The organism is Lactococcus petauri, assembly GCF_002154895.1.
Classification (GTDB): Bacteria; Bacillota; Bacilli; order Lactobacillales; family Streptococcaceae; genus Lactococcus; species Lactococcus petauri.
Genome location: NZ_MUIZ01000006.1, coordinates 1 through 57,671, shown reverse-complemented (window position 1 = coordinate 57,671; position 57,671 = coordinate 1). Strand labels below are relative to the sequence as shown.

54 protein-coding genes, 2 pseudogenes and 1 riboswitch (1 of these 57 running past the window's edge) are annotated in these 57,671 nt (G+C 36.1%); of the genes and pseudogenes, 10 read left to right on the top strand and 46 right to left on the bottom strand.

The features are described 5' to 3' along the window. The 24 genes and pseudogenes from BZZ03_RS09175 to BZZ03_RS09060 form a co-directional block, all read right to left on the bottom strand. On the bottom strand, positions 1-1,171 hold the 5' portion of the coding sequence (locus BZZ03_RS09175) for a tyrosine-type recombinase/integrase (protein WP_086583082.1). 29 nt of this gene lie to the left of the window's left edge; 1,171 of the gene's 1,200 nt are visible here — the first part of the coding sequence; it begins with the start codon at positions 1,169-1,171; the stop codon falls past the left edge of the window. 60 nt (positions 1,172-1,231) lie between these two features. After that, positions 1,232-1,450, bottom strand: a complete 219-nt coding sequence (locus tag BZZ03_RS09170; protein WP_014025255.1) for a hypothetical protein — start codon at positions 1,448-1,450, stop codon at positions 1,232-1,234. Positions 1,451-1,526: 76 nt separating this feature from the next. Continuing rightward, complete coding sequence (locus tag BZZ03_RS09165; protein WP_086583183.1) at positions 1,527-1,745, bottom strand: hypothetical protein; 219 nt, start codon at positions 1,743-1,745, stop codon at positions 1,527-1,529. 54 nt (positions 1,746-1,799) lie between these two features. After that, positions 1,800-2,006, bottom strand: a complete 207-nt coding sequence (locus BZZ03_RS09160; protein ID WP_233128972.1) for a hypothetical protein — start codon at positions 2,004-2,006, stop codon at positions 1,800-1,802. A gap of 9 nt (positions 2,007-2,015) precedes the next feature. Beyond that, a complete protein-coding gene (locus BZZ03_RS12295) occupies positions 2,016-2,795 on the bottom strand; it encodes a hypothetical protein (protein ID WP_086583081.1) in 780 nt (259 codons plus the stop codon). Positions 2,796-2,952: 157 nt separating this feature from the next. After that, positions 2,953-4,731, bottom strand: coding sequence for a bacterial Ig-like domain-containing protein (locus tag BZZ03_RS09150; RefSeq protein ID WP_086583080.1), 1,779 nt, complete (start codon positions 4,729-4,731; stop codon positions 2,953-2,955). A gap of 131 nt (positions 4,732-4,862) precedes the next feature. After that, positions 4,863-5,512 (bottom strand): annotated as a pseudogene (locus BZZ03_RS09145) (VaFE repeat-containing surface-anchored protein); the annotation flags it as partial. A 10-nt stretch (positions 5,513-5,522) separates the two neighbouring features. Next, a complete protein-coding gene (locus tag BZZ03_RS09140; protein WP_086583079.1) occupies positions 5,523-6,200 on the bottom strand; it encodes a hypothetical protein in 678 nt (225 codons plus the stop codon). Next, positions 6,197-6,694, bottom strand: coding sequence for a DUF3021 family protein (locus BZZ03_RS09135; protein ID WP_086583078.1), 498 nt, complete (start codon positions 6,692-6,694; stop codon positions 6,197-6,199). The genes BZZ03_RS09140 and BZZ03_RS09135 overlap by 4 nt, the downstream gene beginning before the upstream one ends. Next, positions 6,691-7,125 (bottom strand): LytTR family DNA-binding domain-containing protein, encoded by a 435-nt coding sequence (locus tag BZZ03_RS09130; protein ID WP_086583077.1) that lies wholly within the window; start codon positions 7,123-7,125, stop codon positions 6,691-6,693. Before BZZ03_RS09130 ends, BZZ03_RS09135 begins: the two co-directional genes overlap by 4 nt. Before the next feature lie 750 nt (positions 7,126-7,875). After that, positions 7,876-8,391, bottom strand: a complete 516-nt coding sequence (locus tag BZZ03_RS09125; protein ID WP_086583076.1) for a hypothetical protein — start codon at positions 8,389-8,391, stop codon at positions 7,876-7,878. Beyond that, the gene (locus tag BZZ03_RS09120) at positions 8,384-8,944 is read right to left on the bottom strand and encodes a hypothetical protein (RefSeq protein WP_086583075.1); all 561 of its coding nucleotides are present in this window, start codon (positions 8,942-8,944) and stop codon (positions 8,384-8,386) included. The genes BZZ03_RS09125 and BZZ03_RS09120 overlap by 8 nt, the downstream gene beginning before the upstream one ends. A gap of 17 nt (positions 8,945-8,961) precedes the next feature. Next, a complete protein-coding gene (locus BZZ03_RS09115) occupies positions 8,962-9,489 on the bottom strand; it encodes a hypothetical protein (RefSeq protein WP_086583074.1) in 528 nt (175 codons plus the stop codon). Positions 9,490-9,508: 19 nt separating this feature from the next. After that, a complete protein-coding gene (locus BZZ03_RS09110; RefSeq protein WP_086583073.1) occupies positions 9,509-10,048 on the bottom strand; it encodes a hypothetical protein in 540 nt (179 codons plus the stop codon). Between the two features lie 3 nt (positions 10,049-10,051). Beyond that, positions 10,052-12,226: a glycoside hydrolase domain-containing protein gene (locus BZZ03_RS09105; RefSeq protein WP_086583072.1), complete on the bottom strand. Its 2,175-nt coding sequence runs from the start codon at positions 12,224-12,226 to the stop codon at positions 10,052-10,054. A 218-nt stretch (positions 12,227-12,444) separates the two neighbouring features. After that, the gene (locus tag BZZ03_RS09100) at positions 12,445-12,864 is read right to left on the bottom strand and encodes a hypothetical protein (RefSeq protein WP_086583071.1); all 420 of its coding nucleotides are present in this window, start codon (positions 12,862-12,864) and stop codon (positions 12,445-12,447) included. Then, positions 12,857-13,408, bottom strand: coding sequence for a hypothetical protein (locus BZZ03_RS09095; RefSeq protein WP_086583070.1), 552 nt, complete (start codon positions 13,406-13,408; stop codon positions 12,857-12,859). The genes BZZ03_RS09100 and BZZ03_RS09095 overlap by 8 nt, the downstream gene beginning before the upstream one ends. Before the next feature lie 1,109 nt (positions 13,409-14,517). After that, positions 14,518-15,651: an N-acetyldiaminopimelate deacetylase gene (locus BZZ03_RS09090; protein WP_086583069.1), complete on the bottom strand. Its 1,134-nt coding sequence runs from the start codon at positions 15,649-15,651 to the stop codon at positions 14,518-14,520. Positions 15,652-15,674: 23 nt separating this feature from the next. After that, complete coding sequence (locus BZZ03_RS09085) at positions 15,675-16,988, bottom strand: aspartate kinase (protein WP_086583068.1); 1,314 nt, start codon at positions 16,986-16,988, stop codon at positions 15,675-15,677. After that, on the bottom strand, positions 16,985-17,977 hold the full coding sequence (locus BZZ03_RS09080) for an aspartate-semialdehyde dehydrogenase (RefSeq protein ID WP_086583067.1): 993 nt from the start codon (positions 17,975-17,977) through the stop codon (positions 16,985-16,987). Before BZZ03_RS09080 ends, BZZ03_RS09085 begins: the two co-directional genes overlap by 4 nt. A gap of 165 nt (positions 17,978-18,142) precedes the next feature. After that, positions 18,143-18,841, bottom strand: coding sequence for a 2,3,4,5-tetrahydropyridine-2,6-dicarboxylate N-acetyltransferase (gene dapD, locus BZZ03_RS09075; RefSeq protein ID WP_086583066.1), 699 nt, complete (start codon positions 18,839-18,841; stop codon positions 18,143-18,145). Positions 18,842-18,934: 93 nt separating this feature from the next. Continuing rightward, positions 18,935-19,645 (bottom strand): 4-hydroxy-tetrahydrodipicolinate reductase, encoded by a 711-nt coding sequence (dapB, locus tag BZZ03_RS09070; RefSeq protein ID WP_086583065.1) that lies wholly within the window; start codon positions 19,643-19,645, stop codon positions 18,935-18,937. Continuing rightward, positions 19,645-20,508 (bottom strand): 4-hydroxy-tetrahydrodipicolinate synthase, encoded by an 864-nt coding sequence (gene dapA, locus BZZ03_RS09065; RefSeq protein WP_086583064.1) that lies wholly within the window; start codon positions 20,506-20,508, stop codon positions 19,645-19,647. The genes dapB and dapA overlap by 1 nt, the downstream gene beginning before the upstream one ends. A 215-nt stretch (positions 20,509-20,723) precedes the next feature. Then, positions 20,724-21,983, bottom strand: coding sequence for a diaminopimelate decarboxylase (locus tag BZZ03_RS09060; RefSeq protein ID WP_086583063.1), 1,260 nt, complete (start codon positions 21,981-21,983; stop codon positions 20,724-20,726). A gap of 366 nt (positions 21,984-22,349) precedes the next feature. Beyond that, a riboswitch (Lysine riboswitch) is annotated at positions 22,350-22,522 on the bottom strand. 265 nt (positions 22,523-22,787) lie between these two features. On the opposite strand from BZZ03_RS09060, the gene BZZ03_RS09055 reads away from it, so the two are divergent. After that, the gene (locus BZZ03_RS09055) at positions 22,788-23,951 is read left to right on the top strand and encodes a pyridoxal phosphate-dependent aminotransferase (protein ID WP_086583062.1); all 1,164 of its coding nucleotides are present in this window, start codon (positions 22,788-22,790) and stop codon (positions 23,949-23,951) included. A gap of 153 nt (positions 23,952-24,104) precedes the next feature. Here the strand turns inward: BZZ03_RS09055 and BZZ03_RS09050 are convergent, their stop codons facing one another. The 3 genes from BZZ03_RS09050 to BZZ03_RS09040 form a co-directional block, all read right to left on the bottom strand. After that, positions 24,105-25,505, bottom strand: a complete 1,401-nt coding sequence (locus tag BZZ03_RS09050) for a glutamate decarboxylase (protein WP_019292826.1) — start codon at positions 25,503-25,505, stop codon at positions 24,105-24,107. A 20-nt stretch (positions 25,506-25,525) separates the two neighbouring features. Continuing rightward, on the bottom strand, positions 25,526-27,037 hold the full coding sequence (gadC, locus tag BZZ03_RS09045) for a glutamate:gamma-aminobutyrate antiporter (RefSeq protein WP_017370980.1): 1,512 nt from the start codon (positions 27,035-27,037) through the stop codon (positions 25,526-25,528). A gap of 144 nt (positions 27,038-27,181) precedes the next feature. Then, entirely contained in the window at positions 27,182-28,006 is an 825-nt protein-coding gene (locus BZZ03_RS09040) for an Rgg/GadR/MutR family transcriptional regulator (RefSeq protein ID WP_086583061.1), read from the bottom strand. A gap of 493 nt (positions 28,007-28,499) precedes the next feature. Here BZZ03_RS09040 and BZZ03_RS09035 point away from each other — a divergent pair, with 493 nt between their 5' ends. The 5 genes and pseudogenes from BZZ03_RS09035 (at position 28,500) to BZZ03_RS12285 (ending at position 31,607) form a co-directional block, all read left to right on the top strand. Then, a complete protein-coding gene (locus BZZ03_RS09035) occupies positions 28,500-29,066 on the top strand; it encodes a tryptophan transporter (protein ID WP_086583060.1) in 567 nt (188 codons plus the stop codon). A gap of 117 nt (positions 29,067-29,183) precedes the next feature. Further along, complete coding sequence (locus tag BZZ03_RS09030) at positions 29,184-29,840, top strand: CPBP family intramembrane glutamic endopeptidase (RefSeq protein WP_086583059.1); 657 nt, start codon at positions 29,184-29,186, stop codon at positions 29,838-29,840. 88 nt (positions 29,841-29,928) lie between these two features. Continuing rightward, entirely contained in the window at positions 29,929-30,384 is a 456-nt protein-coding gene (locus BZZ03_RS09025; protein WP_086583058.1) for a MarR family winged helix-turn-helix transcriptional regulator, read from the top strand. A 38-nt stretch (positions 30,385-30,422) separates the two neighbouring features. Then, a pseudogene (locus tag BZZ03_RS12290) lies at positions 30,423-30,845 on the top strand (GNAT family N-acetyltransferase); the annotation flags it as partial. A gap of 75 nt (positions 30,846-30,920) precedes the next feature. Beyond that, positions 30,921-31,607 (top strand): B3/B4 domain-containing protein, encoded by a 687-nt coding sequence (locus BZZ03_RS12285; RefSeq protein ID WP_225210223.1) that lies wholly within the window; start codon positions 30,921-30,923, stop codon positions 31,605-31,607. 53 nt (positions 31,608-31,660) lie between these two features. On the opposite strand, the gene BZZ03_RS09015 is transcribed toward BZZ03_RS12285, so the two are convergent. Both BZZ03_RS09015 and BZZ03_RS09010 read right to left on the bottom strand, forming a co-directional pair. Next, positions 31,661-32,299 carry a nitroreductase family protein gene (locus BZZ03_RS09015; protein ID WP_086583056.1) on the bottom strand — a complete coding sequence of 213 codons (639 nt, stop codon included), beginning with the start codon at positions 32,297-32,299 and terminating at the stop codon, positions 31,661-31,663. A 1-nt stretch (position 32,300) separates the two neighbouring features. Next, a complete protein-coding gene (locus BZZ03_RS09010; RefSeq protein ID WP_017370986.1) occupies positions 32,301-32,723 on the bottom strand; it encodes a MarR family winged helix-turn-helix transcriptional regulator in 423 nt (140 codons plus the stop codon). 146 nt (positions 32,724-32,869) lie between these two features. On the opposite strand from BZZ03_RS09010, the gene BZZ03_RS09005 reads away from it, so the two are divergent. Further along, positions 32,870-33,385 carry a MepB family protein gene (locus BZZ03_RS09005; RefSeq protein WP_086583055.1) on the top strand — a complete coding sequence of 172 codons (516 nt, stop codon included), beginning with the start codon at positions 32,870-32,872 and terminating at the stop codon, positions 33,383-33,385. Between the two features lie 25 nt (positions 33,386-33,410). On the opposite strand, the gene BZZ03_RS09000 is transcribed toward BZZ03_RS09005, so the two are convergent. The 9 genes from BZZ03_RS09000 to BZZ03_RS08960 form a co-directional block, all read right to left on the bottom strand. Beyond that, entirely contained in the window at positions 33,411-34,031 is a 621-nt protein-coding gene (locus tag BZZ03_RS09000; protein ID WP_061414746.1) for a GNAT family N-acetyltransferase, read from the bottom strand. Then, the gene (locus BZZ03_RS08995) at positions 34,021-34,476 is read right to left on the bottom strand and encodes a MarR family winged helix-turn-helix transcriptional regulator (protein WP_003134249.1); all 456 of its coding nucleotides are present in this window, start codon (positions 34,474-34,476) and stop codon (positions 34,021-34,023) included. The genes BZZ03_RS09000 and BZZ03_RS08995 overlap by 11 nt, the downstream gene beginning before the upstream one ends. A gap of 125 nt (positions 34,477-34,601) precedes the next feature. Continuing rightward, positions 34,602-35,582: an NADPH:quinone reductase gene (locus BZZ03_RS08990; protein ID WP_086583054.1), complete on the bottom strand. Its 981-nt coding sequence runs from the start codon at positions 35,580-35,582 to the stop codon at positions 34,602-34,604. A gap of 173 nt (positions 35,583-35,755) precedes the next feature. Next, positions 35,756-37,774: a KUP/HAK/KT family potassium transporter gene (locus tag BZZ03_RS08985; protein ID WP_086583053.1), complete on the bottom strand. Its 2,019-nt coding sequence runs from the start codon at positions 37,772-37,774 to the stop codon at positions 35,756-35,758. 243 nt (positions 37,775-38,017) lie between these two features. Next, entirely contained in the window at positions 38,018-39,100 is a 1,083-nt protein-coding gene (wecB, locus tag BZZ03_RS08980) for a non-hydrolyzing UDP-N-acetylglucosamine 2-epimerase (protein WP_086583052.1), read from the bottom strand. A gap of 23 nt (positions 39,101-39,123) precedes the next feature. After that, positions 39,124-40,263, bottom strand: coding sequence for a GGDEF domain-containing protein (locus BZZ03_RS08975; protein ID WP_086583051.1), 1,140 nt, complete (start codon positions 40,261-40,263; stop codon positions 39,124-39,126). Positions 40,264-40,278: 15 nt separating this feature from the next. After that, a complete protein-coding gene (locus BZZ03_RS08970) occupies positions 40,279-40,959 on the bottom strand; it encodes an EAL domain-containing protein (protein WP_017370988.1) in 681 nt (226 codons plus the stop codon). Positions 40,960-41,023: 64 nt separating this feature from the next. Continuing rightward, positions 41,024-41,710, bottom strand: coding sequence for an EAL domain-containing protein (locus tag BZZ03_RS08965; RefSeq protein ID WP_086583050.1), 687 nt, complete (start codon positions 41,708-41,710; stop codon positions 41,024-41,026). Positions 41,711-41,746: 36 nt separating this feature from the next. After that, positions 41,747-43,879 (bottom strand): glycosyltransferase family 2 protein, encoded by a 2,133-nt coding sequence (locus tag BZZ03_RS08960; RefSeq protein ID WP_086583049.1) that lies wholly within the window; start codon positions 43,877-43,879, stop codon positions 41,747-41,749. Positions 43,880-44,195: 316 nt separating this feature from the next. Here BZZ03_RS08960 and BZZ03_RS08955 point away from each other — a divergent pair, with 316 nt between their 5' ends. Then, the gene (locus BZZ03_RS08955) at positions 44,196-45,542 is read left to right on the top strand and encodes a hypothetical protein (protein ID WP_019294142.1); all 1,347 of its coding nucleotides are present in this window, start codon (positions 44,196-44,198) and stop codon (positions 45,540-45,542) included. A 47-nt stretch (positions 45,543-45,589) separates the two neighbouring features. Here BZZ03_RS08955 and BZZ03_RS08950 read toward each other — a convergent pair whose 3' ends face one another. Genes BZZ03_RS08950 through BZZ03_RS08940 form a run of 3 tightly spaced genes read right to left on the bottom strand, consistent with a single transcriptional unit; the run spans position 45,590 to position 47,945 of the window. Beyond that, positions 45,590-46,270, bottom strand: a complete 681-nt coding sequence (locus tag BZZ03_RS08950) for an ABC transporter ATP-binding protein (RefSeq protein WP_003134240.1) — start codon at positions 46,268-46,270, stop codon at positions 45,590-45,592. 2 nt (positions 46,271-46,272) lie between these two features. Beyond that, entirely contained in the window at positions 46,273-47,346 is a 1,074-nt protein-coding gene (locus tag BZZ03_RS08945; RefSeq protein WP_086583048.1) for an ABC transporter permease, read from the bottom strand. Positions 47,347-47,381: 35 nt separating this feature from the next. Continuing rightward, on the bottom strand, positions 47,382-47,945 hold the full coding sequence (locus tag BZZ03_RS08940) for a TetR/AcrR family transcriptional regulator (protein WP_086583047.1): 564 nt from the start codon (positions 47,943-47,945) through the stop codon (positions 47,382-47,384). Positions 47,946-48,168: 223 nt separating this feature from the next. Here BZZ03_RS08940 and BZZ03_RS08935 point away from each other — a divergent pair, with 223 nt between their 5' ends. Continuing rightward, complete coding sequence (locus BZZ03_RS08935) at positions 48,169-48,372, top strand: CsbD family protein (protein WP_003134237.1); 204 nt, start codon at positions 48,169-48,171, stop codon at positions 48,370-48,372. Between the two features lie 38 nt (positions 48,373-48,410). Here BZZ03_RS08935 and BZZ03_RS08930 read toward each other — a convergent pair whose 3' ends face one another. The 3 genes from BZZ03_RS08930 to BZZ03_RS08920 all read right to left on the bottom strand — a co-directional run bounded on the left by BZZ03_RS08930 (position 48,411) and on the right by BZZ03_RS08920 (position 52,102). After that, complete coding sequence (locus BZZ03_RS08930) at positions 48,411-50,498, bottom strand: sensor histidine kinase (RefSeq protein WP_086583046.1); 2,088 nt, start codon at positions 50,496-50,498, stop codon at positions 48,411-48,413. Then, positions 50,476-51,165 carry a response regulator transcription factor gene (locus BZZ03_RS08925; protein WP_086583045.1) on the bottom strand — a complete coding sequence of 230 codons (690 nt, stop codon included), beginning with the start codon at positions 51,163-51,165 and terminating at the stop codon, positions 50,476-50,478. Before BZZ03_RS08925 ends, BZZ03_RS08930 begins: the two co-directional genes overlap by 23 nt. 148 nt (positions 51,166-51,313) lie before the next feature. Continuing rightward, positions 51,314-52,102, bottom strand: coding sequence for a Cof-type HAD-IIB family hydrolase (locus tag BZZ03_RS08920; protein WP_086583044.1), 789 nt, complete (start codon positions 52,100-52,102; stop codon positions 51,314-51,316). A gap of 180 nt (positions 52,103-52,282) precedes the next feature. On the opposite strand from BZZ03_RS08920, the gene BZZ03_RS08915 reads away from it, so the two are divergent. Then, positions 52,283-54,136, top strand: coding sequence for a collagen binding domain-containing protein (locus BZZ03_RS08915; protein ID WP_158092872.1), 1,854 nt, complete (start codon positions 52,283-52,285; stop codon positions 54,134-54,136). Between the two features lie 114 nt (positions 54,137-54,250). On the opposite strand, the gene BZZ03_RS08910 is transcribed toward BZZ03_RS08915, so the two are convergent. Together BZZ03_RS08910 and BZZ03_RS12000 are read right to left on the bottom strand one after the other, a co-directional pair. Beyond that, a complete protein-coding gene (locus BZZ03_RS08910; protein ID WP_086583043.1) occupies positions 54,251-54,916 on the bottom strand; it encodes an MIP/aquaporin family protein in 666 nt (221 codons plus the stop codon). Between the two features lie 251 nt (positions 54,917-55,167). Further along, positions 55,168-57,671, bottom strand: a 2,504-nt coding sequence (locus BZZ03_RS12000; RefSeq protein WP_158092871.1) for an Ig-like domain-containing protein, incomplete at its 5' end; no start/stop codon positions are given.

Below are 57,671 nucleotides of genomic sequence, written 5' to 3'. Positions count from 1 at the left end.
TTTGGTTTAATTCTTTAGACATATTAGGTGTGACATGAGTATATATATTATTAGTAATAGTGGATGTTGCGTGACCAACTCTTTGCATCACCACTTTTTGGTTTATTCCCATTTCTGCTAATAATGAAATATGAGAGTGGCGCATACAATGGCAAGAGAATTGCTTATCTAGCCCCGTTTCTTTTCCATAATACTTAAAAGCTCGATTTAGATGACCAATATTATATGGCTGACCTGAACGAGTACAAAAAATGTATCCATGATTTTTATAACCTACATAAGTATTGTCATGATTAGCTTTGAGATACTCTTCGATAATTTCGATCGCTCTATCATTGAGATCAACTTCCCTATAAGAAGATAATGTTTTAGTCGTGGTATGAGTATGTTTTGTCACACCCTTAGTATAATCTAAGTTAGTTTCCACTTTAATTATACGTTTTGTGCGGTCATAATTTTCTTCTTTTAACGCAGCTAATTCACAGTATCTTAAACCAGTTAAAAACAGAAATTCAATAGTTAGAGCTATAAAGTACGTGCGAGGATTCTCAGAACTTCTCATCCTATTTAAGACCTTAGCTAAATCTTCCACTGTAAACAGTTTTCGATTCTGCTTTTTTATATCTTCCAAAGTTTTTTTGGAAAGACTTAATTTCACATTCAATGTAGGATCTTTAGAAATAATCTCCATTCTCTTTGCAAAATCAAAAATAGATTTACAAGTTAAAAAATAACCTTTTACTGTACCTGATTTTAAATTCAAACTATTAAAAAATACCTGAATTTGGAAAGTTGTAAATTGTGACATTTCCTGCTCTCCAAATTCATCAGCAAAACGTTTTATTTGTTTTCGCCTATTATTTAAGGTTGACGGCTTTAGCCTTCTGCTACAGTCATTTAACCATAAATTAGCCACAGAAGAAAAAGTTAATGAATTAATATTTAAACTCGAATTTAATATATTTAATTCACTTTGTTCAATTTTTCGCTTAGCCTTTGTTAACAATATTTTTCTAGCTTTTGTTTTAGCTTGATTTGAATTAGATGTCAAAGTTACAGAAACTTTATCCTCAGATTTTGTAACTATATTAAAGTATCTCATACGCCAGAGGAACTTGTTTTTCCGAGATTCTGACCATAAACTTCCTATTTTTATATCTTCAACTTTCATATTTCCTACCTTTTCTTTTGGGAAAAGTGCAGAATAAAAATCATACTTATTATATCATTTTTATCTGTATTTTTCCTCGTCTTTTATTTTTAAAAATTCATCAAATGCTGGAAACCATACACGTCCGCTCATTCTAAAATAATCCCCTTGCATAAATCGTTTGTCTTTTTTCATTTCGCAAATTTTATTTCTAGCGGTCGAAACCTCTATAGAATAAAAGTTTGAAATACCTTCAGCATCAATCATCTTATTATCCACGGTTATTCCTGTTCTACTCATTCTTCCCTCCTATATACAAAAAAACAAGGGCGAGATTTCTCCCCCCCTTCATATTCACCGATTTTATTTTAGCTACTTACAATTCTTGTCTTACAACTTTCCTCTCCTTATCTCTTTTGATAATAAATTTCTCTACTATTTCATTTTTACAGTAGGCTATCACCCCTCCTATATAATTAAAGTTTCTATCTAATGAAAAAGACACATAATCATATTCAGGATAAACAGACCTCTCAGGTACATCTGAACAGTACAAGCTCACAAATCTATTTCCTCTTAATCTGTAAACAATCATTGCCCCTCCAATTTCATCGGTCAATAATTCTCCAAATTGCAGAAGATGCATTATCTAAACTCTCTTCACAAAAACCATGACCAGTAAAGTCAAAAACAATCTCCTCGCCAAGAATTTCTTATACTTGACGAACCAATTTATTAAATGCCCCTTACCTCGTGTCAAAAATTCATATGAATCTTCAAATTGTCCGCCCAAACGAGTGATAGAATAAGCAATATTATTGAGTACATTTTTATTTTCTTCCGTAAGTTGTTTCATAGTCTCTCTTTAAACCTCCAATTTCAGTTGATAAGATTTTCCATTAATCCAATGCATAGACCCTAACTGTCTAGCCCTATCTAATGTAACATTTATTGAAAGACCGTTTTTTTCTAGATCCTCCGCATAACCTCTCACATAACGCACACAGTTATCTAAGAAATTCAAAAAGACTTCCAAACGTTGACTATATCTTTGATCTAAACTCACTAAGAAACTCACAAACTCTGACATAACAGATATTGCCCTGTTGTCTTTACTTTGATAATCGTATATGTTTTGTTCTAATTTCCCCCATTCTTCCTTTGATAAGGTTTTTTGATTTTCAACTAAGGTTTGAGTAGTTTCGTTAACTTTTTGTGTCAAATCAGTAACTTGAACATTGGCATTGTAAGCGGAATAACCCAATCCTACAAATAAACCAATAATCAGGATAACAACGAGACGGTAAATACGCAGTGCCTTACCTTCCTTTACTGTTTTAGTTTTAGGAATTTCAGGTTCTTTAGTTTTTTTCTCATATTTTTTTAAACCAGAGAAAAATCCCTTAAAAACACTTTGTTTCCCTGCCCCTTCTTCTTTACCTGTCGCACCAGTTGTTATCAGATCTTCAGGTATCACAGACTCTAATTTTCCTCCTGCTTCATCAAAAGCCAAAAATAGCAAATCTTTTTCTTCAGATGTTAACTCTGCAGCGATACTTTTGACTTCAATTTTTTGATTTTGAGCAAAAAAAAGGAGCGCTTCTCTATCCACGCCCAATTCTCTTGCCAATTCATAAATTTTCAAATGTTACTTCCATATTTTTTTACTCCACCAACCCACCACTTCACCGATTCTTACGGTCAATATTTTAAAATAAAACAACTTCCCAAATTTTTCATATTTTATACTCTTTTTTTTCTTTATAAAATAAAAAGAGGTACTTTTCCCTCTTTTATTATGATTATTTATTCTTTTTGAAACGAAGCACTGCAAACAATGACCCTAATACAAGTAAAGATAGTCCTGCCATAAATGCAATTGCTGAGAAGTGTTCCCCAGTTTGGGGTAAAATCTGATTCTTTTGTTTAATTTGTTCTTGATTATTTTGTACATTTGTCAACAGTACACCATTATCAAGTGAACTATCTTTATCAGAACTTCCTGTATTATTTCCTGAATTGTTAGATTCAGATCCCGATCCATCAGTTTCTTTATCTTCTTTAGACACAACGATTTTTGCAGTAGCTGAGTGAACTCCTTCTACTGAAGAGGACTTACTCCAATGCTCTTTTGGAATTGTATAGGTTACTTCATAAGCTCCGGCCTTTTTAGTATCTACACTTCCTTCCACAATAATGTCTGAGAACTTTTCGACTTTTCCTTCAAAATCTGTAGCTTCATCAAAGTTATCTTCTGGTGTCCAGTTATCTCCAACTTTTAGGTCTGAATCATGTACAGTAATATGCGATAAATCTTCTTTAGCTTTAATCACTTCAATTTCAGCTTTTGTCTCTATACCATCACGTTTATATATAACTTCATATTTTCCCTCTTTACTTGTATCCACATTACCAATTATTTCAATATCTTTGATATTTAATGGATTTCCTTCTCTACCTATAGCAATATCAATATTATCTTGCGGTTTCCACTCATCACCGATATAAATAGTTGAATCAAAAGCTTCCAAAGCCGTCTGATCCCATATGTATGTATCAGGAACACTGCCGTCATAATTAGTCATAAAATCAGTACTTGAACTATAGTAGTTTCCTGAGTTAAGACCTATCCATCGACCATTATATTGACCTGACGACACATCTACTTCAGGCAACGCAACTTGCGGATTTAATATCGTCTTACTTCCTAGAGTAATTTTTTTCAAAGTTGTACCACGAAAAGCGTACGTCCAAGATGTAACATTGCTTGTATCCCAGCTGCTTAAATTTAACTCTTCAAGTTTTGAAGAGCCTGAAAAAGTAACAAATAATGATGTCAAATTACTCGTATTCATTCCAGATAAATCTAATGAGGTGATATTAGGCATGTCACAAAATGTAGAAGAAAAAGATGTTACATTATCAGTCTTCAAATTAGATAAATTCAAATTTGAAATCTTAGTCTTCTGAAACATTCCTTGAAGAACCGTACATCCGCTAGTATCTAAAAGTTCTATATTTTCAACGGCTTCAATATTCTCCATCATCCTAAATAATGCAGAGTCCCCTGTTACATAAACAGGACCATCAAAAATTACTTTTTTTATTTCATCCTTATATTCAATCCAAGGAGAAGCATTCGGAGATATTTCATTTGTAAACGTCCCACTTCCAATATGTAATTCATTGCTAGCTGTAATATACCAATCCGAAGTTCCGAATGTTCCTGATGCAATATCATTTCCTGATTTCGTATTATATCTAATATCTTTTTCAAATGCTGCAGATTCTTGTGGAGTTATTTGGACAGAATCTGCAGTTGTTTCTTTTCCTTCTCCATCAGTTTCTTCCGAAGTATCTGAGGGCTCTAGATTCTTAGTACTACCAATTTGTTCTGCTTCTTCAATTTCTTCATTAGTATCAGTATCAATAGCTTGAGAAACATTAGGTTCTTCCGTTGATGCGGTAACTATTGTAGAAATACCCGGTAAGGTAGTTGAAGTGGTAAGTAATCCAACAAGTAGCCATTGCGAAGCTGTTCTTAATCTGTATTTAATCATTTTGGGTGTTTTATTCTTCATACTCCCATTGTAATAAAGATACCCTAAATAAATAGACACAAAATGTAACTTACCAAACACTTATTCGGGTGCGTTTTTCTTCATTGTAAATAATTTCCGAAAGAATCTAAGAAGCTAACTATTATTTGAGACTACTTTTTATTTTTATTGAAAATATTTTTGATTTTTTCCCGACGAGCTACTGCAAATGCTACAAGGATTGCGCCAATACCTACTAAGCTCCAAACAGCTTTTTCTTCACCTGTTGATGGGAGAATACTCTTGGAGCGTCAGGAGTTTTTGGTGTTTCTTTTTTAGGTGTTTCAGGTTTTTTCACTGTAAATGTTTCCTTTTCATCATCTTTGTTATGGTGAGAGATCAGTGGTGGCTCTTCTTCATTTGGTTTCTCACCATGCCATGCGTCCTCATAGAAGGTAATCTTATGCCCTACATATTTCTTCGCATCTACTTTGACAGGAACTTCCACAGTACCTGAAGTATCTTCAGCTTTGAAGGTCAGACTACCGTCTACATCAATCACTTTTTTCAAGTTATGGTCATAAGCTTGTGTGATTTTAACGGTGTACGTATCGCCTTTAACCAAGCCTTCATAGAAGTATTTGTCAGTCACAGTTGTTGTTTCAGGTGTAATTTCCTTATCCTGTACTTCTGTGTGACCATTTGCTTCGTCTACTTTGAGAGATTGGGAAGGATTATCTTTGTAGTTGTTTTCTTCAACTACTTTATTTCCTTCTTCATCTGTAACAAGTTCAGTGACGGTGTAGTCTTTGTTTTGGCATTTCCTCCTAAGTTTATGAAAAAGCATCTAGAATCTGACGGACTGTTGCCGCATTTGAATCTGTACTTAAATCATAAAAAGTTCCTTGAATTTCAGTTTGATCTATAACTACTCCATAGTATAGTGTCTGCAAAATTTTAGTTTCTGGAGTAATTTTTTCATTTTTATACCATTCTTCAAAAGCTTCTCTAGTTTTGTAAGTATTAACCATAAAGAATATTGTTCGGTTATTATGGATATTTGGAACTAATTTCCCTTCCGCAAATTGTTCATCTCTTTCCGCTAGAAACTTTTTAATATCGGCTACTGTGGCTCCACGAGGATCATTCGCATAAACGGGATCCACAATCACTCCATTTTTAGCTTCTCCCCCCATTAACTGATCATTTTTTCCAGAAGACGAAACCAGCCAGCCACCAGGCTCTCCTTTATTATCCAACGCAACAAGATAAGCATTATCCATATAGCCTTGCTCGTTTATTTGTTTTTTAAATTCTTCTAGTGTTGAATATCCACGTAAAACATCAGATATCGTAAAATTTCTTTCAGAAACATCTGTTTCTTCTGTCTTTGCTGGAGATGTTTCAGGGGGATGCTTTTCAAATGGATTTCTCTGAGGCAAGAAAAATGTCGCGAATAACAAAAGACATCCCATGACTATTGCACTCAAGCCAATCACTACTTTTTTCATTTATTAAACTCCGTATTCATTTTTCTCACCTGCACATACTGTACAAGCCAAAATATTCCCCATATGATTAAATAACTGGAAATAATCCACATTATCGGTTTTACTATATCCCACGGGATAAATGACGTCTTAAAATATATTACAGCTATCTTTAGTGGAAGTCCCAGTGGTACATAAGAAAATAAATAGAGCAAGAAAAACCCGGCAAATGAAAGTAAGAAATGAAAGAGATTTGGAAGTGTAAATCCGAATCTATCTGTATTATACAGCCAAATAATCGACCAAACAAATACTCCAATTAAGAGATAAACGATGGTAGAAAATGTTGCGTTATCAACTGTTTCGTAACTGACTTTTTTTAAGGGATTCATAAAGACAAACCAATATCTTCCCCGTAAATTAAAATACAACACATTTAAAATAATTCCTAGAGAAAGACTAATACTCATTGCAAGGCCAATATCTTTAAGATGGTCAATTTTATTTTTTTTCATAGCCCTAAATACTCCTTTATCACTTTATAATAGCTGCGGCTCGACATTGAAAATCTACCACCTTTAAACCATATTTTGATTTTACCTCCATATGTTAATTCAAAATGAGAAATTTTTTCGCCATTAATTATTTCACCATTTGAAATTTGGACAAAATTATTAGGTAAATCTTCTGATAAAGTCTTAATCGTCTGTCCTACAAAAAACTCGCGCCCGTTTTCTATCAAGCAATAAACTTTTTTATTTGAGGCATAAATACTTATTATTTCATCTAAAACTATTGGATATCTCTTCTCTTCCAACATTCCAACTAATTTATAATCAAATTTTTGTAATTGAGAGATAATTTTTTGAATTTCTGGAGTCATTTTATGTATCAGAATATCAACCCGCTCCTCTTGTTTTTCATTAATCGTGATGTTTATTTCCATCGGCCACTCCTTAATTCATATTACTTATTATTACAAATTTTTTTCGATAATGGAAGAAGCTCCCGATAAAAGGCTTCTTTTGAGAGACAAAACACACATTATCTGGATAGTTTGCATCTTATATGGATAATTGATAACTCCGACAAAAAATTTATAGATTGGATGCAAGGTCAAATTAATAAAAATTTTATTCATATTTTTTATTGCAAGCGCCCTTAACATCCCACAACTTTGGAAGTTTTTTCAAAATAAAAAGAAGCCATAATCGCTTCTTCCTTCATAATGTGCTAACCCATAATTTGATACAAACTTTCCAAAGCTGGATACATATGAATCATAAATCATCGATATGACACCATCAGTCTGAGAAATTTCTGGTTGCAGTTCAATACTAATTTTCAGAATCAAATTTATAATTTTTTGTTATAAAGTATAAGCCTGCAATAAAAATAATACTAAAAGGTAGCAAGAAGATTCTTTCAATTAGATAGAATGCAATAACTCCAGCAATTCCCATAAGCAGATACTGCACAATCAGTATGATTTTCAATAGTTTCTCCTTTTTTGTTCTGTATAACCTTAATAAATAAGGTGCTAATCTTCTTTTTTTATTTGTTTTATCCAGAGAGAGCTTTTCAAACCTAAAAACGAAAATACCCAAATTAGCATAAGCTTAGTTGTAGCCAAAGGTATATACTTAAACTCTATAAAATGAATTCTTAGTTGATTTTTATAAAGTTAACGCTCTAGTCACTTGTCCTCAAAACACTTATACTTTAATTTTGATTTACCTCGAGGTACAAGCTCTCGTCTTAATTCATCAAACACAGACGTATCATCATTTCTCAGAATAAAGTATCTTGTTTTCATTTTATGAATGCTATGGATGAAGATATAATTTTCTAGAACAACCACATGACGTATACTTTTCTTGTAAATATCATTCCACTCCATTTCAAATAAAGTATCTACTTTTGGCAAATTTTTCAAGAATATCGGATAACAAATCATAGAAATAGTAAACCCGACATCAATTATAAGTGCTAGTATAGCTAAGACGATAACAAATATCTCTCCTTTTGCTTGAAAGCCTGATTCTATTAATCTATGAAATGAACTTTGTAAAATCCATATGAAAAGAGGAGTTGCACAAAGAATCCAAAACCATGAGTATACAATTGTTCCTTTTGTTTTTTGTTTAATAAGTTGTTTCAGTTGGGGAATTATATTCTCCAACTCTTCTTTAGATATATAAGATTTAATCACCCTCTATTCCTTGGTCCTCAAAATACAAATATCGTATATACTGAAAAGTACTCGGTCTTTGATTTTTTTTAGAATAATCCACTTTCATTTTTTGATAAAATTCTGGATTATCTGCTTGTTTTAAAATGAAGAGTTTCACTTTTTTATTTTCTTTAAACAAAACACAAATAGTATCAACAAAAACCCATGTATATATTGTATTTTTCACAAATTTTTCATCATACTCAATAGCACTAACTAAATATTTTTTTAAGAAGTATTTCTTAGTATAGCTTTCCTCCCTCAGTGCAAAAACAGATAGATAGGTCATTACAAAACCAGACATCAAAAGTATTATAGATGCCACTAATACCCCTAAGTTAAATCTTCCAGTAATCACTCCATATGTAATTATTATGAAAAGAAAAGCACTCGAAATTAGTACTACAATTGCCCAGATAAGTCCAAGCCTTTGTTTGATAACTAGCTTCTTTTCCTTTTCTTTGATCATCTCTTGACAACTAATTTGAATTAATTCAAACTCTTGATCAGAAACTACACTGCTTTTTATCATTCATTGTCCTCATCAGATCACTTGTCCTCAAAACACTTATACTTTAATTTTGATTTACCTCGAGGTACAAGCTCTCGTCTTAATTCATCGAATATCAAGTGGTCATCGTTTCTCAAAATAAAATATCTTGTTTGCATTTTATGAAGAGATTGTATAAAAATATAATCTTCCAGAAGAACAACATGACGTATAGTTTTCTTGTAATCCTCTGTCAAGTCCATTTCAAAAACTGTGTCTTCTTTTGGCACTTTTTTCAAATATATAGGATAAAAGAGCATTCCGTAAACTAGTGCTATAGCCACAAAAAACACTACCAAATTTATGATAAAGAGAAAAATGAATAGCCAAGATTGAAAAGTCCAAAGAGGACTGTCATGGATATTTCGCAATAAAAATTGAAAAAACCAAATACAGTATGGCACTGTAAAAAGAAGCCAAAGCCATGAATGTATGATTTCTTTTTTGCCTTTTTTGCGGCAGACTTTTTTTAGCTGTGGGATAAGTCTCTCCAATTCTTCTTTAGATATCTCTGACTTAATCTTCATTTTTAAACATGCTCCAACGTTATTTTGTTAACACACTATAATCAAAAGCTAGACAGGACGGATGATTCTTTATCTCTGAAAAAACATTTTCATCTGTTGTTTTCCGTAAGATGAAAAATTTTCCTCCTGCCACGCTCCACTGCTTGTTATTCTTGATATAAAAAATTACTGCAATATCTTCAAAAACAAGAATCCATCTTACCTTCGGCGAGAAAATTTCGTCATAGCTAGAAATAAATGTTGTCTCTTTCTTCCGTAAACGCTCAAGTTCTAAAGGAAACATTAAAGAGATTAAAAATAATATAGCACAGAATACACTCGCAAAAACGCTAATGGTATAAAGTCCCGATAAAGAACTCAACTCAATATAATCCAAACTCGCAAAAATGTTCGAAAGAAAAGAAGAAACCAAGGCAAGTCCTATTGTACAAATAAAACCTATGCCGAATAACAGCTTTAGTGATTTTACTCTTGCTTTCTCCACCTCACGCCACTGCTTTCTCAAAGTTTTTTTTACAATAGAAATTTCCTTTTTAGAAAATTTTTCCTCTAACTGCATTTACTACTCCTCATCATCCTCATCCTTTCCTGGATCCACAATCCCAAGAAGCGCTAACAATGACCCCGCTACTGCTGTGACAGTAGCTGCAGGCCCTAAAACTACTACTCCTGCCCCTGCAAGTACAATTACGAAAGCAGTAACTTTTGCCTTGGCTTGAATAGTAATCCAATTTATAAGTCTCACAAAGGCTGCGTTTAATAAATTATTTCCCGAATTTGAATCATAATCAATAAAAATATCAAATTGTACACACGCCCCCACTTTTACATTCTCACTAGAAACTTCGGGGAAATTAATAGTCACTCGAATAGTTTTCTGTCGATTGGCATCCGTTACATAAGATATAGTCATATTCGCTGCACTTATCCCTGCAGAAAACTCATTAATTTTAGCTGTTGCTTGTGGCCCAGCTTGTATACCTATTAAATCATTAATAACATTGGATGCATCTGTACTCAGTTCCCCATTACTGATATCAAAGCTAAACTCTGAATTAGCATCAATTTGATTTTCTATGTGTAAACTTGCTTCTATTCGAATAATACCAGAGTTATAGATAGTAACACTAGGACCATCCCATGTAAGTTGAGGATTTAAGCCTCTAATATTCCATGAAGACTGATTAAGCCAGTAATCTTCTTCCACTTCCATTGCATCTACAAGTGAGGAAACTCCCTCATCTAAACCTGAGACATTGACAAAATCAATTGCTTCTACACTCGCATAACTTGATTCATAGAATTGGTCAAACGCCCAATTCAAAGGTTGAGAAAATCCTAGGTTTCCTGACCAACCACTTGACATATTTGAGACATAGCTGAACTGAACATCTGCTTCATTGTAAATTCGAGTACAAACATTTCGTGTACCATAAACTCCTATTTTATATTGAAATTCTAGGTTGGCATTTTTCCATATATCCTGAATTCCCCAGAAATAAGGACGAACATATGCATCAATATCCGTATCTAAGGCATCAAAATCTACCGCAAAGTAGATAACACTTCCATTTGGAATCCCTAACCGTGCTGCGGCAAAATATGCACGCATTGCATCACTTTGTCCCTGAGAATAAGTATAGTAAGTATTTATCGGATAATTGTCTTGATAAATCGGAATAATATTCAACCCAGCTGCCAAAAGAGCGTCTGCTTCTTCACGTGATAAAAATTTATCCCGTTCATTCTCTCCAACTCCCACAGTCCCTGTCAAATATCGCCCTACATAGTTAACATCAAAGGCCACTAAATCCGCAATGTTCTGGTCTGTCAATTGGATTGAAGTATCCACTGCCCAAAATGTACGATTCGGATCCCCATTCGAAGTCATTAAGGACCAAGCCGTTCTTAAGTCTGGGCTTCCCTTTACAACTGGCGATAAACGTAAGAAATCTTGGAATAATGAGAGTCCTTGTGCTGTAGCACTATCTAAGACACCTGTAAACTCTGGTGCAGGTTGCCCCGCTACTTCCCAGAACTCAGACATGTTAGCGTATAAGCCAAACTGAACAATCATACTTAAAGCACTGCTCCAATTTGAGTTATAGGCTTGTTCGTAAAGTTGGCGTGTTGTAGGGCCAAAAACACCATTGGCTGTTTCAACATCAAGACCAACCTCTTTTTGAAGTGCGTAAATAATTGCCGTGTTTGTTGCACGCTGATAAATACCGTCTGTAGGTAATATGCCTGTATACTGATAGTAATTGGCATTCAGATATTGTTGCATTTCACGCACACGAGGATCTCTAACGAGAACAAAAGCACTCATGTCAAAGAGAGCACGCGCCCACATTGCACTCAATACGCCATTCTGTGTGGTAAAACCTGCATCCCTTTGTAAGACCTTCACTGCCGCATCTAAGGCTGAAGTTTGAATACCATCAAATCCTCCAGGACTAATCCCCTTACACCAAAAGGCACCTTGAATCAAATAGACCACATTGGTCGGTAGGTTGTTCCAATTCGGTGTAATTTGTTGTTCATAAAGTCGATACGTTGTATCGCCAAAGTTTGGAGACAAGGCTGTGATGCCAAGCTCTACTTGAAGTCCCTCAATTAAGCTATAGATGGTTGACCATCCCGTATTCCCATCTTCTGGTGCTTGATTAAAGTCAGGAATGTGCCCATAGGTTCTGTTTAACCATTGTTGTGTTGCGAGTACAAGTTCGTCTGCCATATTTTTCTCCTTCTTCTAATAATTAAAAACAAGCCCAAAAAGAGTCCTTTGGGGCTTGTTCATTCTTGCTTTTTTTAAAATATATTGAATTGCAACTTTCTCTCTACCAGATACTCTAGTCTTCATAGATATTCACACTTCCTAAAAACTTATTAATTACAATAATTTTTGTACTGTCCACTCCCTAATAGTTAAAATTAGGTCTAAAAGTATATTTATTATTTTTCCACATATAATCTAAGCTTTTTCAAATCTAAAAATTGGGAAGCTGGAATATTTTTAGATTCAATTGCTTCGGCATTAGTTGCATTTCTAGGTCTATATATTGTTAATGAGGCTTCATCATTATTCCCATCTAAAGAAAAAGTAATCATATCACTATTTACTTGTAGGTCTTGAAAATGTACAATCAAATCCCCATTATCAAAATCAATATTCGATATTTCTTCCTTTTTAAAAAGTCTAATTTCCGGGTTTTCCGTTATTTCATAAACGTACTCTATCACTAACTCTTTTTTGCCAACAGATGCTCTCTCATTATTTATGGAATTATTTTTAAAAAAGTTCACCCACAGTAAAAGTGTTAATCCTAAAACAGAAATTAATACCACTGAAATCTTTATAATTCTTCTATACATCTTGATGAGTCACATATCCAGAAAATACAAAGTCGCCTTGACTATAAAATTCAAAATAGAAGCGAGAGGTTGAGGAGTTCATATTTAAAAAATATTGATAAGAATATCCTCTTTCCAAAACAAAACTGTGTAAAGTAGCTCCATTAGCAGAGTTCTTGATGCTAACCCGAATATCATTTAGACCCTCATTAAAAAAATAATATGGATAAAAGGTATGCCCTGTTACATTATAATTGGAATAGAGATAATTTCCTCCACCCCAGCTTCCTTGCATGTTATAAGCTCCTTGTGTTTTAACATTCCAATTCGCTGTCGGTAGACTTCCTCCTTTTTGCAGTGAACTTACTAAATTATCTAATATCGGAGAAGATGGATCAAAGCTCTTTCTAATATTATGCTTTTTCTTCGCTACCAATTTCACACTCACACCGTCAACTGAGTCTGATACTTCATTCGCAAATGTTGGGTTACTATTCAATAGAATGGCTAAAATTGATAATACTGAAATTACAAGCGCTAAACTTCCTCTTTTGTTCTTTATCATTATCTTTTCTCCTTGTTTTTACCATTTCTTTTATGCCATTGAAATAGCTGTATTAAAAAACTGCTTTCTTACTTCTATTCTTTTTGCTAACTTTATTTATTGTAAGTAACCCTCCTTCCTTTTTATTACAATAAATATTTTTTGAATTCTTTTTTCAAAAGCATTATAACACTTATTTCATATTTATGCAACGTAAATGTAATTAAATAACAATTATAAAACATAAGTTATATAAATTATGTATTTTTCATCTTTTTAACAAAATATTCTCTATTGAACTTGCATGATATAAAAAATAAAAAAATTTCAACCACCTTAAGTTGAGGTGCTTCTATCGTAATCTGTTAATTTTTAAATTCTTATAAATCTTCACTCGGTAGTTCTCAGATGTGTTCTTATATTTTTAAGACGAGTGTTAAAAAATTTCAAAAGACATTCAAATTTTTCCCCTAACATGCTTCGTTAGAAACTGATTTTTTCAAAACTATTCATGCGATTTCACACCGTTCCATAAAAGTAAGGATCCTGTAGCCTATCTTGGCTGTGCAGATTTAAGTCCTGTCTTCCGGCTCTATATATGAACATTAGTTTTCATTTTACAAAGCTATTTTTACATTTTTATGGAGTGTGCCAACAGTGTACGTGTCCTACGTGCAATTTCAGTTACTAAGAAGTTATTTTGCACAATAAATGTAAATAGGATGGACTCTGATGTTTCTATTAATAAAAATTATTGATAGAAAATCTATAATTGACTAAAAAAATTTACCCTCCCTTAAAAATCTACCATATTATATTAACTTCTATTTAATTAGTTACATCAAAATGCTTCAAGCCGGATTAGACTTGAAGCATTTTTTTATTGGTAAAGTCTTTGTTTAAGCTCTTACTCAGTTATCTTTCATTTCCTAGTCATCAGAAGTCTTTTCTTACTTCTTCTTTGTCACATAAAAAAAGCCCCCTACACTTTTGTAGAGGCTTCTTCATATCTGTTTACTCACTATCTCGGTGCTTTTCTTGGTGCCTTTTGAAGAAAAAGGGACACGAATACCGTTCTTATCGCATTGGGTACAATTGTGCCAACTTAATACCAACAGTTGTAAAGAAATTTATCGAGTAGCTAGCCAGGCACTGAGTGCTTCCACTGCAGGCATTATAGCTGCTTCTTTTGGAGACATCTTTTCGTGATGTAAGGGATAATCTGATTGAACACCGAGCCAGAGCATCACACCAGGTACTTTATCTAATAAGTATCCAAAGTCCTCCCCTGTCATCAAGGGGGAAATTTCTGAAAAATTAACTGTTGGCTTTTCTTTCAGAAAAGACATCAGTTGGTCTGCAAGATTTTTATTATTAATAACAGGAAGATACCCTCCTTGTTTTAGTATAATTTCCGCTTGGCAGTCAAAGGATTGCGCAATACCTTCAGCGATTTGTGTGATACGTTTTTGTGTTAGTTCGTTCATTTCCTTCGTCAAGGTACGAATGGTTCCGTGAACTTCCGCTGCTTTGGCAATCACGTTATTAGTCATTCCAGCACGCATCTTTCCAAAAGTCACAACAGCATTTTCCATCGGGCCAACATTTCGCGAGATAATTGTCTGCACTTGCGTTACAAAATGACTCACAGCAACTACCATATCATTACTATTCTGGGGGAACGCTGCGTGGCCTCCTTTTCCAGTAAACTTAATACTAACCTCACAAGTTCCTGCAAATAAAGTGTGATTATTCGTTGCTAGTTGTCCGGCAGGTAGTTCTGGATGAACATGAAGTGCATAAAACTCATCCGGTAACCAATCCGCAAAAACGTTTGCCTCATATAAAAGTTTTGCGCCTGAGAGATTTTCTTCAGCGGGCTGAAAAAGAAAAAGACGGTCATTTTTACTTGGCGTTTCAATAGCGATTTTTAATAAACCAAGTGCTACAGCCATGTGTATATCATGTCCACAAGCATGCATTCTTCCTTGGTGCTTTGAACTGCATTCTAAACTTGTTTCTTCATTAACTGGAAGCCCGTCCATATCTGCACGCCAGCCTATAATTTTGTCTGAGTCAAATCCTGTTATTTTGACTAGAACGGCTGTCTTCCAAGTTCGAATTTTGACATGCTTAACTGTTTGTATCATTTGCTGTATTTTATCTAATAGATAAGCCTGTGTTTCAAATTCTGTCATACCAAGCTCAGGAATTTCATGCAATTCCCGACGTATTTGAAGCAATTCTTCATTTGTAAAAGGCACTCTACACCTCCTTATTAAGTCCTTTAGGTTGTCAATTCTTCATATAAGGCGACTAAAGCCCTTTGATAATGCTTATTGGCAACACCGATAATGATATTGATTCCACGCGGGCTTTGTGTAATAAGCTCAATATCGATATCTTCTTTAGCAAGTGCTGTAAAAATTTTGTTCGTAACTTTTGCTGAGCGTATAATTTCTTCACCTACAACTGTCAAAAGCGAAATATTTTCTTTGACTGTGACATCATCTGCTTTCAAATCTTTTTTTAGGCGGTCCAGTAAATCAAGCAAAATCTCTTCTACTTCAACCATTTCGACGATAACTCCGATTTGATTGATACCTGTAGGGAGGTGTTCAATATTCAAATGATAATCATCAAAAATTTTCAAAGTACGTTGTAAAAAACCAACCTCTGTTGCCATTTGATTTTTGACAATATTAATCGAAACATAGTTTTTTCTGCCTGAAATTCCTGAAACTTGTGTCGTATGCGTACGGTGTTCTGCCAAAATCAAAGTGCCTTCGGCGTCTGGAGCATTCGTATTTTTAATATGCAAAGGAATATTGAGTTCACGAATCGGATAAATCGTCTCAGCATGCAGCACACTTGCCCCCATATAAGACAATTCACTCAACTCTTCATAAGTCAATTCACTGATCGTTGCTGGATTGTTAATAATACGCGGATCTGCCATCATTACACCTGATACATCTGTCCAGTTTTCATATTTATCAGCACCTAAACAGCTTGCCAGAATTGCGCCTGAAATATCTGAACCACCACGACTCAAAAGTTTGATTTTTCCATTTTGGAAAGCACCGTAAAATCCTGGGAGAACAATTCTCTCAATTCCAGAGAATTGTTCCTGCAACAAACGTTTTGACATTTCCAAATTGATACGACCGTTACCTGAAAAGGAAATTACTTCAGCCGCATCAATAAATTGATAGCCCAGATATTCCGCCATTAGATGCGCTGTAAAATACTCGCCACGACTCACCAGATAATCCTCTGTAAATTGACCCGAATCCAGCTCACATTTAAGTTCCTCTAAATGTGATAAGATGTCGTATTTAAGCTGCAATTCTTCTTTGACTGCAACAAATCGAGCAATTAAATTATCCCAAAGTGCTTGGTAAGAAACTCCGTGTTTCACATGAGCCGCAATGAGATAGAGCAAGTCGGTAACCTTATCATCAGATGGATTTTTACGTCCAATCGCCGAAACAACGACAATTTTTTTCGTTTCATCTTGGCTGACAATATTTTTTACTTTTTGAAATTGGCTTTCTGTAGATAAGGATGAACCGCCAAATTTTGCAATGGTTAATGTCAAATTAAATTCTCCTGGATCATATGCTCCGCAATTTGAATTGCATTTAGTGCTGCGCCTTTACGGATATTATCAGCTACGCAGTAAAAGAGTAAACTGTTTGCTTGCGCCAAATCTTCACGAATACGTCCAACATAAACATTATCATTACCATTTGCGATTGTTGAAACTGGATATTCATGATTTTTAGGGTTGTCGATAAGAGTTATACCTTCTTGGTTTGCAAAAACCTCACGAACTTCGCTAAGCGTGAAAGGCTGATCCAATATTACCTGGATACTCACACCGTGACTGTTTATTACTGGAACACGTACACAAGTTGCTGAAACAGCCAACTCTGGCTTATGTAAGATTTTACGTGTTTCATTGACCATTTTCATCTCTTCTTTGGTATATCCATTTTCAAAGAAAACATCAATCTCAGGAAGCGCCGTTTCAGAGATATTATATGGATAAAATTCTGGTGTTTTGCCTTGACGTGTCCGAAGTAAATCGTCACGACCTTTCTGTCCGCTTCCACTTACTGCTTGGAAAGTTGTATAGTTCACTCGTAAAATACCAAAGGCTTTTTCCAAAGCATAAAGCGGTAAAACAGATTGAATCGTTGAACAGTTTGGATTGGCAATGATTTTATTCATTTGCGTATCTTGGATGTTAATTTCTGGAACTATCAGGCCAATTTCAGGATTTTCACGCCAAACTGATGAGTTATCAATGACAACCAACCCTTTTTCTCGTGCAATTGGGGCAAATTGTTCAGAAGTATCTCCGCCAGCACTAAAAAGGGCAATATCATAACCGTTAAATGAATCAGCCGTTAATTCTTCAACTACGTATTCTTGACCCGCAAAAGACAAAACTGAACCTGCTGAACGACTTGAGGCTAATAATTTCAAATTTTTAATTGGGAAATTTCTTTGTTCTAAAATATCGAGAAAAGTACGACCAACAAGTCCAGTTGCACCCACAACACATATATTATATTTTTTCATTTTTATCCTTTCTTCTTTGGATATAAGATACTCGAAGATAAAGTTTGTACACTCTAAAGTTAAATAACTTTGGCGCTATTTGAAGTGCATGGACGATATACTCCATTTATTAATAGCGTACGAAGCATCATGTATGTTGATAAATAGTCTATCCTTATGGCATTTTTACAAATTTCTCAACGCTTCTTCCAGTGCAGTTTTTTGCTGTGTTTGAGAATCAATTTTCTTGATAATATGGGCTGGCACACCAGCAACAACTACATTTTCAGGAACATCTTGTGTCACAATAGCACCGGCCGCAACAACTGAACCTGAACCGACTTGTACACCTTCAATAACCACTGCATTTGCACCCACAAGTACATTATCCCCAATACGCACAGGCACAGATGAAGCTGGTTCAATTACACCAGCAAGTACTGCGCCTGCACCAATATGGGAATTTTTACCTACTGTTGCACGTCCTCCTAGAACAGCACCCATATCAATCATTGTACCAGACCCAATTTCAGCACCTATATTAATAATTGCTCCCATCATGATTACTGCATGATCACCAATTACGACATGTTCACGGATAATTGCACCTGGCTCGATACGTCCATTGATATCGCGAATATCAAGCAAAGGCACAGCTGAATTGCGGCTATCAAGCTCAACAATATAGTCTTTATTTTCAGTCATATCAGCCAAAAGAGGTTGAATCAAACTCCAATCTCCAAACAAAGTATTGCTGATTTTGATGATTTCTTTTGGTATTTGACCTGTCAATTGACCTTCAAAAGTTACTTTAACTGTTGTTTTTTTCTCAGCATTTCCAATATATTGAATAATTTCTTGAGCCGAAATTTTTTGTACTTCCATAAATCTCCTTCTTATGTGTAATCCTATAAAAACTAAGTTTTTTAAGGAATACCCAAAATTTACTTTATTGTTTCTCTTCTATAAAAATAGAACTTAATTCACTCCGTCTTTTCCAAAAAGAACTTCCTCCATTGAATACATCCCACTTTCTTGATGAATAAGCCAATTCATCCCTGTGATCGCCCCTTTTACAAAAATCATTTTCGAAAGAGCTTCATGCTTAATCGTAAGAAGTTCGTCGCTTCCTGCAAATATTACTTCATGTTCGCCAACGATTGTCCCCCCTCGAACAGCATGTACTCCAATCTCTTTCTTCTCACGTGGCTTTATACCTGAACGTCCATGAACAACTTTATAGTCCAATGTTTCATTGATACTGTCAAGTAACATATTTGCCGTACCAGATGGTGCATCTATTTTTTTATTATGATGTTTTTCAATGATTTCAATATCAAAACTGTCCGATAAAATATAGGTCATTTCTTTGACTAAACGATTCATCAAGATAACTCCAATACTAAAATTCCCACTAAATAATACAGGCATTTTTTCAGAAAGGTAATCAATTGTTGCCTTTTGTATGTGGTCAAAGCCTGTTGTGGCAATAACTGTGGCTGTTGGATGCTTTTCTAGATATTTAGCAAGATTATTGAGATTCTCAGGGTGTGAAAAATCAATGATCACATCGAATTTTTCTTCTGGAATATCCTTTGTTAAGGCTACGGCTGTTAATTCATGCTCTTTTTCTAGCTCTGCCGCAAGCAGCCCGCCCATTGTACCTGTTCCAATTTGTAAAACTTTCATTATAAAATCTCCAATTCTTTAAGAAGTTGAATTTTTGCCCTTTCGGATGGCTCGTCAAGTGGCAACCGAACAGAACCGACATTATAACCGAGTTGATTCATCACAAATTTGACCGGAATTGGATTTGCTTCTATAAATAAGCTGTCAATCAAGTTCAAATATTTTTGTTGCAGACTCAAAGAATGAGCTGGATTGGTCGCAAAAGTTTCGATTAACTCCTTAACTACATCTGGCATGAAGTTAGCCCAAACACTGATTACACCCGAAGCGCCTAAACTCAGGCATGGAACTATCATATCGTCATTACCACTATATAATGCAAAATTATTAGAAAGATAGCAGCTAATTTTTTCCACATAGGCAATATCACTTGATGCTTCTTTTAAGCCTGTAATATTCGGGTGTTTCGCCAATACTTCTACGGCTTCAACAGAAAGATTCACCCCTGTTCTACCTGGTGCATTGTACATGATAATCGGAATATCGACAGACTCCGCAATCTTAGTGAAATGCTTTAACATCCCTGTTTCATTGGTTTTATTATAATAAGGGGTAATCACAAGCAAACTATCCGCTCCTAACTTTTCAAATGCTTGAGCAAATTCCACTGCTTGTGCTGTGTTATTACTTCCTGCTCCAACATTGATATGAACACGTCCAGCAACCTGTTTAACTACAAACTCAACGATTGCTTTTTTCTCCTCAAAACTAATCGTCGGTGCTTCTCCTGTTGTGCCTAAAATAGAAATAGCCGCACTTCCATGGCTAATCTGAAATTCAATCAGCTCAGCTAATTTCTCAAAATTTATAGAATTATCATCATTAAAGGGCGTGATGAGCGCCACAATTGAACCTTTAAGCATTATTTTCTCCTGTAGATTTATTTCAGAAACCTTTGACGAGTGTTGCAATAGAAGAAAAGGAAACTACTCATCGTATAATTTTCTTTCTCTTGAAAAACATCTCCTCTTCGCCTTGTTCTTACTCCACTCCTTTAATTTGTATCCAAATATTATTTATGATTTTATCAGTGGTTAGAAGTAAAAGCTGTTACAAGCATTCACCAGCTAATTCTCGGTTAGATTTCAAACTCAAAGCCATCCAATGTTGCAAAATAGTCTTCAGGTCGCTCTGCCCGTCGAATCATACGTGTGCTCCCATCTTTCTGAAGCAATAATTCGGCACTTCGTAATTTTGCATTATACTGATATCCCATCGAAAAACCATGCGCACCTGTGTCATGAATGACTAATAGGTCTCCCTCATCAATCACAGGAAGTTCGCGCTGCCTGGCAAATTTATCATTGTTTTCACATAATGAACCTGTCACGTCAACAATTTCTTTCACTTTATCTTCCTCCTTTCCTATAACAGTAATATGATGATAAGCATCATAAAATGCTGGTCTCATCAGATTAACTGCGCTCGCATCCACACCAATATACGTCCGATAGGTTTGCTTTCTATGCAAGACACGTGTGACCAGTAAGCCATGAGGCGCCAACATAAAGCGTCCCAGTTCCGTATAAATTTTGACTTCTCCTAGGCCATTGGCAGTTAGAACTTCATCATAAACACGATGTACTCCTTCGCCAATGACAGCAATATCGTTAGGAGCTTCATCCGGACGATAATTAACGCCGATACCACCAGAAAGATTTATAAAATCAAGAGAAACGCCTGTTTTTTCACGAATTTCAAGTGCTAATTCAAATAATTGCTGTGCTAATTTTGGATAATATTCATTTGTCACAGTATTTGAAGCCAAAAAGCTATGCATTCCAAATTTCTTCACACCCAACTTTTGCAAATCTCTAATTCCCTGAATTAGTTGGGCTTTTGTCATTCCAAATTTTGATTCTTCAGGATTATCCATAATTTTGGTACCCATTGTAAAAACTCCACCAGGGTTATAGCGTAAGCTCATTGTTTCGGGAAATTCAAATCCTGCCAATGTGGATAAAAATTCAATATGGTTGTATGCATCAATATTAATCGTAGCCCCTAGCTTTTTGGCTAATAAAAATTCTTCAGCTGGAGTGTCATTTGATGAAAACATAATTTCAGACTTATCAAAACCACATTTATTTGCCAGTATAAGTTCAACATAGCTCGCGCAATCAGCTCCACAGCCTTCTTCTTGCAAAATTTTCAAAATTGCAGGCGTTGGTGTAGCTTTCACCGCAAAGAATTCTTTGAAACCTTTATTCCAAGAAAATGCTGTGTTTAGCGCCCTTGCTTTTTCACGAATTCCGTGCTCGTCATATAAATGAAATGGTGTCGGAAATTCTGCAGTAATTTTATCTAATTGATCTTTAGTAATAAATGGTACTTTCATTTCATGCTCCTGTGGACTTGCTATGCAAATCTTTTTCTGAAGATTTCGGTAGTTTCAATGCTCTGGAGGCTTGTCAAAAATTGTAACTGAAAGAAGGAAGATTTTACTTTTAGTCTACCAAATGATATTTTTTCCCATCTCAATCTTTAACTCTGTCTCCAGTGCCCTTTGACCACTGATATAATGAGTTTCGATGTAAGAAGCAGAGTTTTTCTTATTCGTTGACTCGCTAAAACATTATTCTATCGTTGTCGCGCTTCAACCTACAAACTCACATCGTATAAAAACAAAAGGCACTTGTAAGTACAAGCGCCTTTTATGTCGTCATGAAAATAGAGTTAAAAAAGAATTCTATATTATTCGGTTCGATCACTTAGCGCCAGACTTATTCAAGTCCGAGTGGTATAGGTGTTTCCTATACCCCCACGCTAGCCAGATGCCTCTGTTGCTAACGTTCGGCAATGATTACCTTTCGTACACGGTCGTCGGATGCCTCCTCTCGTGTAGTACTCATTTGCATTGCTACCTCTAATTTATTTTTCACAATTATAATATTTTCAGTATTGTTTGTCAATTGAAAACTTTTCAAATTTTTGGTATTGACTTATTTTTTTCTTTAAAACTGCTTTAAATCAAGGTTTACAAGGTGTATTTTTTATCTGAACTTCTGAACCTCCAAAATATTTTGCAACATTGTTTTGTGAATTTTTAAAATAAAATGCTATAATACAAATTTAAAACGACGAATATACGGAGTTTTTGCTTGAAGCCAACTTTAACTATTGACCTGCGGAGGTGCTATATATGGATTTATCAAATAAATTTAACACTAATCTTGGAAAAATTGAAATTTCTAAAATTCGTGAATTTGATCAGGAAATTTCCAAAATACCGAATGTTTTGAAATTAACACTTGGTGAACCAGATTTTCCGACACCTGAACATATCAAAAAAGCTGCAATTGATGCGATTGATGCCGATGAAAGTCATTATACTGGCATGCGTGGCCTGATTGAACTCCGTCATGCAGCCAGTCAATTTGTAGCTGAAAAATACAATTTGCATTACGATGCTGAAACAGAAATTTTGACCACAGTTGGTGTCACAGAGGCGATTGCTACTTGTCTCCTTTCAATTATTGAACCTGGCGATAAAGTTCTAATCCCAGCACCTGCTTACCCAGGTTATGCGCCTGTAGTAAGCTTAGCTGGCGGTCAATTGGTCGAGATTGATACCACAACTGATAAATTTGTCTTAACTCCTGAAAAACTTGAACAAGTATTGAACGAAACCGAGAATATCAAGGCTATCATCCTTAATTATCCTTCAAATCCAACGGGCATAACTTACACTCATGCCCAACTTAAAACACTTGCTGAAATCATCAAAAAACATGAAATTTTTGTCCTTTCTGACGAAGTTTATTCTGAAATTAACTATAGCCAACATGTACATACTTCTATTTCGACCTTTTTACGTGATCAAACTTTTGTACTTAATGGCCTTTCAAAATCACATGCGATGACGGGTTGGCGAATGGGGCTTATTTTTGCAGAAAAACACTTGATTGATCAGCTTGTAAAAACACACCAATATCTGGTTACTTCTGCCTCAACACAATCGCAATGGGCAGCAGTTGAAGCTCTGAGTAAAGGAAAAAATGATGCTGAGCTAATGAAAGTCGAATACCTCAAACGGCGGGATTACATTATTGAGAAAATGACTGAACTTGGCTTTGAAATTATCAAGCCAGACGGGGCTTTCTATATTTTTGCCAAAATTCCAGCAGAATATAACAGCAATTCTTTTGAATTTTTATATGATTTTGCAAAGAAAAAACATGTAGCATTCATTCCAGGCTCAGCCTTTGGTCAATACGGTGAAGGCTATATCCGTTTGTCCTATGCAGCTTCAATGGAAGTGATTAAGATTGCTATGGAGAGATTGAAAGAGTATCTTTCGGAATAACTTACTATTATGGTTGTGCTATACTCAGAGTTTATCTTTGCTTTAATGTAAACCTTCTCAAAAAAGACGAGAAAAATCTCGTCTTTTTTGTTATATATTCATTCTTGTTATTAATTAACGAAAATAGGTTTGGCTTGTAAAAATGAGATTGTTTTAATGTGTAAATCCATATACTTTATTTTTAGGATTATTATGGTATTTAAGATGTGCCTTATTCAAAAATTCAATAGCTTCTTGCATATCTTGCACGTAATTGTATGCCATATTCATTCCAAAATCCGCTCGAATTACTATCCGTTGTATAATATTATCCTCTAAGTTTTTTGGTAAAGGATAGGCTGGCACTTGCCATCCTTTCATTAATAAACGATCGGCTAAGTCGTATAAATCCCAGTCACAATTTCTGTCTTCTCTTAATTTATAGCATACAATTGGAAGTTGTGAACCATCATTTACAATTTCAAATAAACCTGTTTTTTCAATTGATTTTGCTAAATACATTGCTACTTTATGCGTTCTTTCATGTATAGCTTTGTATCCATCAAAACCATAACGTACAAAATTATAATATTGTCCTATCAGCTGAGCCGCGCTATGAGAAAAGTTAATAGCCATGGTTGGTAATTCTCCTCCAAGATAGCTTACTTTAAAAATTAACTCCTCTGGTAGATATTTCTTATCACGCCATAATACCCAGCCTACTCCAGGATAAACGAGACCGTACTTATGACCTGATGTATTGATGGAAATGACATTTTTTAATCGAAAATCCCACTTAAGATGTGGTTCAACAAATGGTGCATAAAGTCCACCTGAAGCAGCATCTACGTGTATGTACACTTTATAATCTGTACGTTTGTTGTGTTCTTCAACTAACTTATCAAGAGCCTTGATATCGTCATATCTTCCTGTATACGTAATCCCCATAATCCCTACAATACCAATAGTATATTCATCAACATAATCCATAACCTTATCTAGATTAATTGACATGTGATTTTTGTCCATCGGTACTTCACGCATTTCAATATCCCAATATACACAGAATTTTTCCCAACAAACTTGATATCCAGAAGAAATAACGAGATTTGGTTTTTTAGCATTAATGTCCAAGCCTAACTTTTCTGCTCGTTTACGCCAAGAGAATTTCATTGCCATTCCTCCCAACATACAAGCTTCTGAAGAACCAATTGTTGATGTTCCCATAAACTGTTCGTTTTCACTTGCATTCCAAAGGTCAGCAATCATATTTACACAACGGTTTTCGATTTCGGTTGTTCTTGGATATTCTGATTTATCTATTGCATTTTTCTCAAGAGTTTGACTCATTAGTTTTACTGCTTCAGGTTCCATGTATGTTTGACAAAAAGTGGCTAAGTTCAACCGCGCATTCCCCTCATCTAGCATCTCATCTTGAACTAATTGATAAGCTACCCGAGGTTCGATCGATTTTCTCCCTAATTTATATTTGGGCAAATCAACTTGCTCACTTTCGGAGCCAAATATTGGTTCTAAAAATTCTGCCTCATCACGATTTTCTTTTCCATATAACATATTTACATCCTCCAATTTCTTTAATGTTTTAATATATGTTCTTCATTCTTTACAATATGATGCTCCCCTCGAGCTGCCGGATAAACGGCTGGATTCACTTCTCCTGCTTTGAAGTGAATTGGTTCTTCAAGAGATCCATGACTCTTTTTATCATGTAGTTCATAAATAACAAATGGTAAGATTACTGTAACAGCAAAGCTTATAAGTAATATCATTTGATAAGTTCGTGTCTCACTTTGAGCAATTGATTCCGGTGGGACAAAAGAAATTAATAAAGCAAACAGAGATAATAATAACCCTACTCCTGCAATAATTGATTTGCCTATCATTTTCCCTGGAACATTATATGTTCGTTTTAAATTCTTTTTCTTGTAGATTAAGACGAAATAACCTAAGAAAAATAGTAGATAACCAACCAAATAGATAACTACAGTCAAAGAAATTGCTACCAAGAAGGACAAGTTATTGCCGCCACCACCAAAGGTTAAAATCGCTCCCCAAAGAGTCACGATGACACCTTGAATCATAACTAAAGGCACGGGAACATCATGGGTATTCGTTTTTCGTAAAAATTTTGGAAGTAATCCACGTTGCGCTGCTGCAAACATTCCTCGAGAAGGCCCAACTACCCATGAGCTTACTTCTCCCATGACTCCAAACGCAATCATTATTGCAATTATTTTGACCAACCAACTTAAGTGGTTATTAAAATGTAAGATCAGCGTTTGAAAAGTCTGAATCACACCAGCGCTTAAAGATAACTCTTTTTGAGGTATTACTGCAGCCACTGTAAAGCCCCCAAGCGCATCTAAAGAAATAGCTAATATTACTAATAAAACCATTGCTAAAGGATAATTTCTTTTTGGATTTTCTAACTCATTGATATGAGAAGCTGAAGCTTCAACTCCCATATAAGCTAAAATAAACGAAACAAAAACTACCAATGTTGAAAGCTGTGAAAAGTCTGGAATAAAAGCTGCCTTATTGATGGGGATTTCTATAGGATTTCCTCCTACAAAATAAGCTACTGCTAATACAAATAAGATAATGGATGGAATTACAATCCCGATTATAAATCCCGCTTTTACTAATTTTGCAGTGCGCTGAGTCCCACCTAATTGTGAAAAGGTCAGTCCCCAAAAAATGACCAGCAAGCCTATAAATTTAATGAGTGGATCTGAGTTTAAAGCTTCAAAATTTAATACGTATGAAAGTGCTCCTAAGATAAAGTATATCATTGTTACAAATCCAACTGTAATTTGAAACCATTGGAAAAAAATTGCCGCAAATCCAAAACGCTCTCCTAAAGTTTGGCTCACCCAGCTGAAAATGCCTCCATTTTTCCACCCTTCAACTGTGGACATTTCTGCAGCACATAGGGCAACTGGTAAAAACCATAGTATTCCGCCTAGTAGTAAAAAGAAAACTAAGTGCAATTTAGAAGTGGCAAAGGTCGGATACTCATATACGGTCAAAACCATTGAAGCAGTTAAAGCAAAGAATCCGAATAATGTTAATTTTTTTTGATTCATCATACCTCCTTAAAATATGTGGTAACAATTTTCAAAATAATTGTTGCCCAAATCTAGTTTTCATCTCCTTTCTATATCAAGTATATTCTCTTAAAAATAAAAAAACTCTCTGTATCTGTTGCTTTAAAGCAACAGATACAGAGATTAATTTTTTAAAAACTTTTCCAACCTTCTTTGATAAAATTCTTTCAATCGTAAACCTCCAAATTCCTCCAAAGCTCCCAGAGCACAATTAATTTTTTTACGTCCTAAATCCTTATCTTCAAAGTTAAAAATAACAATTCCTGTTGCCAGATGCCTTAAAACTTCAGCATATAAATCCACTCCCATTTCCCGATATTTTTTGGTAATTTCTAATATATTTTCAGCTTCACTTCTTTCCCCATGCGCTGCAAAAATAGCCGCACTTTGATACGCAATCTGTAATAATCTTCGTCTGTACTTTAATAATCGACAATATTTTTCACACCTTTTGTCAAAATTGGCCAGAAGATTTTCCAGCTGATCAATAGCAATATGATCTGAGACAAAATAAAATAATGTGAGCTCAAAATAGCCCCATTCTTTAACATTACAAAGATAATTTTCAATCTCTCTCACTTCCAGGGTACTTATATTTTCAAGTCGAGTTTTTGCAGCAAGTGACAACATATGTTTTCCTGCTTCACGCGCCTCAAGATATAACTTTTGAATTTTATTTAGATCTTGACTAAAGTCCGCTTCTTCTAGTTCCAACAAGAAAAAATCTTGATAATTGGGCATAAAGTTATTTACAATTAACTCGTACTCTGCTAAGGGGACTTGCATCTCTTCTAACATCAAGTCAACGCGCTCAAAACTCATCATACTTTGCCCTCTTTCAAATCGAGATAAATTTGCTCTATTTATTCCAATCTTACTAAAATATGAGAGTCCCAAATTCTTTTGGTTCCTTAACTTTTTAAAACAATCTCCATATTTTTTATACACAGTTAATGACTTCCTAATTTTGTTTTTAACGTTATGATAAATAACAATAATTACATTTATGCCTAAAAAAATATGCACGTGAAATTATAACTCATTTACAAGTTGGTCGTCAAATATATACTCAATTAAGGCTATCAGGCATAGGTTTTTATGTTCAAAAAACTTCCTTTTAAATCTCTATATGGCGAAATTAATTTATCTCTGTGAGTTCAAAGCATTGACAGTTTTCTTAGAAAATGATATTATTACTCCTAATAAAAACGAAAGGAGCTGTACAACCAATGATCAACTGTTATTCTACTCAACTTTGGCAAAGATACAGGTGTATGTATGGCTTCTAACTGAAGAAAACCATAGATACAAATTTTAGTGTACTTTCTAAAACCTGTATCTATGCTCAAATTGGATGATTAAAGCATAGAAGTTTCTATGCTTTTTTTGTGTTATAGAAAGTACTCTGCCTTATCATTAAAAACTAGAAAGAGGAACTTTTATGAATCAAAAAAACAAATCATCAAATACTATTGCACTTACTCCGATCTTCATTATACTTGGTCAAATTTTGAATATTATCACTCCCAGTATCGCTGGAATTATTCGCCCGGATTTTTCCTTGGCCTTTTTATTCCTCTGTATAATGATTAAACCTACACTCAAACAAGTTTTCTTGGCAAGCGGTCTTGTTATCCTTACTTCCATGATTCTTGGTGGTAATCCGATTTTCCAGCTGCCAGCTGCTTTTGACCGTACCTTGTCAGCCTTGGCATGCTTACTCTTATATAGGTTAGTCCTAAGAATTTCTCCCAAATTATTTTTAGCTAAAATAGGGGTAATCTATTTCTTCGCCACATTGATAAGTGGTTGCGTGTATGTTTTTGCTGTATATCTTTTGGGAACTTTACTTCACATTTCGGAGCTTATGGTTGTCTTTAAAATGGGCCTTCCTGTTCTTTTAATTACGATTTTTTCTACGGCATTTGTCAATTATTTCCTGGGAATTTTGCTCTACAAACTTGTTTCAACACTTTCCAAAGGAAAATATCTTTTCGCCGTTTCTTAATGAGATATGAAAAAGACTTCTCTCTATAAAAACATAAACAATTTAATTGGTATAGACTTTATGCTATGTTAAAATATTTGAGGCGAATCGCCAATTCAAACAAGGAGGTCTATACTTTTGAATTTTTTACGTGATAATAAAAGAGAATTCATTGTATTAACTATATATATTTTATTTGTCCCCTTCCAACTTGGAATGATCCCCTTACTCTTTCTATCTGAGTTAGCTCAGACAAATTGGGTAGAATCTGATTTTTTAAACTTCGCAGTTGGTATAACAGTCTCTGCACTGACAGCACTTATTCTCTTCCGAAAAGAATTAAGAGAAAGTTTTGGCTATTTTAAGGAGCATTCCTTATGGAAAATTTTAAGCCTCCCCTTATGGATGGCAGCGATACTTCTGGTGGAATCTCTGGCTCAAGGTATTTATGGAAAGGGATTAAACCCTGAAAATCAAGCTGCTCTCTCAGAAATGAGTAAGCAAATCCCTTTATTCTTCACCATCCTTATTCTTGGTATTTTAGGCCCCATCATTGAAGAGATTATCTTTCGCCATATCTTCCTTAATAGACTCTCAAATTATACAGGAACACTAATTGCAGTCCTTGTTTCTACTGGTTTATTCACCGTTATGCATATGCAGCAACCTATGGATTTTGTCCTCTATGCACCTGGAGCAATGCTTTTAGCTTTAGCTTATTTAAGCTCTCAGCGTTCCTTAATTTTTGTTATTTGTCTTCATATGTTGAATAATATTTTAGGCTTATTAAGTTAAGGTATTTATTATATATAACTAAATAGTTGCAAACGCAACTATTTTATTTTATAATCAATACATCCTCTTTCATGAAAGGAGAAATACTATTCCAAATAATATTTTAAGAGATATCGGTACTATAGCACGCGCCTTAGATTCTATCAGTAATATTGAATTCAAGGAGCTGAAACTTGCAAAAGGACAATACCTCTACCTCAGTCGTATTTTTGAAAATCCTGGAATTAATCAACAACAAATTTCTGAACTTTTATGTGTTGATAAGAGTACAGCAAGTCGTGCTATCAATCAATTGGTAGAAAAAAAACTTATAAAAAAAGTTGAAGATACTGGAAACAAAAAAAATAAACTACTATATGTTACTTCTCATGGCAAAGAAGTTTACCCTATATTAAACAGAGAGCTTCACTATTCTACTCAAGTTGCCTTATCCGGTCTTAATGCACAGGAGATTACTCAAGTAGAGAATTTACTCGGAAAAATCAGTCAAAATATCGTGGATAACTGGATCGATGTTAAAAAAGGAAAGAAACGAATCTACTAAAAGGAGTTGGTGTGAATATTAGAATTTCCCGCGTTACTATGCAGGATCTACATGTCTTACAAGACTTAAGTATAGAAACCTTCGCTGAAACTTTTGGGGAACAAAACCCACCAGAAGATTTAGAGCTTTATTTAGAAAAGGCTTTTAATCCTCAACAATTAACCAAAGAATTCAATGACTCTAACAATAGTTTCTATTTTATTTTCCAAGATGGTTGTCTCGCAGGTTATATCAAGTGGAAAAATGCAACTCTTCCAGAACACTCTACTTTAGGTGAGGCTCTTGAAGTGGAAAGACTATATGTTAGAAAATCTTACCAGCACTTAGGCTTAGGAAAACATTTATTAGATTTTGCTTCCGAGGAAGCACAGCGCACACACAAGGAATATATCTGGCTCAGTGTCTGGGAGCACAATCCTAATGCTTATAGTTTTTATAAAAATCAAGGCTATGTGGAATGTGGGTCACGTCATTTTCATTTAGGGACTTTAACGCAAACAGATTTAATCATGAAAAAAGAAATAAGGAGAACTACTATGCAAACTGTTACTGTGGATAAAAACTTTTGGGAACTTTTTCCAGAAGCTCAACTCTATACCTTAGTTGTAAACAATATTGACAATCATGTTCATGATTTAGGCCCCTACCAAGAGCTTCTAAAGGAGGCATTTAAAGAGTCTGAAAAATTTTTAGTTGAAGATGATTTTAAAGAAAACTTTGTCATCTCCGAATGGCGTGATATTTTTACACAGTTTAAGAAGAAAAAAGGTGCACGCTCTTCTATTGAAGCTCTTTTAAAAAGAGTGGCTCAGGGCAAAGAGTTAGAACCAATCAACCCACTTGTGGATATCTATAATAGTATTTCTCTTCGTTATGGTGTACCTTGTGGCGGTGAGGACTTAGATAAAATCAACGGCGATTTACATTTAGGCTTAGCCAAGGGGGGGGAAGATTTTTATCCTCTGGGGGCGCAAAAGAGTGAGCCAGCTCTTGCGCAAGAAATTATATATTATGACCTTGATGGTGCGATCTGTCGCTCTTTGAATTGGCGTGAAGCCCAACGTACCATGTTGACAGAAGAAACTACAAATGCCATCTTGGTGATTGAAGCAGTAACCCCTTCTCAACAAGAACGTGCACTAGAGGCTCTCCAAGAGTTACAGGCTAAAATTAAGGATATTCTTGGTGTTGAGGGAGAAATTCAAATTATCAACAATAAGTAAGAAAGAAAGATAAATAATAATAAAAAAGTGCTAGATAATCTAGCATCTTTTTGTTATTTAAATTCTGTGATTTTTTCAGCCGCTAATCTTACAGATTCATATCCTGCTTCTTTGGCTTTGCCGACAGATAAAATCATTACTGGCACGTAACGTTTTTCGTCCAAACCAAAAGCTTCTGCCAATTGGTCTGCCTCGAATCCGCCGATAGGATTTGTTTCGTAACCATGAGCGCGTGCGATGAGCATAAATTGCATTGCAGCTAAGCTTGAATCAATTTTGACAACATCATTCATTTCTTCTTTACTAAAGCTTTGGTAGTAAGGAATAATCGCTTCTAACTGTTGATCACGTACTTCTGCTGGCATCTTGCCTTCTTCTACAGCTTGGTTATAAATTTCTTCCCCTAATTCATAACAGAGAAGATCCCCAAAAATAAGAACCATAGCCGAAGAAGTTTCATTTTGACGGGTATTAAAACGAATTAAAGGTTTTAATTTTTCTTTTTCTTCATCACTTTCAACAACAACAAAACGCCAAGGTTGCATATTTACAGATGATGGTGCTGTTGTTGCTTCTTGGATCATTTCAAGCATTTCTTCATGTGAAATTTTATAAGTTTCATCATAAACACGCACGGATTTTCTTCCAAATGTGATTTCTGAAAAATCATTATTTACAATACGAGTTGACATTTTATTCTCCTTTATGTCCCAATAACTTTGTGAGCAGCTCAAGAAGTACGTCTTCTTCTTGAGCTGTGAGTGCTAGCTCTAAACTTTTCTCAGAAGAGTTATTATAGTTTCTTTCACAACGTTCCAAAGCCTCTTTTGAGCTATCCGTGATTTTAACAAAAACTTCGCGATTGTTTTGTTTATTTCTCTCACGGGTAACATAACCTTTTGCTTCGAGCAATTTTAGATGCCTTGTAATAGCTGCACTATCTATTTTTAACTCATTCTGTAATTGCCCTTGAGAACATTGACCGTTTTCCTTCAAAAACATCATAAGCTCATAACGGGTAATACTAAAGCCAGTTTCTTTTTCAAACTTCGTTGTCATCTCTTGATTCGCTAGTTTTAGCTTGTAAAAGAGCTGACTCATTTGTCTAAGGTTCATTTGTCCCCCTTTTTAAATTGACCGGTCAATCATTGACTAGTCAATAATACTACATTCCTATTTTTTTGTAAACTATTTTGATTGCTGCTGTGTCAAAATAATTAGCTTTGATTTTTTCTCTCTCTTACTTGTGGTAAACTTAAACCATGTATAATTCGCTGACCTATATAACGACCCTTTTGAATGATTTAGGCTTATCCCCAAGTATACCTACAAAAGATACTTATAATTCTGAATACGAAGGTTTTTGTTTTCAAGCAGATGGACTATCTTTTCGAAGTCGTCGCGCTAAAAAAACTCCTAAAAAACAAGGATATTTTGTAGCATTTTGGGAAAAGGACACCAACAACAAAAATATCCCCTTTAGTTTTGAAGCTTTTCCCGATAAACTTGTCATTTCAGTCATTGATGGACCCTTGAGTGGCCAGTTTATCATTCCCAAGAGCGTTCTTCGAGAAAAAAAGATTTTAAAACACAAGGGAATTACTGGAAAAATGGCTTTGCGTTTTTACCCATCCTGGGAAACATCACTCAACAAAACCGCGCAGGCTGCCCAAAAATGGCAATGCGATTATTTCATTGATACTACTAATATTATCCAAAAAGAAAAATTAGCCCAATTGTATTTTTCTTCTACATCCATAAACAATAAAAAACCGTAGTTTTGAGCTTACGGTTTTTTATTGTTTATTGCTGCGCTAACTTTTTACTAAAAAGCATTGCAGTTAAATCGATTCGATTTTGACCAAAATCAAGTTGAATATCTCGAGCTCCGGCCATATGAAAACCCTTGTATTCATAGAATTGATAAGTACAGCCCGTATCTGTGAAGAGGAATATTTCTTTTCCAGCTTCCCGCGCAGTAAGCTCATTGATTAAAGCGGTACCTACACCTTTGATTTTTTTCTCGGGATCAGCAGCCAAATACAAAATTTCGCCCTCAGGTGATGCTTCACTTTTATACGACCGTAATAATTCTTTATTCGTAGCTTCATAAGTGTCTAAGCCTTTGTTTTTAGAAAAGGTCCGCAAAAAGTTAAAAGTCTTCATGTAGGCTTTTTGGCCAAAGGTTTGTTTCAGTTTAGGTTCTCCATATATCTCTGCGAGCAATAAGCCCACCATTTCACCATCAACATAGGCAGCAATAGCTTGCGTAGCTTTTGACAGCTCAAAATATAGAAAATTTTTGGCATACATATTGATGATGGTTTTATTATTACTGTACCTATCAAAGCTCATCCCTTTAACAGCAAACTGGATTGCTTTTTGATAATCCTTTGGATCAAATGCTCTTATTTCAATTTTCATCTTTTTTATCCTCCATAACTCTCTGTGCTTTTTCAAGCAAGCTTTCGGTAAAAGTTTTCGTTTGCTCCAAAAATACTTGTGTGTTCTTCAAGCCGAATTCTTCTATAACTTGTGTTTCAAAGATATCTGTTTGCTCCTGAATCTCCTCAAAAACTTTTCTTCCATTTGGAGTGAAAACGATAAATTTTTCCTTTTCATTTTTTCCTTTAGTGAGTTGCAGAATATCTTGCTTTTGCAATTTCAAAAGTAAGCTATGTACTGTTGATTTCGGCAAAAATAAGATTTCACTTATTTCTTTTTGGGTGACAGTATCACTTTCATCGATAATATAGAGCGTCATTAGTCCATTAAAAGTCAGATTATATTCATGCGCCACAAGCGCGTAAGTCATATCAAGTTTGCCAAGCGCTGTGCTAAATTGTGTCATTATTTCTCGATATTTCATTTAACCGCTCCTTTTTAGTGCGAAGTCGTACCATTTCATTATAGTACGATTCCGCACTAAAGTCAAGGCTTTTCTAAAATAAAAAGGCAGATTAAAACCTGCCTTTTATTTTTCATCTATTCAGATCATTCAGCTGCCGTATCAAGAATGATTTTACCCAAACTTCCTTTGTTTTCCATGATATAATCTTGCGCTGTCGCAGCTTGCTCGAGTGGGAATACTTTATCAACGACAGGTTTAACACCCTCACTTAAACCTTGCAGTAACAAGTGTGTGTTTTCCTCCACTTCTTCTGGTGTGATATTTGCCAACATTAGACCTGTGATATGTGCCCCTTTCATCATCAAGACACGAGGATTAATGGTTACTTCCCCTCGATTACCAATAATAACAATTCGCCCGTTGCTGCCAATAGCATCTAAGTCTTTCTGTAAATTAACATTTGCAAGCATTTCGATAATCACATCAAGACCATGGTCCTTTGTCAAGTCCTGTATTCTCTCGATATATCCTTCAGCATGATGGTTAAAGACATAGTCTGCACCAAGCTTTTTCAATATCTCAAGGCCCTTTTCAGAACCTGCTGTTGCAATAACCTTGGCACCATACAGCTTGGCAAATTGAAGGACAAGTGTCCCCACTCCTCCAGTTGCACCATGTATAAGTATATATTCTCCAGACTTAAGGCCCGCTTTTTGCTTAAGGGCATAAAGGGCGGTTAAGCCGCTCGATCCTAGTGCTGCTCCTTGACTATAAGTCATAATTTCTGGGAGTAAGGTCGCTTCTGTGGCCTTGCATGTTATTGCTTCCGCATATGTTCCAAACTGAGCATCACTCTCTACAGTCACAAAGACACGATCACCTACCTTAAAGTTTTTTACTTGTGCACCTACAGCTTTGACAATCCCAGCTCCATCTTTTCCTGGGATATAAGGGAGCGAAGGCAGTTGCGCGTATGTTCCTTGGCGCACATAGGTTTCAACTGGGTTGACCGCTGCAGCTTTGAGGCTGACATAAATCTCGTCATCTTTCATAACTGGGTCTTTAAGCTCTTTATACTTAAGAACGTTACTGTTACCAAATTCAGATACTTCTATTACCTTCATATTTTCCTCCTTATGAATTACAGGTTTCTATAGCACTCATTATATAGCAAGATTTACTATTTGTATAGTAGGTACTCCGAGGTGCCTTAGATACTTTGTAGTAACTCTTCAACAAGTGACATGACAAAAAAACAACTGGAAAAATCCAGTTGTTCTGGTTAATTGTATCTATACTAATAGCTTATGTCTTCTTCACCTTCATCTTCTAGTTTTGGACGTTCTTTGATGCTCAAATTATATACATCTGATAATATTAATGGCACCCGCTCAAGTGACACTTCCGAAAATTGTAAGCCAAACCAGCGATCTGGTGTTGCTGTATAGCGCTTGATTCGGGCTTTTGCTTTCAAGACGAATCGATCAAAAGCTGGAAGTTTTTGTGCATTTGTCACCCGTTCCTCGATAACTACAAATCTGAAGTCACCAACATCCCTACCAGGCATTGTGGTGTATTTTTGCTCTTGTTTAGGCAATCGTCCTGATTTTATTAAATCTTTAACAATCGTCCGAAGATAACGGGGCACTTCTTGTTTCATGCGAAACCCTAGATACAAATGAACTTTAACGATATAATCTGTTCCCATCATATCAACTTCATATTCGGAAGTCCATGGTTCATCAGTAACTTTCACATTAACAAACCAGTAAACTTCCGCCTTTTTAGGACGTTTATCAAGTATTGAATATAGGATAGAACGGTCAATAAAATCACCTTCCATTTTATTACTCAAATAAACGAGATTGGTTTGATAGAGATCCATCTCCTTGTCTTCTTTGAGTTCTTTCAATTGTCCTTTGAAATCATTGAGATCCAGTGACTTAATATGTTTGTTCACACTTTTACTTGATTGGAACCAAACAAACATCACAAATATAATCATGGCCGCCATAATCACTACAACATAGCCTCCATGAACAAACTTGGCTGCTGAGGCAATAAAGAAAATCAATTCAATACTAGCAAAGAATGCAGCAATCAAGTAAGCCAAAGGTTTCTTTAAGCCTCGGTAAATGAGATAATATGCCAGAAGTACTGTTGTCATAAGCATAGTGACAGTAATGGCTAGACCATAAGCTGCCTCCATGTGCTCCGCGCTTCTAAAATAAAGTACAATCGCACTTGTCGAAAGCCATAAAATCAAGTTGACTGCTGGAATATAAAGCTGACCTAAAGTTTTCCCTGGATAGTAAATCCGCATCATCGGTAAAAGCTTCAAGCGGATGGCTTCTGAAACTAAGGTAAATGATCCCGAAATCAGAGATTGTGAAGCAATAATAGAAGCTAAAGTCGCTAAAACAACGGCATAGATCATCATGTCTGTAGGGATTACGGCGAAGAAGGGGTTCATACCTCCCAAATCGCCACCTTTATGTGCCAAAAGCCAAGCCCCTTGTCCACAGTAAGATAAAACAATTGCAAGTTTTACAAAAGGCCAGCTGACATAGATATTGCCTCTGCCCACATGTCCAAGGTCAGAATAAAGGGCTTCTGCTCCGGTAGTCGCCAAGAATACCGAACCTAAAATAAAGAGCCCTGCCTTATTTTCTGGACTTAACAAGAGATGGACAGCATAGTAAGGATTGATTGCTTTAAAAATTTCAAGATTCGCAAAGGAATTTAAAAGACCTGTGATAGCTAAAAAGCTAAACCAGATAAGCATTATCGGTCCAAAAAGTTTTCCGACTAGGCCGGTTCCAAAACGTTGAATAAGGAAGAGTATAGCCAGAATGATAAGCGTTGTAACAATAACCCATGACTGGTTGGCGTAGATTTCTCCTAAACCAGGAACTCCTTTTAGGCCCTCGACAGCAGAGGTAACTGTAACTGCTGGAGTCAAAGCCCCATCTGCAAGTAAGGTGGCCCCTCCTATCATTGCTGGGATAATCAGCCATTTAGCCATCCGTCGAACTAAGGTGAAGAGGGAGAATATCCCACCTTCTTGATGATTATCGGCCTTGAGGGCAATCAGCACATACTTAACGGTTGTAATCAAGGTCAGTGTCCAGATAACTAAGGAAACCGCACCAAGGATAAAGTCCGTTGAAATATTTTGCAAGCCTCCTTGTCCAGTAACAATAGACTGCATGGTATACAAAGGGCTTGTCCCAATATCACCATAAACTACTCCAAGCGCGATTATAAAGCCCGCTGAAGTAGCTTTGTTAAACGATTTTTCATTCGCATAACTCATACAAAAACCTCTTTCATTTTTATAAAAGGTAGAAGTACATACTTCTCCAGAAACTTTACGAGAGGATAAAATAATATTGTCTCAGTTTCTTAGAATCATTATATCAGTTTCCCTCAAAAACGCGAGGAAAAAACTTTTATATATCTGATTTTTTTATAGTACAAATAGTGAGGATAATTTCTCGCAATAAAATACTCTGACCTTATAAGAAGTCAGAGTATTTTATTACGATTTTCATGGTGTTCAGTGTTTAAAATGCTGATCGATAGCATCAAGTATTTTTTCACTGGCATGTCCATCACCATAAGGGTTTTTAGAGTGGCTCATTTTATTATAGGCTTCTTCGTTATCAAGAAGTTCCCGTATGGCTTGATAAACATCGGTTTCATCTGTACCGACTAATTTTAAGGCGCCTGCTTCTACGCCTTCTGGTCTTTCTGTTGTATCACGTAACACAAGGACAGGCACACCAAAAGAAGGTGCTTCTTCTTGCACACCACCTGAGTCCGTCAGGATAAGATAGCTTTCGTTTTCCATACGATGAAAATCAACCACATTTAATGGTTCAATCAGTCGCACATTCGGCAAGTCGCCAAGAATGCGATAAGCAATTTCTCTCACTTTTGGATTTTTATGAAGTGGATAAACTACCTCAAAGTCGACATATTCTTCGGAAATCGTTTTGATGGCACGGAAAACATTTTCCATTGGTTCACCCAGATTCTCACGGCGGTGCATCGTCACCAGAATCTGGCGACGATCCTTTTGAAGATGTGCTGGTACAGTATATCGTAAAGCATCGATAGCAGTATTGCCTGTCACATAGATATTCTCATCCGGATGATTTTCTTTTAATAAATTTTGTCTGCTTTCTTCAGTTGGTGCAAAGTAAATATCGGAGAGCACATCTGTGACTTGACGGTTCATTTCTTCTGGGAAAGGTGAATATTTGTCCCAAGTTCTCAATCCTGCTTCTACGTGTCCCAAAGTTACTTTATGATAGAAAGCAGCAATAGAGGCTGCAAAAGTTGTCGAGGTGTCTCCATGAACAAGCATGATATCTGGTGCTTCTTCTACCAGCACTTGATCAATGGCGTCAATAACACGTGTGGTGATTTGACTAAGGCTTTGATTTTTTCCCATGATATCTAAATCGTAATCAGGTTGAATGTTAAAAATATCGAGAACTTGATCCAGCATTTCTCTGTGTTGCGCTGTGACCACCGTTACAGCTTCAAAACGTTCATCTTTCTCGATAGCTTTGACTAAGGGTGCCATTTTAATTGCTTCTGGTCGTGTACCAAAAACGAGCATTATTTTTTTCATGTCTACTCCATTTCTACTCTTCTTTACATATAGAAGACTTGATTTTTCCCGTTTGCTTTTGCGACATATAAGTTTTTATCAACTTTATCAATAATGTCCTTCAGACTTTTTTCATCTCTTATTTCTGAAACACCTACAGATATAGAAACATTTAATAAGGTATCATTATAGATAAAATCTTTTTCCGAGATATTTTTTTGGATATCATCCATTATTGCTTTGACCTTATCCCCAGACTGGTTTCTAAAGAGCACAAAGAACTCATCACCACCATATCGAAACAGTTGACCATTATTATGCTCTTGAAGTAAAGTATCTTTAATGCCATAACTTATCTCCCGCAGCACATAATCTCCTGCCAAATGTCCATAGGAATCATTGATACATTTAAATGAATCCACGTCAAACAAAGCAATCGAAAAAAGTGGAACATTCTTACTGTCTAAAATTTCCTTCAAGACTTCTTCAAACTTTTTACGATTATAAGTATCGGTTAAAGCATCTATATAAGCATCTTTCTTTAAATCCGAGTACATCAAGGCAATAATACTGATTAAATGTATCGCGATCTTCGCGATAACTAGCACAGCTAATACCTTTCCTAAAATACCAAGCACATAGCTCATTGGAATGTCAAATTGCGAAAAAGCTACTAATATTGCTGCAAGGGTAATAAATATACTAAGGAAAAAGTAGGAAATGTAATATTTTGAAATCAATTCCTTATAATTACATAGCACATAAATCACAAGCCAAAATATAGTCAATCCGGAAAGCACTAAGAGAGAGGATTGGATATCAAAACCGTAAACATGCAAATAAAGTCCATAATATATAATAAACTGTGGCAACACCTCGTATTCAATATTTTTGGTAGGGGGTGCAACTAAATAAACGACCGAAATCGCAATAAAGACTAAAGAAATATCACTAATAATATAACCATAGGGCGAACCCTGGTCAATGTCGTTAAACAGAAATTTAAGTAAAATTATAAATAAAGCAAAATTGCTCGAATATAAGATATAAGCAGTGACTTTATTTCGATCCAACTGGTAATACTGAATCATATACTTAGCAATAAACATCATACCTAGAACGGTAGGCATTAAAAAAATTTTATCAATAAAGTTACTGCCTAATATGTCATCAATATGAATCATCTTTTTTCTCCTTTATTAGAAGCTATGCGGTCTATCATAGTAATAAGTTTGTTGGAGCCATTCTTTTGGAAAACTTGCGAGAAGCTCTTCCACCTCAACTCCTTCAATTACAATCTCCTTCTTAAGAAATTTAATCGTATCAACAATTGAAAATATAAAATCCTTTAACTTAGTAGGTGATAAATAACTGTTAAAATCTAAGGCTGAAATCTTTACACGATCAATATAATCATCTAGGATGAATAGCGTTTTATAATGATTTATCCCCGATAAAAAATCGTCTAGAGCAATCGCATATCCCAAATTCTTAAGCGTTTGGATGGCTTCAATCGGCAAGAAGTCTTCTTCATTTTGACAGTTTACGGGCAAGCGCTCTGTGAGTTCTAATCTTAACCTGTTCCTATATTTAAATGTCCTCAAAAATTCTACCGTTTCTTCAAAATAAAGTTCTTGATAATCCAGATTCAGGGAATAAATATAATCATCCTTACTGAGCTGTTCTTCCAAGAGGACTTCCAGCCTTTGAAGGTATAAATTATGGAGCTGATGGTCAGAAACAATCTCATCAAACATCTCCGACGGGAAATAACAAACATCAGCATGTTTATATCTCAATAACAGTTCGTATTCTTCTTTGTCATTTTGAGTAAAATCACAAATTTTTTGTCTATAAAAAATTAATTCGTCAAATTTCAAGCCTACTTTTCTCCTCAAATATACTGAAAAGCTCTTTCCTTCTGTTCAGGGGTAAAAAGTTTTCTCAGTCAATCACTGCTTGAGGTGGGCCATAAAGATAACCCTGCCTCAAATTGATGTCTAATAAATCAACAAGTTTTTCATCTTCATCCGTTTCAACACCGGATACAACTAACTCAAGTTGATATTTATTGGCAAGTTTCTTCCAAAACTTAATGGTTAAATCAATCCATTTTTCTTTATCATTAAAATGTCGCATATCTAACTTCAATACATCAATTAAAGGAAGCAAGCGATGAATGTTGCGGGCAAAATAGAATTCGGCTCCAAGATTATTGATAGAAAAATTGATACCATAGGCTTTGCACTTTGTAATTCTACGACTGACACGTCTTAGACTCTTCTTCTTTTTCACAATCTCATTATGAGATATTTCAATAATAAGGTCAAATGGTTGGAGTGACTCAGCAATCGTTTTGATATTCTTTTTAAACTTGCGACTCAGAAATTGTTCAAGCGTAAGTTTAATGACAACTTTAAAATGTTCGGGATTCGCAACTTTGATGCTTTCTTTTACATTATCTTTGAGTATGAAAAAAGGTAAGTTATCGATATTTTGTGGAAGGACCCATTCTTGCTTATCATTTTGTTCACGAAGCACGCACTCCACTCCTTTTATACTATGCGCATGATCATATATTTTATTATAAAAATAAACAAAATTATTCTCTTGTAAGATATATTTTTTCAAGTTGCATCCTTTCTTTTTACAATTTTTTATGAAAAATTAAGCTTGACGTTTCGTTTTATCCCATGTATTTTGCGATCTGAAATATCTGAGTGTCGCTTGCGGATAGATTTGACTGAGAACAATCAAAAACTTGGTCAAATAGTAAGCATCGCTTAAAACATGGCCCCATCTGAATTTTTCCTGAGAGTTTTTATTATACAGGACTGCCCAGACAACATTGATAAGGAAAATGTAGAGTACCATCAAGGCAAAGATTATAACAAAGCTTTTCACTGCATCGTTTAAACCAAAAAGCAGCAATGTGCCAAATAAAACAACGCCTGTGTAAATAACGACTACATATTCTATAGCCATCAACCAAGGTTTTATCAGGGTAAAACACAGCTCTAATTTTTGTTTGAACTCTAAATTTTCTGATTTGATAATAGGGAATATGTACTTAAAGGTTTGGATATTGCCTTGTGCCCACCGCACGCGCTGTTTAACTAAGGACATCGTATCATCATAGATTCCTGTTTGTTTGATTTTAATATCATCATATTGGACATTACGTACATTATATATATCAGATAAAAAGAGACGTAAAGAAAGGTCAAAATCCTCTACTAGCGATGTTGTCCATGGTGCTTCATGCAAAGAATAAAGAGTGCTAAGTTTACAAAACTGTCCGTTTCCACCAAAGGCTACTGTATTTGTTTTACTACGCAAAGATTGAGTCGCATTAATAATCTCACCAAATTCCAAATCTTGTGATGTGTCTCTGTTACGGTTGATTACTTGTACTTTTGATTGTAAACCAGTCAATTCAAAATCCGAGTTAAAGACCAAATTTACCTTGTCAAAGTAATCTGTTGCCACACTTGAGTCTGCATCAATAATAGTGATAAGTGTTTCTTCAAAAATATAACCTTTATCAATATAAGAATCCGTTATTTTCTTATAAGCCCAATTGAGTGCCTCACCTTTTCCTTGCTGCGCTTGAGGCTGGAATCTTTGGAGAAGATGGAATCTCTTATTACCTTGGAATTCTTGAACTTCTTGCACCGTATTATCAATGCTGGCATCATCAATCACATAAATATCAAGATTTTCATAATTGGTATTTAACAAGCTTTTCACAGTGTTTTTGATGACTAACTCTTCGTTCATACAAGGAATTAATACAATGATCCGATAATTCGTTTCAATCTCAACATGACTGAGATCACTCGTATAGCTTTTTGTACTGTAAGCATACCAGAGCAAGATTGTTTCTATCGTATAATAAATAAAAGTGAGAATTGAGAAAAATACTGCAAAAAATGTCAATTTACTAATCATGATTTCAAAAATCTCTTTCAAATAGCTCATGCCCCAGAATTTATTTTCGAAAAGAAAAACAAGTGGCAAGATAGAAACCAAGTAAAGCAGTATTTTATTGTATGGCTTAAAGTAATTGGAAAGACCAGTATAGATGCTTTCGATAATCAATGAGATTGCCATAACGATTTGGACAAGCAATAAAAAGCGGGCTACTAGCTGTGCATTGACGTCAGCCTGTAGTACATAGAAAAGAATACCTCCAAAAATGCTGAGAAGCACTACCGTAAAGCCCCAAGCAAAATTTCCAATACTTTTTCTTAATTTATTAAATAAAATTACACCTGAAAGACCAAGCAATAAAAGTTGAACACCCAAGGTCAGTACAACTAAAAAGATACGAACATTGCTGTATATTTCAGTTGGAATTTGATTTACCGTAAAAAAACCAAAGATGAGTGCAAGGATAAGATAAAATCCTGAAAGTCCAAAGGTCCATCTTTTCAAAGTAGCCAACTCCATTGTCCACTTCTTTTCTAGGAAAATTCTTATGAGACCTGTATATGCAATCACCGCTAAAACATTGAAGAGCGGTGTTGGACTTAAGCCGTGCCCAATCACAACGCCCGTTTCAAGGACAAAAATTAGAAACAGCATTAAAAACAAAAGTGCTGTTTTCCACGTACTCTTTCTACCACTTTGCGTCGAAATGATATAAACCATGATCAGGATTGGAGCTACGAGCAATAGAACTGAACTTAAATTTTCATAAAGTGTGCGTTGACTTAATGACAAGAGCACATCAAAGGTTAAAGTTAAGCCCAATAAGCCATAAATCACCCTCGATACATTTAATTCAATCTTTTTCACTACTAAACTCCCTACTATATTACTTCTGTATTTTGGCGGGATTTAGAGTATATATCTTTTTAGAAAAACATACTGTTCTCTTTCATATGTCTCATAAATCCCTCCTTATTGCATCTATTATAACTTAAACGAGTTGATTGTTCAATTTAATCATTTTTTAAGGTTTAAGAATATCTCACTCATTTTTTTAATATAGACTGCTTCCTTCTTTGATTTTTCTCTTGTTCACACAACTCCCTGTTATCTTTATAAGCAACGTGATATAATAATTCAGATAATTCATTTTGTTTCTTAGCAAAAATTTAGAGGTAGAAAAATGAGAATTAAAATACGTGAAATAGCTTATGATTGGGGAAAGTCAATGTTAGTGGTTCTTTCCAATACCGTTATCATGGTGCCCTTCTTGCTTTTTCTTAGTTTAAATGATGGAATAACTGAACGTTCTGTTTTACCCTTCGCTTTATACTATACTTGTCGTATCCTTGGCGTCTTTCTGGTCCGTGCCATTAAAAATACTATTTCTAGTTTAGAACTTCTTATTCTATCCTTGTATACAGGCCTTGCAGGTTCTGTGTTTGCTTTTATTGGCCCCTTGAATTCTTGGTTATATCTGCCTGCAGGTGTTCTTATTGGTTTAAGCGCCTCATGGCTTCCTACTGCGACAGTCACACTTAATCACTTTCAGCCAAATACGGAAAAGAAAACTTCCTATCCTCTTCTTCTCTTAGCTTTGATTGCTTTATTTGCAGGATTGACCCTTTCAGGGACTTTGGGACTTTCCTTATCATTTGGCTTATACATTTTGTTTTATGCAATTGCTCTTGGATATGCCTATGAAGCCGTAGGTAAACAGGTTCTCACTAACAAAATGAAACCCGAAGCCGCTCTATATCTCTCTAAAAAAGACCTATTTATTTTTACGGGGCTCTGCCTTCTATTAATCCTCTTACGTACGGGAAGACTTCTAAGTTCTGCCTTGGCTATTGGGGTTTCATTGCTAGGTTTTAGTTTTTTCTTTGTTTTTCTTATTTACAAAACGAGAAAAGAATACCGGAATTATCAAATACCACTTTCCCTAAATATCTTAACTTTTCTTAACGGTGCAATTGGTAATTTTCTTTTTCTGTTCGGTTCTCTCTATGTCATCAATATCTTTGGTAAAGGTTCAGAAAATCTTTTATTGTACCTGCCTTATGCTTTAGGAATGGTCATCGCATTAGCAACTTATAAGAAAATCACTCAATTGGTCCCACACATGGATAATTTCATTTTACTGGGATTAGTGCTTGGGTTATTGATGACGTTAGTACCTTCTGCTCTGAGTTTTAGTTTTTTCTTATTAAGCTATGGACATTTTCTCCTAAACAAATGGCTCAATAACCAGTATTTCATGGCACTTCATATTCCCGAAGACCACCGTATTCTTCTAAAAAACACAACTCAAAAAAAAGGTTCCTTGATTCATCAATTCTTTCTCATTATTTTCCTCTTGTTTCTTACTGAGAAGCAAAATAATTCAAAAACATTTTTCCTACAATTAATTAATCCACAATCATCACATCTAAGTGCTGCGCATATTTTTTACGGTTTAGCTCTTCTTTCGATTGGCGGTTTTCTTATTCTCATCGTCTCTTACTTCTATTTAAAACGTCGTAAAATATAAACCGTAAAAAATGAGGGAAAACTCCCTCATTTTTTATTTATCCTCCCTCAAGGATTGTCTACCTTAAAGAGGTTGCCGTCTTCAATACGATATACGCTGTCACTATTTTTGATCATCCGCGAATCATGGGTGACCATAATAGTGGCTTTATTTTTTTCATGTGCTTCTTTTCTTAAAATATCCACAACCTGATAAGCCCTTTCTGTATCTAAGCTGGCTGTCGGTTCGTCAGCTAAAATCAAGCTTGGATCATTATAGAGTGCACGTGTGATTGCAACACGTTGACGTTCCCCACCAGAGAGTTCCCCAGGATATTTATCTTGTAGCTCTAAAATATCTAAAGAGTCGAGCATTTCATCTATTTTGCCTCGATTAATGTTCTTTTTATTTATCTTATCCACAAGTTTCAACTGTTCTTTGACAGTCAAATAAGGTATGAGATTCGAAGCTTGTAAGATAAAACCTACTTCTTTAAATCTTACTTTTGAGCGTTCTTTTTCTGAGAGTTTATTAAAATCAATCGTATTGATTTTTGTTGTCCCTGTTGTTGATGACTGAAGCCCTCCAGCAATTGTTAGAAAAGTACTTTTACCAGAGCCTGAAGGACCAATGATTGAGATAAACTCCCCAGCTTGTACCCGTAGATCAATGCCTTTCAAGGCTTGAACTTCTGTTCGCCCCTTACCAAAGCTCTTTGTGACTTTATCCATATGTAGAATATCTTTCATTATTAACCTCCAATCGCTTGAGTAGGATCAATTTTTCTAATCGTATACAGTGAAAATACAGAACCCAGTATTGATACGACAATCAATATGAGCCCATAAATTGTCCATATAGAAAAATCAATTGCAAACGGCATAGCTTGTGGTAGCACGAAGCTTGTGAGATAGCTCCCACCAAAAGCTGCAACTACACCGACCAATGCTAGCCAGAAACTTTGCCATAAGATCGACTTCATGATAAGGAAGTTTGAAATCCCTTGCGCCTTCATAATCCCAAAGATTGGAACTTTTTGAAGCGTAATAACATACATAAAGACAGCAATAATGAGCAGCACAATCAAGAACAAGAAATAAATCATTGCGCTCAGTGTTGTTTTCTGTGCAGAATAACCTGGGATATTGTTGATAAGTTCAGAAGTTGTGATGACTTTCAATTTATCTGAACTTGAACCTTTCAAGGTTACTTGACCCGATTTTACGATGACACCATTAACAGAATCATCTGCGGCTGCTGCGTTCATGTTTTTAATTGCGGAAAGCGTAGCAAATGAACTGTAGACGACAGGTGTTGCTGAGTAATAGGTCGGTTTGGCGATACCAACGATTTTTAACTCTGTATCGTTATTCCCTACCTTTATCTTGTCTCCCACTTTATAGCCCTTGTCAGCAAGATTTTCTGGGATGATGATTTCTTTCTTGTCTTCTGAAAAATCAACGCCATCCTTGACTTGTGGTAGAATATCGGAACCTATTGGGAGCGCCATAACCGTAATATTCTCTCTTTTATCCTCTCCCTGATTAATAGAAGTTGAAAAAACTGAAACGGGAGACAACTCTTTTCCATCAATATTATCTAACTCTGCTTTTGAAATCTGCGAAGCAGACAGAATGTTATTCGAGCTGTCTGACAGAACAATCTTTTCTGCATTCCAGTCCACTACAGCTTGTTTAAACTGGCTGGCAAGGCCAGTTGATAGGCCTGACAATATGAAAACAACATAAGAAACCAAAAATATGATTGTTGCAATCAAAGTGTACCTTGTCTTGTAATAAAATATTTCTTTAAGTGATAAAAACATAATACAACTCCTTGAAGAACTCTTCGTTCTCTTCTTTATTGATGATTTTGACTGCCTGAGAGGCCATTCATAATCACTGCGACTTCACTGTCATAGTGCGCAACAAATTCTTGATCACTCCACTCTTCTGCAAATAGTCTGTAAACAAGATCGTGCACAACTGCTTTAAACACAGAAATCATTGGCGAAACAGGCTCTTTACTTACAAATGTTTGAGGATTATACTTTTTCCAAGCTAATGTCAATTCGTGATTCCAATCTAAAAAGCGATATTTGTATATGGCGTAATTTTCATTATGGACGAGTTCCTTTAGTAGCAAATGCTTGTATTCATCTAAGGCTTTTTCAAGCGGATATTTTGTAATCGCATCTAAGAAAAGCTGGTGAAGCTCACTTGTCTCTTGAGACAGGACATAGATATAACAATCTGTTAAATCTTCAAAATATTGGTAAAAACTGCCCCGAGGGATTTCTAAACTTTGCACAATATTTCTCACCGTGGCTTGATGGAAGGGTTTATCCGCAAACTCGGTTTTACAAGCCGCATAGATGCGTTGTTTTTTTTCTTCTGGAAGCTTTAAATATGTAGCTTTAGGCATTTTTTCCTCCCTTGATTCTATAAATGACACAGTGTCACTTTAGGATAAATTTTAGCAGTTTAATCTCACAGAGTCAAATATAGTGCATTAGGTTTTCTATAAAAACTGTCATACATCAGAAAATCCTATAAATCAGGTGCTTAAAAATTTACGAGTTGAATACCTTGCAAAAGGAAACAATAACCAGTAGAATAAAAGTATAAACAACAAGGAGGTATTTTTTATGGTCGACAGAGGTACAACAGACAAACTCAAAGGTAACGCTAAAGAAGTTGTTGGTGATGTTACAGGTGACAACAAGAAAAAAGCTGAAGGCGTCCTTGATAAAACAATCGGTAAGGTGAAGGAAGTTGCTGCAGACATTAAAGATGCATCAGAAGATGCAGTTGATAATGTCAAAGAAAAACTTGATCACCACAAAAAATAAAATAAAAAAAGCACTATCTACATAGTGCTTTTTTTATTTTATTCAAGCTCTAAACTCGGAAAGGACAAAGTTACTTTAAACAAATCTCCATCTGTTTCTAAAAGGAAACGTCCCTCATGTGCTTCCACAATCGACTGAGCTATAGCTAGCCCCAAGCCTGAACCTGTTGTGTTCCTCGATAAATCGCCTCTTTTGAAACGCTGCGACAATTCTTGACTATTTTCTCCAAGTTCTTCACGCGAAATATTTTTAAAGACCAATTCAATTGTGCCATTTTCACTTTTATGTCCTGAAATATAAACCCTAGTGTTTTCCATAGAGTATTTCAAGATGTTATGGATTAAATTTTCGAAAACACGCCACATCTTATCCCCATCCACTAAAGCCAATAGTTCCTTATCCGTTTGCGTAACAAACTTGAGGGAGGAATCTTCGATTTTCTCAGAAAGTTCAGCCAGTGATTGATCGAGCAATTGCACAAGATCAATTCTACTTTTTTTCAAATCAATATTACCACTGGCCATTTTGGAAACCTCAAAAAGATCATCGATGAGAACTTTTAAACGCTTTGATTTTTGATCGATAACTGCAACATACTTATTCTTTTCTTCTTGGGACAGATCGGCATTCCGCAATAAATCAACAGAAGTAATGATTGAAGTCAAAGGTGTTCTTAAATCATGAGAAACATTTGTAATGAGCTCGGTCTTCAAACGCTCACTTTTTACTTGTTGGCTTTTGGAAGTTTTCACTTCCTCATTGATGGTTTTGAGATTTTCAGAAACTTTACGAAAAACTGTTTTCCCCTTGGGCTTGACGTTTAAGACTTCCGCATTTTTTCCTTGAGCAATCTCCTCAATAATTTTCACAGTCTGATTAAACATGACCAAACGTCGCAGCAGATAAATCGAAATCAACAAAAGATAAATCACAAGCACAAACAAGTAAAGAATAATTCCTTGTCCTCCCCACATCATTGCCAGCAGGAAACCAACTACTGCTGCTCCCATGCTCCAGAAAATGAACCAAGCTTTTGACCCTGTTGAAAAATTATCCGCAGCATCTTTTAAGAGTCTTATACTTCTGGCCAGATAGGTTTGTTGCCAATTTTCACGCTCCTGTGCTTTATGATAAATTCCCCAACTCACAATTGCAAACAGATAGAGAACTAAGAATGCCCAACAGAATTTTTGGAGCAATGGAAGGAAGCTCCATGTAAGGCTAGCTTCACGTGTAAGTGACAAATAAAGGAGGAAAAGAATCAAAGCAAGGAAAATCTGCCCATCAAGCGCTATTTTATCCCAAGATTGAACTTTTTCCAGAAGTATATCTTCTCCTTTTTCCGTTTTCTTCCAATAAACAAGAAAGGCTGCAAAACTCAAAATACTCATACAAAGAAGCCCAATGGTTAGATTTTTCATTTCAGTAAAGCTTTTAACAGATGCTCTTTGGTTGAAGTTGCTATTTTTTAATATAATAATTTGACCATCAAAGCGATTTTGACCATCAAAATTAATTTGGCTGATATTGCCCTTGAATAAAGTTTTTGCTGTAGCAAAGGTTTTATTGTCAGACAGATTGTCTAGATATTTCCCCGAGTTAATTTCAGTCACTTGATAATGAATATCTGAGGAAAGTTCTTTATATTGTGGCATCCAATCTGTTTTTTGCTGCGCAATAAGTTCTTTCTTATGCTCCTTTACCTTCTCTGTGACGTATTTGTCATCTGTGAAAAACTTTTCTACTTCATTTAACTTTTTATTTTGTTGGTCCTCAAGTTTCTTGATTGCAGTTTTGTCACCAGCTGCTTTCGCATCCTTGAGTCGTTCAAGAAAGACAGGATCTTCTTTAATCACACTTACTTGCGAATACTTGTCCGGTTGACTCATACGATATTCTTCAATATCTTCTGCTGTTACCTTTATCGGTAAATTTGGATTTACCTGAGTATTGATCAGTGCTTCTTCTAAAGTTGCAACCTCTTGCTTGAAGTATTTCGACTGAAAATAGTCGTTAAAAATGTATTGTTCAGCATTCAAGGCTGTAAAAACTAAACTGTTCACTCCCAAAAGTAGCAAAGCTAGTCCAATACTCACAGCGAATTTATTTTTCCATTTTGTAGCCAATGCCCCACACCACCTTTAAATATTTTGGATTTTTTGGATTTACTTCTATTTTTTCACGGATTTTTCTTATATGTACAGCTACAGTATTTTCAGCATTAAATCCCGGCTCTTGCCAGACACGTTCATAGATTTCCTTAATAGAGAAAACTTTTCCAGCATTACAAGCCAATAATTCTGTAATTTTGAATTCTGTGGGTGTTAATTTTATCAGTTCCCCGTCTACTCGTACTTCCTTACCGTCTTGATCAATAGTCAAGCCATGAAGCTGGATAGTACTTTCTGCTTTTTCATAGCTCCCTAAGGAGGTATATCTGCGTAGCTGTGACTTGACACGAGCGATTAATTCTAAAGGATTAAAGGGCTTTGTCAGATAATCATCCGCCCCAATTTGTAGGCCCAAAATTTTATCTGTATCTTCACTTTTAGCACTCAGCATCAAAATAGGGATCTGTTGTGATTGGCGTATCTTAAAAGTGGCTGCGATACCACCGAGCTTGGGCATCATGATATCCATAATAATTAAATGAACTTCTTCGTTATCAAGAATTTCCAGTGCTTCAACACCATCCTTTGCCTGAATCCCATGTATCCCCTCATTATTTAGATAAAGTGCAATCGCTTCACGTATCTCTTTTTCATCATCTACAATTAGAACGGTATGCTTCATCTTTTCCCTCATTTCTACTTGATGCCCTCAGTATAACAGAAAGTTATTAACAAATTTTAGCTTGATTTCTTAATACTTTCTTAATTTTTTAGTTTAAAAAGCATAAAATAAAAAAGTACGCATTCGAAGTTGTACTTTTTTCCTACTTTCACTGCATAATTTTATCAATCTCTGCCAGCACAGCTTTTTCCCTATTACTGCCTATAACCTTCTTTGCCTTGGCCTTCGCTTGAGCATTAGCATTGGCTACGGCATAAGAATAACCAGCCATTTGCAACATTTCGAGATCATTATTGGCGTCTCCAAAAGCCGCTAAATGTTGCGGCGAAAGTGCAAGTTCTTGCAAAACTCTCTCAATAGCTGCTCCCTTATTACTGCCTTCAAGGACAATATCCAGATAGATATTCCCACTCGTTACCGCTTTTATTCCTTTTTTAAAACGACTATTCAATCTTGCCGTGACAGCAGTTAATTCTGCTTCCGGGATAATTGTAGCAAATTTAACTACTGTATCATCGGGTAACTTATCAAAAGAGGAGATAAGTTCCAGTTTTTCGTAATATTTATGGGCGAAAGTTTCAAACTCTTCTGAAACACTCTCTAAGGTATAGGCACTCTTGGCACCACACACAACAACAGGAATCTCGAGTTCTTCAAGTAACTTTAGAACTTGACTTACCTCTTTTGCATCAAAACTTGCGACCATTTCCATCTCATCATTGATTGTGATAATCCCACCATTTTCAGAGATAAAAATAATATCTTTCGTATCTGAAAAATAAGACTTTAACTTGAAGTATTGATTGCCACTGGCCACAATGAAGCGGATTCCCTTGGCATTCATTTTCTGTTGGAGAGTAGAGAAGTACTTTTTATCATAAGTCGATTTTTCATCCAAAAAAGTGCCGTCCATATCTGTTGCAATAGCTGTTATCATTTTATTTACTCCTCTGTGTTCTGCATCTATTTTATCAAAATAAAAGTTTTTCTGTTAATTATATTTGCTCCTTCAAGTCAATACAGTTGTTTTCATAAAATAAATTTGTTAGAATTTTCAACAGACTGAAAAAGTCAATTTTTAAAATAGAAAGAAAACAAAAAGGAAAAATACTCTTATATGAAACGAACAATACAAATATTGCTCATTTTTTTTACCGCTTTTTTTGGTTTGATGCTCCATTCAAAACATGCATCTGCTGCAGAACTAAGCAACACCAACTTTATCGATAGTCTCAAATTTTCAAATACTAAACTGACACAAGGTCAGACGACTTCTGTCAGAGTTGAGTTCAGCAGCAAGGATAACCTCAAGGTAAAAGCTGGTGACACGATTACTTTCACACTTCCTACCGAGTTACAAGGAATGACAGAAAACGACGGTTCTCCTCGTAAAATTTCTTTAGGTGAATTGGGTGAAGCACTCATATATAAAGACCGTGTCATTGCCACCTTTAATGAAAAAGTTAATCAGCTTGAACATGTCAAAGGCTATTTTAATTTTGGATTACAGGCAACAAGAACTAAAAATCCTAACGATACAAGTATCAAAACAAATTTAAGCACCACTGCAACAGCCCAAGAAATTACAATTCATGGTGACCCTGGAAATACAGGGCAAATAGGAACTCGTCCTTTCTTTTGGAAGAGCGGTGACATGCTAGGCGAAAAAGGAAAAGTACGCTGGTTTGTTAATGCTAATATGACAAAGGAAGAACTCTCAAGTGATATTGTATTAACTGACACGCATGGACTTGGGCAAAAACTTGATGCACAATCATTTCGCGTTAGTATTGAAAATTATTTAGGAAACTTCCAGATAACCGGCGATGAGTTTGTAGCTAAAGGATACGGTAGCATAGAGATTCTTCCCGATGACTCATTTAGCATTACAATTAAACGCGAACATGCGCGCCTAGCCTCTTTTAGCTTCATGTATAACACAATCATCACTGATAACACTATCAGATCCTTTACTAACACGTGCAATGTGAATTACCAACCCTATGGTCAAGAAAAGATTCAAGATCAAGGAACTTCCGATGTTGTAAACCTTTTTGCAGATGGTGATGCCAATGGTGAACAAGGAATCAAGGAAGCGACTGAAGAAACACTTGAAAACAACTTTGAAGAGCTTGAAGAAATACCTGCTATTGAAACAGAAAATGCAAACTCTTCTGTAACAGAAAATGAGACCAATCAAACAGCAGAAAAGCATCAAGTCGATGTACATGTTGCGCCTAGTCAGGAAGTTGTGCAAGACGAATCAGAGCAACTCCAAGAAATACCTGCTGTTGAAACAGAGAACGCAAACTCTTCTGTAACAGAAAATGAGGCCAATCAAACAGCAGAAAAGCATCAAGTCGATGTACATGTTGCGCCTAGTCAAGAAGTTGTGCAAGACGAATCAGAGCAGCTCGAAGAAATACCTGCTGTTGAAACAGAGAATGCAAACTCTTCTGTAACAGAAAATGAGGCTAATCAAACAGCGGAAAAAAATCAAGTTGATGTACATGTTGTGCCTAGTCAAGAAGTTGTGCAAGACGAATCAGAGCAGCTCGAAGAAATACCTGCTGTTGAAACAGAGAACGCAAACTCTTCTATAACAGAAAATGAGGCCAATCAAACAGCAGAAAAGCATCAAGTCGATGTACATGTTGTGCCTAGTCAAGAAGTCATTGTTGATGAATCCAAAAAAGTGGAAGATGTTCAACAGCCACAGTTTGAAAAAGTAAACCCCGTGATAACAGAGAAAAAGAAAAGCACGAAGACAGACGTACAGACAACGAGAACAAGTAAGTCAAATAGCCCTGCAATGCCCGCTGGAAATCATTCAGAAAAAGGGAAAAAACAATCTGGTAATACTTTACCAAAAACAGGTGATGACAATGGACTTACCTCTGTCCTTTCTGGATTCGTTCTACTCATTCTCTCATTTGTAGCTTTTTCGCTACGTCGAAATAGACAAGCATAAAATAAAAATGCTCTCGTAAAGCGAGGCATTTTTTCTTTTTTACTCACAATTTCTAAATTCAAAAGATAAATTTTCATCAAAAAAGAGCAGACTTACTAATCTACTCTATTATAATTAATCTTCGCTACCCATAAATTTAGCAGCTACTGCAGCAATTGCCGCACCTACCAATGGTGCCAATAAGTACACCCAATAGTGTGACAATGCCGAACCGCCTGCAAAGACAGCAGGTCCAAAACTACGTGCGGGATTCAATGATCCACCTGTTAAATTCAAAGCTACAATAATCAAGAATGCTAAAGCTAAACCAATAGCAATTGGGGCTAAGCCGGCATTCCCATATTTTTCACTGGTAACCATCAAAATAACAAACACAAATAAGAAGGTAATAATAGCTTCAAATAAGAAAGCTTCTCCAGCTGTAATATTTGGAAAGTCTGTTTGTCCAAAACCATCTTTAGGAAGGTTCAAGGCTTTAATGAAAATTGACAATACTGCAGAAGCAGCAAGTGTACCTACAAATTGTGAAATTACATAAGCAACACCATCTTTAATTGCCAAACGCTTATTAATTACCATAGCAAGGGAAACAGCTGGATTAAAATGTCCACCTGAAACACCTCCTACCGCGCACGCCATAATCGTTACGGCTAAACCAAACGCTAAACCAATGCCTAAGTAACCAATAGCGGTTTCTCCAGTATTAGCAATAGCTACAGTACCTGTACCTAAAAATACAAGAACAAATGTTCCGATAAATTCTGCAAAATATTTTCTCATAAATAAGTTCCTTTCTCAACCACTATTATAACACTCTCTAATATCGTTCAGATAATTTAATGCTTACAGAATAAGAAAATTTCTTTCTTTTTATTCATATTATTAGAATTTGTCTATCTACATTTAATTTTTATCCACAGTAAAATAAGTTGTTTTTGTCAAGAATATAAAAAAAACAAACCCCAGATTTTCACCCAGGGTTTTGAAAAGAAAGAAGAAATAAATCGCTTCAGTTCCCACTATGATATATCTTAGTTAACATCTTTTTTTCTTCTTAAATTTGTAAGTAAAAGGCTTAGAAAAGCTAAAAGGCTAAAACCAATTACTGTTGGCAGGGTGTTGTCACTTTCCCCTGTTGCAGGAAGAGTTACACTCTTGGCATAAGAAGCTGGCAAGCCATTTGAATATTGACCTCCACTTCCACCAAATGTCACTGGTACAACGGTATTAGATGGGATTTGAAAATGGCTTGGCGCACTCTCGTTACCTGCTGCATCTGTTGCTGTAATATTAAGAACATCCCCTGGTTTCACACTACCAGCTGGTAATGTAATGTGGAAGTACCCAGAATCATCTGTTTTACCACTGCCAACCACATTACCATTGCCATCCGTAATCGTAACCGTAGAACCTGGTTCTGCAGTTCCACCTACATCATAGCCTCCGTCAGGATTCTTAGTGACGTCCGTAACCTGAGGTGAATCTGGCGCTGTAGTATCCTTTGGATCTGCTGGCGTTTTGCCGGCTGTTGGTGCACTTACATTGCCGGCCGCATCGGTTGCGGTAGCTGTGATATTAGCGTTTGGTCCAACTGAAGCTGGTAAAGTTACGCTGTAGTTGCCAGAGCTATCTGCTACGGCGCTGCCAATAAAAGTACCTGCCGCATTTTTAATCTTCACAGTAGAGCCAGCTTCGGCTTTACCTGTCACGACATAGCCCTTTGTAGAATCTCCTGTGACTCCAGTAATTGTCGGTGCATCCGGTGCGGTACTATCTGTAGGTTCCTTAGGATCTGCTGGCGTTTTACCTGCGGTTGGGGCACTCACATTGCCGGCCACATCTGTCGCTGTCGCTGTGATATCAGCGTTTGGTCCAACTGAACCCGGTAGAGTTACGCTGTAATTGCCGGAACCATCCGCTGTGGCAGTGCCAATAACTGCGCCAGTGGAGTCTTTAATTTCTACTTTCGAACCCGCTTCGGCCGTACCTGTGACAGTGTAACCGTCTGTGGAATTGCCGGTGATGCCGGTAATGACTGGTGCATCAGGCGCTGTCGTATCCACATCGGCTGGGGTTTTGCCGGCTGTTGGTACACTTACATTGCCGGCCGCATCGGTTGCGGTAGCGGTGATATCAGCGTTTGAGCCAACTGATGCCGGTAAAGTTACGCTGTAGTTGCCGGAACCATCCGCTGTGGCAGAACCAATGACTGCGCCAGTCGAATCTTTGATCTCTACTTTCGAACCCGCTTCAGCCGTACCTGTGACAGTGTAACCATCTGTAGAGTTACCTGTCACATTAGTAATAGTTGGAGCATCAGGGGCGGTAGTATCCGCATCGGCTGGCGTTTTGCCGGCTGTTGGCGCGCTCACGTTACCAGCCGCATCAGTTGCAGTCGCTGTGATATCAGCGTTTGGGCCAACTGAACCCGGTAAAGTTACGCTGTAGTTGCCAGAACCATCCGCTGTGGCAGAACCAATAATTGCGCCAGTCGAATCTTTGATTTCTACCTTCGCACCTGCTTCGGCCGTACCTGTCACTGTATAGCCATCTGTGGAATTGCCTGTCACATTAGTAATAGTCGGCGCATCAGGGGCGGTCGTATCCGCATCGGCTGGGGTTTTGCCGGCTGTTGGTGCACTCACATTGCCGGCCGCATCGGTTGCGGTAGCGGTGATATCGGCATTTGGGCCAACTGATGCCGGCAAGCTTACGCTATAGTTGCCAGAACCATCTGCTGTGGCAGAGCCAATGACTGTTCCGGTAGAGTCTTTGATTTCAACCGTAGATCCCGCTTCAGCCGTACCTGTGACAGTGTAACCATCTGTAGAGTTTCCTGTGATGCCGGTAATGACTGGTGCTTCAGGCGCTGTCGTATCCACATCGGCTGGGGTTTTGCCGGCTGTTGGTACACTCACATTGCCGGCCGCATCGGTTGCGGTAGCGGTGATATCAGCGTTTGGGCCAACTGAAGCTGGTAAAGTTACGCTGTAGTTGCCAGAACCATCCGCTGTGGCAGAGCCAATGACTGTTCCGGTGGAGTCTTTAATTTCTACTTTCGAACCCGCTTCGGCCGTACCTTTGACAGTGTAACCGTCTGTGGAGTTGCCGGTGATGCCGGTAATGACTGGTGCTTCAGGCGCTGTCGTATCCACATCGGCTGGGGTTTTGCCGGCTGTTGGTACACTCACATTGCCGGCCGCATCGGTTGCGGTAGCGGTGATATCAGCGTTTGGGCCAACTGAAGCTGGTAAAGTTACGCTGTAGTTGCCAGAACCATCCGCTGTGGCAGAGCCAATGACTGTTCCGGTAGAGTCTTTGATTTCAACCGTAGATCCCGCTTCAGCCGTACCTGTGACAGTGTAACCATCTGTAGAGTTTCCTGTGATGCCGGTAATGACTGGTGCTTCAGGCGCTGTCGTATCCACATCGGCTGGGGTTTTGCCGGCTGTTGGTACACTCACATTGCCGGCCGCATCGGTTGCGGTAGCGGTGATATCAGCGTTTGGGCCAACTGAAGCTGGTAAAGTTACGC

Coding starts and splice junctions, on each gene's coding strand:
- BZZ03_RS09170 (WP_014025255.1), bottom strand. CDS start 1,450: ATGAGTAGAACAGGAATAACCGTGGATAATAAGATGATTGATGCTGAA.
- BZZ03_RS09165 (WP_086583183.1), bottom strand. CDS start 1,745: ATGATTGTTTACAGATTAAGAGGAAATAGATTTGTGAGCTTGTACTGT.
- BZZ03_RS09160 (WP_233128972.1), bottom strand. CDS start 2,006: ATGAAACAACTTACGGAAGAAAATAAAAATGTACTCAATAATATTGCT.
- BZZ03_RS09150 (WP_086583080.1), bottom strand. CDS start 4,731: ATGAAGAATAAAACACCCAAAATGATTAAATACAGATTAAGAACAGCT.
- BZZ03_RS09140 (WP_086583079.1), bottom strand. CDS start 6,200: ATGAAAAAAGTAGTGATTGGCTTGAGTGCAATAGTCATGGGATGTCTT.
- BZZ03_RS09135 (WP_086583078.1), bottom strand. CDS start 6,694: ATGAAAAAAAATAAAATTGACCATCTTAAAGATATTGGCCTTGCAATG.
- BZZ03_RS09130 (WP_086583077.1), bottom strand. CDS start 7,125: ATGGAAATAAACATCACGATTAATGAAAAACAAGAGGAGCGGGTTGAT.
- BZZ03_RS09120 (WP_086583075.1), bottom strand. CDS start 8,944: ATGATAAAAAGCAGTGTAGTTTCTGATCAAGAGTTTGAATTAATTCAA.
- BZZ03_RS09115 (WP_086583074.1), bottom strand. CDS start 9,489: ATGAAGATTAAGTCAGAGATATCTAAAGAAGAATTGGAGAGACTTATC.
- BZZ03_RS09110 (WP_086583073.1), bottom strand. CDS start 10,048: ATGCAGTTAGAGGAAAAATTTTCTAAAAAGGAAATTTCTATTGTAAAA.
- BZZ03_RS09105 (WP_086583072.1), bottom strand. CDS start 12,226: ATGGCAGACGAACTTGTACTCGCAACACAACAATGGTTAAACAGAACC.
- BZZ03_RS09100 (WP_086583071.1), bottom strand. CDS start 12,864: ATGTATAGAAGAATTATAAAGATTTCAGTGGTATTAATTTCTGTTTTA.
- BZZ03_RS09095 (WP_086583070.1), bottom strand. CDS start 13,408: ATGATAAAGAACAAAAGAGGAAGTTTAGCGCTTGTAATTTCAGTATTA.
- BZZ03_RS09080 (WP_086583067.1), bottom strand. CDS start 17,977: ATGAAAAAATATAATATATGTGTTGTGGGTGCAACTGGACTTGTTGGT.
- dapD (WP_086583066.1), bottom strand. CDS start 18,841: ATGGAAGTACAAAAAATTTCGGCTCAAGAAATTATTCAATATATTGGA.
- dapB (WP_086583065.1), bottom strand. CDS start 19,645: ATGAAAGTTTTACAAATTGGAACAGGTACAATGGGCGGGCTGCTTGCG.
- dapA (WP_086583064.1), bottom strand. CDS start 20,508: ATGCTTAAAGGTTCAATTGTGGCGCTCATCACGCCCTTTAATGATGAT.
- BZZ03_RS09060 (WP_086583063.1), bottom strand. CDS start 21,983: ATGAAAGTACCATTTATTACTAAAGATCAATTAGATAAAATTACTGCA.
- BZZ03_RS09055 (WP_086583062.1), top strand. CDS start 22,788: ATGGATTTATCAAATAAATTTAACACTAATCTTGGAAAAATTGAAATT.
- BZZ03_RS09050 (WP_019292826.1), bottom strand. CDS start 25,505: ATGTTATATGGAAAAGAAAATCGTGATGAGGCAGAATTTTTAGAACCA.
- gadC (WP_017370980.1), bottom strand. CDS start 27,037: ATGAATCAAAAAAAATTAACATTATTCGGATTCTTTGCTTTAACTGCT.
- BZZ03_RS09035 (WP_086583060.1), top strand. CDS start 28,500: ATGAATCAAAAAAACAAATCATCAAATACTATTGCACTTACTCCGATC.
- BZZ03_RS12285 (WP_225210223.1), top strand. CDS start 30,921: ATGCAAACTGTTACTGTGGATAAAAACTTTTGGGAACTTTTTCCAGAA.
- BZZ03_RS09015 (WP_086583056.1), bottom strand. CDS start 32,299: ATGTCAACTCGTATTGTAAATAATGATTTTTCAGAAATCACATTTGGA.
- BZZ03_RS09010 (WP_017370986.1), bottom strand. CDS start 32,723: ATGAACCTTAGACAAATGAGTCAGCTCTTTTACAAGCTAAAACTAGCG.
- BZZ03_RS09005 (WP_086583055.1), top strand. CDS start 32,870: ATGTATAATTCGCTGACCTATATAACGACCCTTTTGAATGATTTAGGC.
- BZZ03_RS09000 (WP_061414746.1), bottom strand. CDS start 34,031: ATGAAAATTGAAATAAGAGCATTTGATCCAAAGGATTATCAAAAAGCA.
- BZZ03_RS08995 (WP_003134249.1), bottom strand. CDS start 34,476: ATGAAATATCGAGAAATAATGACACAATTTAGCACAGCGCTTGGCAAA.
- BZZ03_RS08990 (WP_086583054.1), bottom strand. CDS start 35,582: ATGAAGGTAATAGAAGTATCTGAATTTGGTAACAGTAACGTTCTTAAG.
- BZZ03_RS08985 (WP_086583053.1), bottom strand. CDS start 37,774: ATGAGTTATGCGAATGAAAAATCGTTTAACAAAGCTACTTCAGCGGGC.
- wecB (WP_086583052.1), bottom strand. CDS start 39,100: ATGAAAAAAATAATGCTCGTTTTTGGTACACGACCAGAAGCAATTAAA.
- BZZ03_RS08975 (WP_086583051.1), bottom strand. CDS start 40,263: ATGATTCATATTGATGACATATTAGGCAGTAACTTTATTGATAAAATT.
- BZZ03_RS08955 (WP_019294142.1), top strand. CDS start 44,196: ATGAGAATTAAAATACGTGAAATAGCTTATGATTGGGGAAAGTCAATG.
- BZZ03_RS08950 (WP_003134240.1), bottom strand. CDS start 46,270: ATGAAAGATATTCTACATATGGATAAAGTCACAAAGAGCTTTGGTAAG.
- BZZ03_RS08945 (WP_086583048.1), bottom strand. CDS start 47,346: ATGTTTTTATCACTTAAAGAAATATTTTATTACAAGACAAGGTACACT.
- BZZ03_RS08940 (WP_086583047.1), bottom strand. CDS start 47,945: ATGCCTAAAGCTACATATTTAAAGCTTCCAGAAGAAAAAAAACAACGC.
- BZZ03_RS08935 (WP_003134237.1), top strand. CDS start 48,169: ATGGTCGACAGAGGTACAACAGACAAACTCAAAGGTAACGCTAAAGAA.
- BZZ03_RS08925 (WP_086583045.1), bottom strand. CDS start 51,165: ATGAAGCATACCGTTCTAATTGTAGATGATGAAAAAGAGATACGTGAA.
- BZZ03_RS08920 (WP_086583044.1), bottom strand. CDS start 52,102: ATGATAACAGCTATTGCAACAGATATGGACGGCACTTTTTTGGATGAA.
- BZZ03_RS08915 (WP_158092872.1), top strand. CDS start 52,283: ATGAAACGAACAATACAAATATTGCTCATTTTTTTTACCGCTTTTTTT.
- BZZ03_RS08910 (WP_086583043.1), bottom strand. CDS start 54,916: ATGAGAAAATATTTTGCAGAATTTATCGGAACATTTGTTCTTGTATTT.